This window comes from Stenotrophomonas sp. 169 (assembly GCF_014621775.1).
Taxonomy (GTDB): Bacteria; Pseudomonadota; Gammaproteobacteria; order Xanthomonadales; family Xanthomonadaceae; genus Stenotrophomonas.
Window position 1 is genome coordinate 2,117,227 of record NZ_CP061204.1, and the last position, 57,671, is coordinate 2,174,897.

Below are 57,671 nucleotides of genomic sequence, written 5' to 3' on the forward strand. Positions count from 1 at the left end.
CCGCCCGCGCCTTTCTCCTGCGCGGCAGCCGCGCCGAACGTAGTGCAAGCGACGGGGGCGGCCGGCAGCGGCTCCACGACGGGCAAGCCGAAGCGCGTGGCGCGTGCGTAGCGGATACCCCGCCACGCCGCCACGCCATTGTCGCGGTGGCCGGTAAAGGGGCCGGCCTGCAGGCCCGCAGTGGTAACCGACCTGCGCGTTTCGTCGGATGGCGTCACGCTGCTGGAGGCGCGCCCACCCAGCCGTGTCGAACAGGCCAGCAACGGCGCAGCGGCCATCGTCATCGCACCCGCACGCAGAAAGCGGCGGCGTGTCTCCAGGTCGGTCTGCGGCACAGGCGGCACTCATCAAGGCAGTCCGCGCCACGATAGGCCGCGCGTGCGCACAGCCATGTGAGGCGCCACACCGCCACGCGCGGCGCTCAGCCCATGTCGCGCTTTACCCGATTGCGATACGCAGATACGTTGTCGCCGCGTATCTGCCGCTCCCGCGTGCCGGTCACCGTATCCACCTTGCGGTCCGACCCGGTCACCGGCTTCGCATCGACTGCCGTTTCGCGCTCGAACGCATGGGATTTGTCCGTGTTGCGGTAGTAGCGGTACAGCCCCCAATACAGCGCCGTCGCCGCAGCAGGGCCAGCCGCCAACAACCAGAGTCCACTGTCTTCGCTCATGATCCGGCCACCAGTATCCAGAGTGCGATGGCTTCAACGACGCTGCCGGTGGTGAGCGCGGCCAGCAGCAGCTTCCACTGCTGTACCGGCACGCTGCCCATGGTTTCACCGGTGCGCCCGTTCACCGCGATGTAATGCAGCATGCCGCCCTTCTTGCCCGGTTGGTGGTACGAGTACAACCACACCGGCAGGTACATCGATACCCAACGCGTGCCATGCACGTCCAGGCGTTCCTGTTCCCAGCGGACGCCGCGGTCATAGCGACGCACCGAGCTTTCCACTTTTGCCCGCGCGATCGACAGGAGCTGGTCCTCCAGGCGCGGCAGCATCTTGTCCACGTCCAGGTTGCGCTTCTCCGACGTGAATCCGGTCAGGAAGGAGGCATTCCACTGCAGCGCGTTCTTGGTGTCGAACGGCAGGATCGTGTTGATGATGTTGTTGGTGTTGGCCTGCGTATCCAGGTTGCCGCGCTCCACGGAAGACTCCAGCGGCAGGTCGTCCACGGTGAACGATACGTGGCGGTCCACGGCGTAGACATCGGCGTCGTAGTAGGTCTGCTTGTTCTTCTCGGTGCCTCGTGTGTACTCGCGGGTCTTGATCTCGCCGCGTCCCGACACCGTCGCACTGACATTGCTGTCCACGATCATGTAGGGCAGGTACACGCCGATGACATTCTCCGGCGTGAACTCGTCCTTGAACGCCTTCAGGGCGAACAGGCGACGCTTGTCGACGAACTGGCGGATGCGCGCGACCGCGTCGTCCTTGGTGATCCGGAACGGCAGCACGGCATCGGGCACGGCGCCGTTGGCCACCTGCTCATTGACCCCGAACACATGACGGCACCAGTGGCAGCGTGCGGTCATCGTGCTTTCGGTGTTGATGGTCACCTCGGCGCCGCAGCCGGTGCACTTGAAGCTCATCAGGCTGGCACTGTCGGCGGCGATGTCACGGGCGCCGGAGGCGATGACATGGCCGCGCAGCTGGTCGATGCCGGCGCCCAGGCCGAAGGCTTCTTCGACCCGCGTGCCTTGCCATTCGTTGCGGCAGTACTGGCACACCAGTACGTCCGTGCCCAGCTTGAGCCGGACGTCGGTCGACCCACACTTGGGGCAGCGGTTGAGGCCATCCTTCAGTTCGGCGGCAGCCGTATCCAGCGTCACCGGATCCGGTGCCAGCAGTTCGTCACGGATCGGCGGGGCAGGGTGGTCGCGTCCACGGGCAGGCTGCCGGGAAGGGGCGGCACGTCCCGCGGCGATCCCGGACCGGTCATCGGAGGCGTCGGGGCCGCGGCTGCGGGCGGCAGCGGCGGGGGTGTTCTGGAGTCGGACATGAGGTTGGCGCGTCCCTGGTCTTACAGACCCAGCGCCTTGGCCTTGAGCTTGTCGTAGTCGTCCTGGGTGATCAGGCCGAGGTCCAGCATCTCTTTCGCCTTCTTCAGCTTGGCGATCGGATCGTCGGCGGCCGGGGTTGCCGGCGCGACCGGCTGTTGCATGCTGCCAACCCCGCCGAACATCCCCGATGCCATGCCCACGCCAACCAGGCCTGCAGCGCCCCCGGTTTCGCCTGCCGACTGGATGCCCTGGGCCATGCTGGCCTGCAGGTTGGAATTGCCGCGCGCACCGGACAGGGCATCGGCTCGCTGCACCGTCTTCAGCAGTTCACGGGTATTGGCGTCGTACTCGATCGACACGATGGCCGTCTTGACGATGGCAAGCCCGCGATCGGAGTTCCACTGGTACGCCTGTTCCACTGCGTCGGACAGGCTCTTGGCGAAGCCCAGCGAGTCCTGCTGCAGCTTGGTGATGCGATTGCCCTTGCCGGGATCGTTGGTATACAGGCTGAAGGCAGGCGCCAGCGACCCCACGACTTCGTTGAACAACTGGCTGGCGGCCGCATTGTCCAGGTCGGTGAAATCAAAGACCTCGCCCGGCTGCAGATAGCGGGCCGGCACGAAGTTCTTGACGAACAGGATCGGGTCCACGATTTTCAGCGTATAGGAACCACGCGTCACCGCGCCCACCTGCGTGCCGAGGAAGCCGTCGTCCCAGTAGATCTCCGACTGGGTGCCGAAGCGGTTGTCCGGCAGTTCCTTCAGCGATACGAAGAACGCAGCCTGCTGCGAGCCGGGCTGGCCGCCGAACTTGAACCGTTCCCAGGTCTGGCGGATCAACGGGGTCACCAGGCCGTCGCCGGCGAAGATCGACTGCGAGTTGGCATCGTCGGATCGCCATTCGTAGCCGCCGGGCTCGGCGACGAACGCGGTGACTGCACCGTCCTGCATCAGCAGCAGGCCGTAGCCTTCCGGCACCACGATCTTCGAACCGTTGGTGATGATGTTGGACGACGCGCTGGTGTTGGAGCCGCGCCCGGCGTTGGTGCCGCGTGGGACCGCCGCGAACAGGGCAGCCGTGGCAGGCAGTCCAACCGGAACGGTGTAGAAATCCTTCCACTGATCGGCCAGCACACCGCCCACCGCACCTGCCACCGCCTGACGAAGACCCATGACGCACTCCCTGTGATTTCGTGGACAGGCACTGTGCCTGCCATGCCCGGCCGACTATAGCAGCCGGGTGAGGCCGGCCGCGCTGCCGCGGATCAGGCGCCGGGCAGCTCGCATTGCATTTTCCCGTCCACGTAATACGGCTTGGGCACATCCGGATTCGCACTGGTCTTTTCGAACACGACTTCGAACGAACCGGTGTCTGCGGTGCCTTGGCGGTCCGTGCAGGCTTGCTGCAGCTTCTTCTTCACCGCCGCGATGCCGGCGTCGCGATCTGCGCCGTCGGCGCTGTTGGTCAGGTTGACGGTCTCGGCGAATGCCAGCGGGCTCAGGCCCAGCAGGCAGACGGTGAACACCATGGCGTGCAGCTTCTTCATGTGCGACATCCTGTGCTTTCTGGAAGAAACCACAGGATAAGAACGCAGGGTTAAGAAGCCGTGCGGGTGCCGGCCGGGTGGGCCGGCTGGCGACGGTGATCGGGAGGCAATGCATGGGTAGCGCCGAGCCGTGCTCGGCGAAAGGCGAAGGCGCCGCGCTGCGCGCTCGCCGAGCGTGGCTCGGCGCTACCGGGTGGGCTGCGGGCTCACCAGTCGGTGGGTGCGTAGTCCTTCAGGAACTGGCCCCAGACGTGCTCGCCGGTGTTGATCCCATGGATGATCGGGTCGACGATGCGCGCGGCGCCATCGATGATGTCCAGCGGCGGGTGGAACCGCTCCTGCTCCACCTTCTTCGCTGCCAGGTCGGCCGGATCCTCATCGGTCACCCAGCCGGTGTCCACGCTGTTCATGTGGATGCCGTCGTTCTGGTAATCCGCCGCGGAGGTGCGCGTCATCATGTTCAACGCGGCCTTGGCCATGTTGGTATGCGGGTGACGGGTGGTCTTGAAGTTGCGGTAGAACTGACCTTCCATCGCCGATACGTTGACGATGTGCTTGTCACGCTCCGGCGTACGCAGCATCAACGGCTTCAAGCGCGCATTGAGGATGAACGGGGCGATGGCATTGACCAGCTGGGTCTCCAGCAGTTCCACCGACGGCACCTCGGCCATCTGCATGCGCCAGGAGTTGCGGTCGCGCAGGTCGATCTGCTGCAGGTCCTGGTCCAGGCGGCCATCCGGGAACAGATGCTGCTGGCCCACCAGTTCGTCGGCCAGCAGCGGCACCTGCGAAAGCTCGGCGGCACGCACCAGGCCGTTGGCCCCCTTGAAGCCTTGTTCCTGCGTCACCTGCAACACCGTGGCCGGGGTCGCACCCAGCAGTTCGGCGCTGCGCAGGCCCTCGTAGTCACCGATCAGGTTGCGCAGGGTTTCCGGCACGTCGTGCAGCGCAGCGGTCTCGCCGGCCATCATGTGCGCGTAGAACTGCGGCGGACGCCGCACGGTCTGGCAGGCATTGTTGATGATGAAGTCCAGCCGCGTGCGCGTGGCCAGCAGCTCGGTGCAGAAGGCCTCCACGCTGGGCGTGTGGCGCAGGTCCAGCCCGTATACCTGCAGGCGATGGCCCCATACGGCAAAGTCTGGCTCTTCGGCATAGCGGGCAGCCGAATCGCGCGGGAACCGCGTGGTCACGATCAATTCGGCACCCGCGCGCAGCAACTTCAACCCGGCCTGATAACCGATCTTGACCCGGCCGCCCGTCAGCAGCGCGACGCGCCCGCGCAGGTCGGCCGTCTCCGTGCGCTTGGTGAAGTTCAGCGCGGCGCAGTCCGGGCACATCTGGTCATAGAAATGATGCAGCTGGGTAAACTTCTGTTTGCACACGTAACAGTGGCGCAGCTCGGGTGAGTGCACCGGCTCCGGGCCGGCATCAGCGCCTTCGCCGTTACGGGCGTCATGCAGGCCGGCCGCGTGCGGCGGGAAGTAGTTCGGCGTACTGAACACCGGCTTGCGGCGCAGGGCACGGATGCCGGTCTGTTCCAGCAACGCTTCGGCCTTGCGGACCTTCTCCTGGTGGCGGACCTTGGCCTGCTGCTTGAGCATCTGCCGGCGCGCCTTGGGCTCGGGATGGTAGACCTTGGCCACGACCTGGTGCAGCCGCACGCGGTCGGCCTCGGGAAGGGTGTCCAGCACGCTGCGGTCCGCTTCGATGGATTCCAGCAGGTCCAGCGCGGCGCGCAGGCGGTCGGTCAGGGGCGCATCGTCGGCCACGGCGACAGAGGAAGGGGCAGTGGTAGTCACATCAGATCCGGAAGAAACGGCATGAAGCCTGGAGTGGACAGCAGAGCGATGACCGGCTCGATGCGGGTCCATGCTGTAACGGGCCGGGCAGGACCCGGACGAGCCGCCATTGTCCCTGATCCAGCCGGGCCTGTGCTAGATGGGCGGCACGCGGTGGCCTGGGACCCGTTCACCCCCGTTGCGCACGCGCTGGCCCTCGCCCCGCGACAGGAAGCGGCGGAGCCCCATCAGGCAATGGTTTTTCAGCGGCCAGCGAGGGCGCTGCGCGTGATCAGGGCCGCACTGCCCACCGCGATCGCGTCTTCCGCCAGGCCGGTGGGTGTCTGCCCATAACGCCGCAGGGCCCGCATGCGCAGGTTGAAGGCCAGATAAGACGCTGCCACGGCGGTGCCGGCGCCCAGCGCTGCCCCTAGACCGCGCTGCGAACGCGGCGCCAACGCGGCGCCGACAATCAGTCCGGTTGCTACACGGGCCACCATGCCCGCCGGTACGATGCGGTCCGGCGCTGTTTTCATCTTGTCGCCCATCAGCTCGCCGCCCGCCAATGCCAGCATGCCTGCCGCAGCGGCGCGGTTGGCCAGCAGGCGCGTCGCCGCGGTGCCCGCGGGCAACCTGCCGCTGCGCGCCGCGTTAGTGACGGCGGCCAGCGGGGTCATGGCGCGCATTCCCGCGACGGCGCCCATCAGAAAGGAATGGATCAGTGCCATGCGAGCGTCCTTGAGCGGAGAAATTATGCCCCACGCTAGACACGCGCCCGTAGGCAGCATGGCAAGAAATTGCGAAGGTCGGGCAAAGGTGCAGTCACTCGGCCAAAGCGGACGTCGCATGGACGTCCGCCCGGTTTTTCCAACTTACTTAGGCATCAACACCGAATCGACGACGTGCACCACGCCGTTGGACTGCATCACATCCGCGGTAGTGACCGATGCCTTGCCGCCCTTGGCATCCACGATCCACAACTTGCCGTCCTGCAGCTTGAAAGTAAGCGGCTCGCCTTCCACGGTCTTCATCGTGGCGGTGCCGCCCTGCTTGGTGGCCGCAGCGGTCAGCTGGGCAGCCGTATGCACGCCCGGCACCACGTGATAGGTCAGGATCTTGGTCAGCGCGGCTTTGTTCTCCGGCTTGACCAGGGTATCGACCGTGCCCGCCGGGAGCTTGTTGAAGGCGGCATTGGTGGGGGCGAACACGGTGAACGGACCTGCGCTGTTGAGCGTGTCCACCAGCCCTGCCGCCTTGACTGCCGCGACCAGCGTGGTGTGGTCCTTCGACGCACTGGCATTCTCAACGATGGTCTTGGCCGGATACATCGGCGCGCCACCCACCATCGGCGGGTTAGCAGCAAAGCTGGGGGCCGCGACGGCACCCAGAACGGCGAGGCTGGTAGCGAGGGCAATCTTCTTGAAAGTAGCTTGCACGGTGCATCTCCTGTTCGTCCCTCGGATGAGGGTACTGAAGGTACGCAGCCGGCAGCGGGCTGGATGCAGGGCAGTGCACTTATTTTTCTGCATGAGGGTGGCGTGAACAAACGGCGCGCCGCAGTCGTCGGTGCGCGACCGCAGCGCGACGCGTAAGCGAGAATAGGCGCCGCTTGTGAGATCGAAGGTGTTGTTCGCTGTATGCGCCGGACTGTTGTGATGTGTGTAGCACTGGTTGTGTCGCCGTTGAGCGTGGCGGCCCCCCTTGAGATCGTCGGCCGTGCCACCGTGGTGGACGGTGACACGCTGGCGGTGAACCAGAAACGGGTACGGTTGTGGGGGATGGATGCGCCTGAGAGCGCGCAGCACTGCAGCACCGCGCAGGGCGCGCGATGGCCCTGCGGACGCCGCGCTGCCAATGCGCTGGATGCACATCTGCAGGGCAGGACCGTGCGCTGCGTGCAGCGCGACGTGGACCGCTACGGCAGGTCGGTCGGTGAGTGTTTCGTGCAGAACGAATCGGTGAACGCCTGGATGGTCCGGTCCGGCTGGGCAGTGGCCTACCGTGAGTACGCCACCCGGTATGTCGAGGACGAGCAACGGGCCAAGGCGCAGAAGCGGAACATCTGGCAAGGGGCCTTCCAGATGCCGGCCGATTACCGTCGTGCGCAGCGTGCCGCCCATGCACGGCCCGCCCAGGCCGAATCGGCGCCTGCCACGGGGTGCCGGATCAAGGGAAACATTTCCAGTGGCGGCGCGAAGATCTTCCACCAGCCGGGCCAGCGCGACTACGCGCAGACGCGGATCCAGTTGGAGGACGGCGAGCGTTACTTCTGTTCGCCTGAAGAGGCGAGGGCAGCCGGCTGGCGCGCCGCAAAGCGGTAGCGCCGCTTTCGTGCTGCGCCGCAACGCGTATCGGGCGAATTCCCCAACAGCTTCCCCGTAGCGCAAGCCTTTTCGCACCTGGTGGCGTAATGGCATTGACAGCGCTGTCAAACCCGGCTTAGAAACGGTTCAGCATCGCTGCTGCACGCGACGCACTCGTCTGGCCTGCATCCAGGCGACCCGTTCTGATCCGACCAGGAATCCGATGCGCATGACTACCCGTTTCGTCCCACCCGCTGCCGGTCGTTTGACGCCTGTGCTGTTGTCCGTTGCGCTGGCGTTGGCCTGCATGTCCAGCGCCGCTGCGGCGCCGGCCGAGGGTCGGATCCACCCCGCGCAGTGGCCGCAGCCGAGCTGGCCGTTGCCCACCGATGCCGCCATGGAACAGCGGATCCGCGTGCTGATGGCATCGATGAGTGTGGAAGAGAAAGTCGGGCAGATCGTGCAGGGCGACATCGGCAGCATCACCCCCGCGGAGGTCAAAAAGTACCGGCTGGGCTCGGTGCTGGCCGGCGGCGGCTCCGATCCTGGTGGACGCTACAACGCCAAGCCCGCCGAATGGCTGGCCTTGGCCGATGCCTACTGGGAAGCCTCGATGGATACCAGCGCGGGCGGTCATGCGATTCCCATAGTCTGGGGCATCGACGCGATGCACGGTCAGAGCAACGTGGTCGGCGCCACGTTGTTCCCCCACAACATCGGACTGGGCGCTACGCGCAACCCGGAACTGCTGCGCGAGATCGCCCGCATCACCGCGGCAGAAACCCGCACCACCGGCATGGAGTGGACCTTCGCGCCGACCGTGGCAGTGCCGCAGGACGATCGCTGGGGCCGTGCCTATGAAGGCTATTCGGAAGATCCGGCACTGGTGGCCAGCTATGCCGGCGTGTTCGTCGAAGGGCTGCAGGGCAAAGCCGGGGTAGCGGACTTCCTTGACGATCACCATGTCATGACGACGGTCAAGCACTTCCTCGGCGACGGTGGCACCACCCATGGCAAGGACCAGGGCGACACCACGGTGACCGAAGCACAGCTGCGTGACATCCACGCCGCGGGCTACATTCCGGCGATCGCGGCGGGCGCGCAATCGGTCATGGCCTCGTTCAACAGTTTCCACGGTGAAAAGATGCACGGCCACAAGCCGCTGCTCACCGACGTACTGAAAGAGCGGATGAACTTCGGGGGCTTCGTGGTGGGCGACTGGAACGGCCACGGCCAGGTGAAGGGCTGCACCAATACCGATTGCGCGCAGACCTTCATCGCGGGCATGGACATGGCGATGGCCCCCGATACCTGGAAAGGCCTGTATGAGTCCACCGTCAAGCATGTAAAGGACGGCACGCTGCCCATGGCGCGGCTGGACGATGCGGTGCATCGGATCCTGCTGGCGAAGATGCGCATGGGGCTGTTTGAAAAGCCCAAACCGTCGGCGCGCGCATTGGGCGGAAAGTTCGAACTGCTGGGATCGCCCGAGCATCGTGCGGTAGCGCGGCAGGCCGTGCGTGAGTCGCTGGTCCTGCTGAAAAACCAGAACGCGGTGCTGCCCCTGTCCCCGAAGCAGACCATCCTGGTGGCCGGGGATGGCGCGGACAACATGACCAAGCAAACCGGCGGATGGACGCTGACCTGGCAGGGCGACGGCACGAAGCGCGAAGACTTCCCGCATGCCGACACCGTGTGGGATGGCATCAGGACGCAGGTGACGGCGGCCGGCGGCAAGGCACACCTCTCGGTGGATGGGTCGTATGAAACCAGGCCGGACGTTGCCGTGGTCGTGTTCGGCGAAGAGCCGTATGCCGAATTCCAGGGCGACCTGCCGGACCTGATGTTCAAGGGCGGCCGTTCCGGCGACCTGGAGTTGATCAAGAAGCTGAAGGCCGATGGCATCCCCGTAGTTGCCGTGTTCATCAGCGGCCGGCCGCTGTGGATGAACCGCGAAATCAACGCCGCCGATGCGTTCGTGGCGGCTTGGCTGCCGGGCTCGGAAGGCGAGGGCGTTGCCGATGTGCTGCTGCGCGGGCGTGACGAAAAGCCTCAGCATGACTTCCGCGGCAAGCTCAGCTTCTCGTGGCCCCGTCGTGCGGATCAGTACGTCAACAATGTGGGGCAGCCCGGCTATGACCCGCAGTTCGCGTTCGGCCATGGGCTCAGCTACGCCGACAACGGCGACCTCAAGGCACTGTCCGAAGAGCCCGGCATCGACCCGACCAAGACCCGAACCAGCACCTGGTTCGACCGCGGCGCTGCCAGCACCGGGCTGACCTTGCGCCTGACCGGCAGCGATGGCGCGCCGGTGGATATCGTGCATCCCAACGCGGCGACACCGGACGCGTCGATCACCATGACGGCGATCAACACCGATGTGCAGGAGGGGGCGCGCCAGTTTGATTTCAGCGGACAGGGCCTGGTTGAACTGCGCTCCAACACGCCGCTGGACCTGCTGCGGGAAACCAACGGTGACGTGCTGGTCATCGCCACGCTTCGCGTTGACGCGCTGCCGGCCAAGGCGTCGGTCAGCTACGTTGCGGCAAGCGGCAAGGCGTCGCGCGGTGAAGTGCCGATCGCCACGGCGCTGGCACGGGCGACCCCCGGCGAGTGGACCCGCATGGGCGTGCCACTGCGCTGCCTGGCGAAGGCCGGCGTGGACATGAAAGGACTGGATGTGCCGATGGGCCTGCGTGCCAGCAAGGGCGTGAAGCTGTCATTGGCCAAAGTGGCCGTGGGTTCGGAGTACGACCAGAAGGTCGACTGCGCCGGTTGAGCGGGTGCTGCGTCGACCTGGTGGTCCGGGTCGACGCAGCGCGCTGCTTAGAACAGCCCTTCGAAGGGGTTCCAGCTTTCCTTGCCCTTGACGCGCTCCATGAAGAAGCTGTAGTTGGTGCTCATGCCGACGGCGATGTTGAGCGCAGCCCACAGCGCACGGGCGACGATGTCCGGCATCACGAACGACAGCACGACCAGAATCACGTTGAGGCCGAGCACCACGAGGGCTTTGCGCCACATGCCCAGGATGGCCAGGTAGATCCAGCCGAAGAACAGGGCGAACAGGTTGACGTTGACCTTGAGCTTGTCAGCGAAGGGCAGGGCCTTCAGGGCCTCGCGGTATTCCTTGGTCTTCGGCGCGCCGTGCTGCTGGAAGAAGTCGAAGCGGAACTGCCACTTCGGGCTGACGGGGGAGGTAGTACGTGTTTCCATTGACTCTCAGGCTCCATGTAATCGTTTACATGTTAGCGATAGTCTGCGCCAATGGGTAGGGCTGGAGGGCACCACGCGGTGCGCTCGCCGAGCGCGGCTCGGCGCTACCCGACCGCGCACGCTGCCGTTGTAGCGCCGACCCATGGTCGGCGGGAGAGCAAAGGCACCGCGCGGTGCGCTCGCCGAGCGTGGCTCGGCGCTACCCGACCGCGCACGCTGCCGTTGTAGCGCCGACCCATGGTCGGCGGGAAAGCAAAGGCGCCGCGCGGTGCGCTCGCCGAGCATGGCTCGGCGCTACCCGACCGTGCACGCCGCCGTTGTAGCGCCGACCCATGGTCGGCGGGAGAGCAAAGGCGCCGCGCGGTGCGCTCGCCGAGCGTGGCTCGGCGCTACCAGACCGCGCACGCTGCCGTTGTAGCGCCGACCATGGTCGGCAGGAGAGCAAAGGCACCGCGCGGTGCGCTCGCCGAGCGTGGCTCGGCGCTACCATGGGTCCGTCAAGGGCCGTGCTTTTATTTGCCGGCCACGGCGAAGGCGGCGTGGATAAGGGCCAGATGACTCAATCCCTGGGGGGTGTTGCCCAGGCCCTGCTCGGTCGCCGGGTCCCACATTTCGGGCATCAGCCCGACGTCGTTGCGGACCCGTGCCAGAAGGGATTCGAACAACCGCTTGGCCTCTTCCGGCTCGCCCAGCAGCCCGTACGCCTCCACCATCCAGAACGCGCAGCTGATGAACGTGCCTTCGCACTCCTGCATCCCGCTGTAACGCCACAGCAGGTCCCCGCTGGCATCGCACAACTCGCGCCGCATCGCATTACGGGTGGCGATGAAGCGCTCCCGCCGAACGTCTGCCAGTCCGAAACGGCACGCCAGCATCAGGCTCGCATCCAGCCGATCGCTGCCGGCATGCATTACATAGGTCTGCCGCGCCTCGTCCCAACAGTGCGCATCGATCCAGTCCAGGATGCGCTCTTTTTCCCGCTGCCATCGCGGCAAGCGCGCGGTGGTGATATGGCCTTTTTCGGCCAGTTCGCAGGCACGTCGCAACGCCATCCAGCACTCGACCTTGGACATCGTGTAGTGCTGCATGTCTTCAAGCTCCCAGAATCCGCTGTCCTTGCGCATCCAACCGTCGGCACACTCTTCGGCCAGCTCGAACAGCAGACGCGCGGTGGAAGGGTCGAAGATATGGCCAGCATCGATCATGCGGCTGGCCATCTCCATGACGTCACCGTAGCCACAGGTCTGCAACTGGTCGGTTGCGGTATTGCCCACGCGCACCGGCTGGCTGTTGCGATAACCGGGCACCTCCACGTAACGCTCCTCTTCCACCCGCTCGCCGCGCAGCGTGAAACAGGGTGCCAAGCCAGGCCGGTGGCGGCCGATGGTGGTCATCAGCCAACTGAAACCCGCCTTCGCATCTGGCGTTGCGCCCACGCGCAGGAAAGCTTTGATCACATAGGCCGCATCGCGTACCCAGGCATAGCGGTAATCCCAGTTCTTGTCACCGCCGATGCGCTCCGGCAAGGACGCGCTGACCGCCGCGGCGATGGCACCGGTGGGCGCGAACCAGAGGAACTTCAGCGCCAGCGCGGAGCAGATCACTTCTTCCCGGTAGGTGCTCGTGCACTTCAGGTCCGCCACCCACTGTCGCCACTCCCGGTCGGAGCGGTCGATGCGCGTGTCGATCTCCTGCAGCGGCGGCACCGGCAAGACTTCATCCTGCGAGGCGAGCAGGGCGACGATGTCCTGCTCGCCCGCGTCGAGGACCAGAACGCCGCGCACCTGCCGGTCATCGCAGGTCTCCACCTGCAGTCGTGGAGAATAATGAAGCATGGTCATCACCGGGCCGACGTGGTGCACGCATCCGTTCGGCGTTTCGCTCATCCACGGCGTGCAGGTGCCGCCCCGGTTACCGGGTTGGTACAAGAGATCGAACGTGACGCTGCCGTCCAGTACGTCGACACGGCGGGCGAGTTCCGACCACGGCAGCCGACCTGCCGGGCCGCTGTTCAACGATTCGGTGATACGCGCCGTGCCACTGGCCGTCCGCACCTCGGTTTCCAGCACGTTGCTGTTATGCCGGTAACGTCGCTGCACGTGCTGGCTGTCGCGTGGCTGCAGGACGAAGCGCCCGCCCTCCGGTGCATCCAGCAGCCGGTCCAGCAGCGGCGGGGCATCCATGCACGGTGCACACCACCAGTCGATGCTGCCGTCGGGTGCGATCAGCGCACTGGAGCGGCCATCCCCGATGGCGGCGTACCCGTTGATCGGTGCATAGCCGTCCGCATCGCGCCGGGTGTCGATGCCCGCAACGTCGGCAGACGTCACGGCAGCAGCATCCCGCCCGTTGCACCGATCACTTCGCCGGTGATGTAGCTCGACTCCTGCGTTGCCAGCAGCACGTACGCCGATGCCATCTCGACCGGCTGGCCCGCACGCTTCAGCGGGGTCTGTGAACCAAACTCCGGGATCGCCTCCGGTGGCTGTCCGCCAGCAGGCTGCAGCGGGGTCCAGACCGGACCCGGCGCAACCGCGTTGACCCGGATGCCGCGCTCTGCGACCTGCTGCGCCAGCGCCTTGGTGAAGTTGACGATGGCCGCTTTCGTCGGCGCATAGTCGAGCAGGTTGGGGGAGGGCTGATACGCCTGGATCGAGGCGGTGTTGATGATGGTGGCGCCCGCCGGCAGATGCGGCAGCGCGGCCTTGCACACCCAGAACAGCGCATGGACGTTGGTGCGGAAGGTCGCGTCGAACTGTTCTGTGCTCAGGTCTTCGATTTTTTCCACCGCGACCTGCTTGCCGGCAATGTTGGCCACGACGTCCAGACCGCCAAGGGCCTCCACCGCCTTGGCCACCAGCGCACTGCAGAACTGCTCGTCCTGCAGGTCACCGGGCACCGCAACGGCCTTGCGCCCCTCGGCCTTTATCAACGCCACCACCTCGGCGGCGTCCTGTTCTTCCTCCGGCAGGTAGTTCAGCACGATATCGGCGCCCTCGCGTGCGAACGCGATCGCAACGGCGCGTCCGATGCCCGAGTCGGCGCCCGTGACCAAGGCCTTTCGTCCCTTCATGCGGCCAAGTCCGACGTACGACGTTTCGCCATGATCGGCTGAGGGGGAAAGTGCATGCACGGTGCCCGGCGCCGTCTGCACCTGCGCGGGATAGGTCGGCTGCGGGAACTGGGTAAGCGGATTCTGCATGTCGTACTGATTGCGGGTGGTCATTGCGGTTCCTTGGGGGGAGGGAGTGAGCCGAAGCGTTACAGCGTTGCGGCACCGCCGGAGATCGTCAGCAGTGCGCCCGAGGTGTAGCTCGAGCTGTCAGCCGCCAACATCACGTACGCCGAGGCGAGTTCCGCCGGCTGGCCCGGGCGACCAAACGGCGTCTGGCTGCCGAACTGCTCGACTTCCTCGGCGGCCATGCCAGCAGGAATGAAGGGGGTCCAGATCGGGCCGGGCAGCACCGCGTTCACGCGGATGCCTTTTTCGGCCAGCAGTCCTGCCAGTCCGATGGTGAGGTTGGCCAACGCGCCCTTGGTGCTGGAGTAGGGGAGGATGTTCGGAGTGGGCTTTTTCGAGTTCACCGACGCGGTATTGATGACCGAACCGCCGTCCTTCAGGTACGGCACCGACAGACGCGTGAGGTTGAATACCGCGTGCACATTGGTTTCAAACGTCTTGCGCCAGTCTTCGAGCGTGATCTCGTCGAAGGATTCGTAGTAGCGCTGGTAGGCGGCGTTGTTGACCAGAATGTCCAGTCCACCCAGCTCGTCGGTCACGCGCTTGATCAGCGCTTCGGCCTGCGCGTCATCGCTCACGTCACAAGGGCAGAGCACGGCCTTCTGGCCGGCCTTTTCGATCAGCGCGGCGATGCTCTCCGCATCTTTTTCCTCACCCTTGAGGAAAGCGATCGCCACATCGGCCCCTTCCCGTGCGTAGGCAATGGCGACGGCAGCGCCGATGCCGCTGTCGCCGCCGGTGATCAGGGCTTTCTTGCCTTTCAGCAGCCCGTGGCCGACATAGCTGTCCTCACCGTGGTCGGGGCGCGGCTCCATCTTGTCCGTCTTGCCGGGAAGGACTGCTGAGGGGTGTTGAACGGGGGCTTGGGGTAATTGGGGACTGGCATCAGCATTTACTCCGGGGGCAGCAGGGAAGCCGGAGTGTGGCGGGGCGACGGTAAAGCGCGTGGCCCCGGGATGTCTGCGTGATGTGGAGAGGGCACGGGACGAAGCGCCGCGCTGCGCGCTCGCCGAGCGTGGCTCGGCGCTACCAGACCGTGCACGCAGCCGTTGTAACGCCGAGCCGTGCTTCGGCGGGAGAGCAAAGGCGCCGCGCGGCGCGCTCGCCGAGCGTGGCTCGGCGCTACCAGGCCGTGCATGCAGCCGTTGTAGCGCCGAGCCGTGCTCGGCGGGATCCTGACTTCACGCGGCACACCGTGTTGACGGTGTAAACAGATCGTTCTGCGCTTCACTCCACGCTCACCTGGCGGTGCAATCCGCAATCAAGTTGTTGAATGCGATCAATTAAAGCGTCGGTAGCGCTATTAGTTGCATATTTGAATTAATAGCTCCGCCAATTGATGGTGTCTCCGCAGCCTGCAATCATGCGGAGCTTCCCCCTCACATGCCGCATTGGAACGTTTCCGTGGACGATAGCAACGGTGATGCGGGCTCTGAACAACCGCATGCGTGGTCACGTCGGAGATTTCTTCTGGCGTCGGCCTCGATGGCGCTGTTCGCAGCCTGCCGTCGCAGCGATACCGCTGCTGTCGGCACCCAGCCAAGCGCCAACCAGCAAGCCGACTCCGGCCCGTCAGACGCTGATGCGGCCGCAGATGCCAGGTTCCTGGCGTTGTCCAGTGCCCTGACCGGCAAGCACGATCTGGATCCCTACGTGTCCGGGCGCATCCGCGCTGCGATGGCCGTCCATGAGCCGGCCACCACGTCCACGCTGGATGCGCTCCAGCGCTTGGCCGGCACAGTGGACTCACCGGAGGAGTTCATTGCCATCCCGGCTGTCCGCGACGCTGCGTTGGTGATCGTCGCGGCCTGGTACACCGGCACGGTAGGCAAGGGCACCGACGCAGTCACCGTGGCCTACCGTGATGCGCTCATGCAGCATCCGGTCGCCGACGGCATCTTCCCGGCAACCTACGCCAGGGGTGGCCCTGCGTGGTGGGTTGCTGCGCCTCCGCCGGCCGTCGCCGCACGCTGAAAACATCCTGATCCTGTCGATAGCCGCGCGGCGCTGATGCACCGCGCCTCCGGAGTGCTGTTCCGTGAAGAAACCTACATTCAACAACGGTGACGTCGAGGCAGACGTCATCGTGGTCGGTTCCGGCGTCGTTGGCGCGCTGGTGGCCAACCAGCTCGTCGCCGCCGGTCACAGCGTGGTGATGCTGGAGGCCGGCCCGCGCCTGAAACGGGCCGAGGTCGTGCAGAACTGGCGTAACGCGAGCTTCGAACGCCGCTTGGGCAGTGACTTCCAGGGCCCGTACCCGCAGTCGCCACACGCCACTGCACCGCTGTATTTTCCAGCCAACGACTACGTCGCCCTGAGCGGCCCCGATGCCAGCAGTTTCCGCCAAGGCTTCATCAAGGCGGTCGGCGGCACTACCTGGCACTGGGCGGCGTCGTGCTGGCGCCACCTGCCGGTGGATTTCAAGATGAAGTCAGCTTACGGCGTGGGCCGCGACTGGCCCATCGCCTACGCGGACATCGAGGACTACTACTGCCGGGCAGAAGAAGCGCTAGGCGTATCGGGGCCTAATGATCCGACGCGGCAGAGCCCGCGCGAACGATCGCGGCCCTATGTGGCAGACATGATTCCCTGGGGGCACGGCGACGCCACCTTCGCCGAGGTCGTCAACCCGCACGGCTACAACCTGGTGCCGATCCCGCAGGGCCGCACCATCCAGCCCTGGAACGAGCGGCCCGCCTGTTGTGGCAACAACAACTGCCAACCCATCTGCCCGATCGGTGCCATGTACAACGGCATCCACACCGTCGATGCGGCCGAGAAGAAAGGCGCGGTCGTGCTGGAAGAGGCCGTGGTCTACCGCATCGACACCGATGCGCAGAACACCGTCACCGCCGTGCACTGGTACGACCGTGACCGGGTCAGCCACAAGGCCACCGGCCGACAGTTCGTCATCGCCTGCAACGCCCTGGAAACGCCGCGTCTGCTGCTGCTGGCGGCCAACGAACAGAACCCGACCGGCATCGCCAATGGATCTGATCAGGTCGGACGCAACATGATGGATCACTCCGGTTTCCACTGCTCCTTCATTGCCGACCGCCCGATCTGGCTCGGCCGCGGGCCGGCGCAGTCCAGCTGCATGGTCGGCCCGCGTGACGGCAGTTTCCGGGCGGACTACTCGGCCAACAAGATCATCCTCAACAACATCAGTCGCGTGCCGGTCGCTACCCAACAAGCGCTTGCGATGGGGCTGGTCGGTGATGCCCTCGACGCGGAAATCCGCCGCCGGGCGGTGTATGGCGTGGATCTGTCCATCAGCCTGGAACCCTTGCCGGACCCGACCAACCGCCTCACCCTGTCCACATCCCGGGTGGATGGGCTGGGCCTTGCCTGCCCGGACATCCACTATTCGCTCGGCGACTACGCCCGCAAGGGGTATGACAAGGCATGCGAGCAGCTGCGGCACATCGGCTCGCTGTTCAATGCCGAAGAATTCAACATCACCACCGCGCTCAATGCGAACAACCACATCATGGGGTCCACCATCATGGGCAGCGACCCGCGCGATTCGGTGGTGGATGAAAACTGCCGCGCGCACGACCACGCCAACCTGTGGCTGCCCGGCGGCAGTGCGATGGTGTCGGCAAGCGTGGTCAACAGCACCCTGACCATGGCCGCGCTGGGTCTGAAGACGGCCGACGCCATAGAGCGTGCGCTGTGAGGGCGGCTGCGCTGGTCCTGTTGGCCGCGGCGTGGGCGCTGTGCGTGCCCGCGGCCCATGCAGACGATGCGGTGGAGCGGGGACGTTACCTGGCCACGGCCGGTGACTGCATGGCCTGCCACACCAAGCCGACCGACGGCAAAGCCTACGCCGGCGGCTACGCCATCGCCTCGCCGATGGGGCAGATATGGGCCAGCAACATCACCCCGTCAGTGAAGTTCGGCATCGGCCGCTATAGCGAAGCCGACTTCGAACGCGCCGTACGCCAGGGCATCCGCAAGGATGGCGCCCGCCTGTATCCGGCGATGCCGTACACCGCGTATGCCAAGCTGAGCGAGCAGGACATCCACGATCTGTACGCCTACTTCATGGCCGAGGTGAAACCGGTCGATGAGGTGTCCCCGTCCACCGACCTGCCGTTCCCGTTCAACATGCGCTTTTCGATGGCGGGCTGGAACCTGCTGTTCCTGGATGACGCGCCGTTCGTCGCCGAGCCCGCCAAGGATGCCCAGTGGAATCGTGGCGCTTATCTGGTCGAAGGCCTAGAGCACTGCGGCAGCTGTCATACGCCGCGCGGGCTGCTGATGCAGGAAAAGTCCAGCCAGCCGTTGGCAGGAGGCTCGCTGGGGCTGTGGTACGCCCCCAACATCACCTCTGACCCGGTGAGCGGTATCGGGGCGTGGACCGATCAGGAGATCACCCAGTACCTGAAAACCGGCAAGGTGAGCGGCAAGGCGCAGGCCGGCGGCGGCATGGCAGAGGCCATAACCCACAGCCTGTCCCACCTTACCGATGACGACATCGCATCAATCGTCACCTACCTGCGCACGGTGCCCCCGGTGGCGGACGCGGGCATGACCCGCAGCGCCTCTTCCTGGTCGCTGCGGGAGGGCGGCGCCACGACTGCCGGAGAGGCCCGCCTGCGCGGCACCTCGCTGCCGCTGGACAACGGCCAGGTGGTCTACGACGGCTCCTGCGCCAGCTGCCACGGCAGTCGCGGCGAGGGCAGCACGGATCAGTACTACCCGTCCTTGACCCATAACAGCACGGTGGGCGCAGCGACCCCGCAGAACCTGCTGGCGACCATCCTGAGCGGCGTAGACCGCGAGGTGGCGGGTGAGCACGTGCTGATGCCGCACTTCTCCACGGGCTCGTACGTGCAACCGCTGACCGACACGGAAATCGCCAACGTCGCGACCTACGTACGACAGCAGTTCGGTCCCGGTGACAGCGTATCGTTGGACGACGTCAAGCGCGCACGCGCGGGCGGTCCAGCGCCGTTGCTGATGACGCTCACCACCTACGGCCTGCCGGCAGCCGGACTGCTGTTCATCGGGCTGGTGTACTGGCTGTGGCGTCGTCGCGCCGCGCGCAGGAAGAGGGGGCTGTGATGCGCGCATCGTCTGTGGTGCTGTCGCTGGCTGCGCTGCTCGCCGCGCAGCAGGCCGCTGCCGCCGAGGCGCGCCTTGAGCCCGCCGCCAAGCCGGTCGACACGGTAAAGCAGGTGCCGCTCAGCACGGGCCTGCCACTGCGTGCATGGCTGCAGGATGCCGGCATCACTCCCACTGCCCGCGCCGTGGTGTCATCGGCGTATGCGGATGGCGGCTACCGTGGTTCGGGCAGCGCGACGGCCACGCATCTTGATCTTGGCGCCATCATCGATACCGGCAAGGCCCTGGGCGTCGACGGCACGGTCAGGATCGTGCTGTCCGACCGCTTCGGCCAGGCAGTGCATGACCGCTACACCGGCAGCTACATCCAGAACCAGGCGTTCTGGGGACAGGGCCAGAATTTCCGCCTCAACGAGGTGTCCTACGAACGCTCGCTGCTGGACAAGCGGCTCAGCCTGAAGGGTGGCTTCTTCTCGATGGGCAACGATTTCGGTGGCCTGCCGTATACCTGCAATTTCAACAACAACGGACAGTGTGGCCACCCATTGGGGCCGATCTACAGCTCGGGCTGGCTGGATAATCCCACCGGCCAATGGGGGCTGCGTGCCAAATGGTCCGACCCCTCCGGCTGGTACGCACAGACCGGTGTGTTCGATGTGAACCCCTCGCGCAAGCAGGCCGACAATGGGTTCAAGCTCGCGCTGGATGGAAACACGGGCCTGTTCTTCCCGGTGGAGCTGGGCTTCGTCCATGATCCCGGCCAGCGCGGTTACGGCGGCACCTATAAGGTCGGCTATTACCGGGACACGTCCAACGCCGTGCAGCTGGGCGACCCTGCGGCACGCGAGGCTTCGCACCGTAGCGGCGAGTACATCCAGCTTGCACAGCGCATCTGGAAGCCGGAGGCAGAGACGGTGCGTGGCGTGTCCGCGTTTGCCATCGCCACCCAGGCCGATGTGCGGACGGGGTCGCTGCGGCGTTCGTGGGAGCTCGGCGTAAGCTGGCGCGGCCCGTTCCGCGCACGCGAGGACGATATCGTCAGTGTCGGGTGGACCCGGCTGGATTTCTCCGACCGGCTGCAGGCGCAGCAACGCAGCAGCGGTGAGCCCGTGCAGACCCGTGAGCAGATGCTGGAGGTGAACTACGGCGTGCAGGTTGCGCCCTGGCTGATCCTGCGGCCGGCGGCGCAATATGTGACCCGGCCTTCCGGCCTGTCCGAACGGCCCGATGCCTGGGTGTTCACCCTGCAGGCGCAGGCCACGCTGTAGTCGTCGTCGCCACGGATGGCGTGACACCGCGTTGCCCGGCGGGAGAGCAAAGGCGCCGCGCTGCGCGTTCGCCGAGCGTGGCTCGGCGCTACCAGAACGCGCACGCTGCCGTTGTAGCGCCGAGCCGTGCCCGGCGGGAGAGCAAAGGCGCCGCGCGGTGCGCTCGCCGAGCGTGGCTCGGCGCTACCCACCGCGAGCATGCCCCCCGATCCCGGTCAGAAGCGCGCCGTGGCACCCACGAAGAACGTCCGTGCGCCACCGTCGTAATTGTTGCCTTCTTCGATGGTCGATACGTCGCCGACGTTCAGTACGCCGGCGCGCAGGGTCAGACTCTCATTGACGTCGAACCCGGTCACCAGGTCCACCGTGGTATAGGCCTTGGCGAAGGTCGCACTGGTGGCCGACACCAGCTGCTCGCCGATGTGCTGCGCGCTCAGGTTCAACGACCACGCATCGGTGACCTGCCAGTCCAACGAGGTGTTGCCGGTGATCTTGGGCACCACCAGCAGGCTGGCGCCGGTGCTGCGGTTCTTCGATTCCAACATGCGCGTGGCGTTGGTGGTCCAGCTCAGGCGCTCATGCAGGGGCACGGTGACGCTGGCTTCCACGCCACGGGTGCGTGCCTTCTGCACGTTCTGCGCCACCGTCCACCAGAATCCGTTGACGAAGCTGGTGGACTGGCCGGGAATCTCGCGCAGCGGTACCTGCTGGATCTTGTCGTCGAAATCGGTCAGGAAGTAGGTTGCCGATGCGGACCAGCCGCCCTGGTCGAAGCCCACGCCGATCTCGTAGTTGGTGCTGGTCTCAGGTTCCAGGTCCGGGTTGCCGGCCATATAGCAGCCGGTAGTGCCATCGGCACTGACCGAGCGGTTGGTCCAGCCCTCTGCGGTCAGCGCGGTGCAGCCATTGCCGCCGCTCTGGGTCGCCGCACCGGCCGTGCCCTGCTTCAAGGTGGGCGCGCGGAAGCCTTCCGAGACACCACCGCGGATCGTCCACGCATCCGCCGGATGCCACACGCCGTAGATGCGCGGGCTCAGGTTGTCGTCGTAGTTGTCGGTGTTGTCCCAGCGCAGCCCCACCGTCAGGATGAAGCGCTCGTGCAGGGTGATGTGGTCTTCGGCGAACAACGCCCACGAATCGGCTTCTGCGGTCGGACTGATACGTCCCGTACCGGTCCAGGTCACCGGCACGGTGCCGATGGTGTTGTTGTTCTCAAGCTGCTCGCGCTTCCACTGGCCCCCGACGTTGATGTTCTGTTCGAAGCCCCAGTCGAAGCTGCGGGTAAAAGCGGTATCGAACACGGTCTCCTTGGCATGGTTGCCGACGGTGCTGCCCTTGTCTTCGTAGTCGTTCTGCACCAGCGTGGTCTTGGACGTGGACGCATCGCCGTACCGACCGTCGTGCATCACCACGTAGCCGGTCTGCACCAGCTTGGACAAGCCCCATGCGCCGACGGCACCGGCCCCGGTATTGCGCTGCTCGCCACGCGATGCCTCGACGCCCACCGTGTGGTCATCGTTGATGCGCCAGTTGAGCAGGGCGTTGTAGTTCTGCGCCTTGTTGCCGGGTGTCTGCCGCGCGCCGGTGTCGGATTCACGGTTGGTGACATTGGCGCCCACGCGCAGGCCGAGGTTCGGCGTCAGCGGACCACTGAACAGCGCGCCCATCTGGGTCGTGTTGCCGCGCGTGTCCGAGTCGGGCTTGCTGTAGTTGTAGGTGACCGAGCCGCCCCATTCGTTGGCGATCTTGCGGGTGATGATGTTGATCACCCCGCCCATGGCATCGGAGCCGTACAACGAGGACATCGGCCCGCGTACCACTTCGATGCGCTCGATCATGTCCGGCGAGAGCCAGTTGAGATCCTGCGGTCCGAGGTCGTCACGATAGTTCACGCCCGACGAATTGCCTTGGCGGCGGCCGTCGATGAGGATCAGGGTGTACTGCTCGGGCAGGCCGCGCAGCTTGATCTTCGATTGCGCACCCGACAGCGCGTAGCCACCGGTTACCCCGGGGACGGTGCTGAGCAGTTGGCCGATGCTGCTGACCGGCTTGCGTTCGATCTCCTCGCGGGTGATCACGCTGATGCTGGCGGGCGCATCGCGGATCCACTGCTGGGCGCCCGTAGCGGTGACCACCACGGTGTCCATCTGCTTGGCCGACGCGGCGTCGGCGCTGGCCTCGGCATGGGCCTGGGCGGTGATGACAAGACCGACGGCCACCGACAGGACGGCCACCGTGAAGCGGGAAAGGGGGAGGGGACGACATCGACGCAGTACTCCTGAAAGAAAGGGGTCCGCTGGCGATGGCTGGGACATCCGTGTGGGGTATTTCAAGCTTCCTTAACAATCGTATCACGACCCATTCGCATTTGACACGTAGCGTTACGTTGTCATGTGCGGCAATGCGATGGTGGTCTCAACGGCGGCGCCAACGGTAGAGCCGGCTTCAGCCGGCTGCTCTTCGCATTCGACTGTTCTCCGCGAACTGCCCGCTTCGCTCGCCGAGCACGGCTCGGCGCTACCCGCCAACGACCCGTTCGCTCGTCGAGGCTGGCTCGGCGCTACCCGGAACCCACCCGGCAGGTCTCTGGCATCGCAAGGGCCAGCACGCACGCCAATGCTGCAATCGCGGCCAGGCTGAGGAAGGCGGCATCGTAGCCGGCGAACTGCACGATCACGCCCGCCAGACCGGGGCTGAAGGCCGCACCCACGCCGAATGCGGTGGAGACAGCGCCGAGGGTGACGTTGAAGCGACCGGTTCCTTGGGTCAGGTCGCTGACGATCACCGGCAGCAGTGCGCCGAAGATCCCGGCGCCAATGCCATCAAGCAGCTGCACGCCCAGCAGCCAGTACGGTGCATCGGACAGGGGATACAACACGCCGCGGATCGGCAGGATGAAGAAGGCGATCAGCAGCAGAGGGCGGCGGCCCCACCGGTCGGCGCGGGCGCCGACCAGCAGGGCAGCCGGCACCATCACCAGCTGCGCCGCCACGATGCAGGCAGCGGTGAGGGTGGTGGCCAGGTGCGGGCTGGACTGCGACAACTTCTGCCCGACCAGCGGCAGCATCGCCGCGTTGGCCAGATGGAACAGCGCACAGCACGCTGAAAGAATCACCAGCGTACGGTTGTGCAACAGCTGCATGATCCCAGCGGGCGCAGCCGGCTCGGACGTCGCGGCTGACAGGCCGCGCGCCTGCTGATGGTCGATGGCGGCGGCCGGAATCATCAGCACGGCGCCGACACTGGCCAGTGTCATCACCGCCATCAGATAGAACACCACCACCGGCCCACCGACATACGCCAGGCCACCGGCCAGCACGGCCGCGACCGCGTTACCGGCGTGGTTGAAGGTTTCGTTCCGGCCCATGCGGCGGGCAAACGCGCGTTGGCCGCCAATGCCCAGCGACAGCGCGGCAATGGCCGGTGCGAAGATCGTCCCGGCCACCGCGCTGATTGCCTGGGTAAGCGCGACCAGCGTGAAAGAGGTGATCCACGGCAAGACCACGCAGCTGACCGTCACCACCAAGGCGGCGATCACTACCGCCGCGCGCTTGCCGTTGATCCGGTCCATCAACGCCCCGGCGGGCGTCTGCGTCAGCAACGCAGCAAGCCCTGCAACGGTCATCACCACGCCGATGCTGGCCGGCTCCCATTTGTGCACCGCCAGCAGATAGATGGCCAGATACGGCCCTAGTCCGTCGCGGACGTCGGCAAGGAAAAAGTTCAGCCCATCGAGCGCCCGTGCGGGCGTTTGCGAAGCAGAGGGAGCAGAGGGCGTTGGGGTCACGGGGGACTCGCGGGGAGGGGCAGGTTGCCCGGCTGCAACGGCATTGGCACGTTATGCGCGTACGCCTGTGACGGCTGCGTGGCGTGTTCGGCAAGCGCTCCCCGCATCTGCTTACGCCTCGCCCGCAGGCACCGGTTCTACTTTTGCAGGGCCTACGACGAGCGCCCGTGGAGCGTGATGCGGTTGCTCGATTCCGGCAGGGTGGCGAGCCGCTGCGCATGCAACGCGTACACGCTTTCCTGCACGCAAAGAAGACGCGATGCCACGCATGCTCCGGAACCGGATATGGCGGATTTTTCATGCAGCGGCCCACTCTTTTTTTTCTGCACTCATTGGGCGCAAGCCGAGACGAATGGCGGGATGTGATCGCCACCCTGGAGCCACAGTTCGAGTGCGTGGCCCTGGACGTACCCGGTTTTGGAACCACGCCAAGCGCAGGGCGCCTGGATGTGATTGCGCTGACGGACTGGTTCTGTGCGGAAGTGGCAGACCGTGCGCCGCCCTGCTGGTTCGCCATCGGTCACAGCATGGGCGGAAAGATCGCCACGCTTGCGGCGGCGAGGTCACGCGATGGGCTGCTGGGATTGGCCGGACTGGGAGGTGTGATCCTGATCGCAGCCTCCCCGCCGTCGCCTGAGCCGATGGATCCGGCGCGGCGCGCGGAGATGCTGGCCTGGTTTGGCAGCGGTGCGCCCCAGCGTCAGCATGCGGAGACGTTCGTGGACAACAACGCGGCATCCATGCTGCCGCCCGCGTTGCGCGAACGTGCCATCGCCGACGTGCTGCGGTCGCAGCCGGAGGCGTGGGCGGCGTGGCTGCTACGTGGCAGCCGCCAGGATGTCGCCGATGCGGCAGGAACGCTTCACGTACCCGCACTGATCATGGCCGGCGCTGAGGACGGTGACCTGGGTGCCGACGCGCAACGTCGGCTCAACCTACCGCACTACCCAGCGGCCACGTTGGAGTGCATCCCCGGTGCGGCGCACCTGTTGCCCTATGAAGCTCCGCACGACGTGGCGCGGCTGATCACCCTGCAGGTAGAGCACAGCCAGGCACGGCGCCTGCCCGATGACTTCATGCGCCTGCTCAACAGCAACCGGGTGGTCCCGCGCATGCGCAGTCGGCTGTTGCAGCGTCATGCCGGGCCAGCGCCGGATGCCCGCGGAGTGCTCTCCGACGGGCAGCGTGCCGTGCTTGGCGCATTGGCGGCGGCCTTACTGGATGGGCAGGCCGATGGCCTGGATCTGGCGCGCCGGATCGACATCGCCCTGGCCAACGAGGAAGGCGACGGCTGGCGTTTCGCCGACCTGCCCGCCGACGTGGCCGCATGGAAAACCGGGCTGGACATGCTGCAGCAGATGGATTTCGGCGACCTGCCGACCAGCGGCCAGGCCGCGCTGCTGACGGCGATAGCACGGGGTGCGCATCCTCTTGCGCCGGACAGCGCGTTCAGCACGGCGCAGCTTGCGCACTGGTTCGAAGACGCGCGCGCCACCGTTGTGCGCACCTGGACCAGCCTGCCATCCACCTTTGCGCTGATGGGTTACGACGGCTTTGCGGTGGGCGGCGACGGCCGGCACAGCCTGGGCTACACGCATACCGAGGCCGACCACGGCGAGGACTGGCAACTGCGGGGAGCACGCCCATGATGCAAGCCACGCCGTTGCACCCGGTCGATGTAGTGGTCATCGGCAGTGGGGCAGGGGGCGCGCCGCTGGCCGCACGGTTGGCGGAAGCCGGGCTGTCGGTCGTCGTGCTGGAAGCCGGCGCCGCATTCGACTCTGAAGATCATCTGGCAGATGAACTCACCACCGGCATCTACTGGATGGAAGAACGGCTGAGCGGCGGCAGTACGCCCACCGCGTTCGGCCCCAACAATTCCGGCACCGGACTGGGCGGTTCGACGCTGCATTGGGGCGCGTTCTGTCCGCGACCCGATGCCCGCGACATGCAGCTGAAGACGTTGACCGGACAGGGCGAAGACTGGCCCATCGCCCACGCGGACCTCAGCGCCTACATCCAGCGCGTGGAATCGTTCATCGGCGTGGCTGGACCTGCCCACTATCCGTGGGACACCACGCGTCACTATGCCTATCCGCCGCCCTTGCGCAATGCCTCGGCGCAGGCGATGCAGCGCGGTTGCGCGGCACTGGGTATTCAGGCCACGGACGCACCTGCGGCTTTGGTGACGCGTTCGCGTGAGCAGCCCGGCTTCGGCACGCGCAGTGCCTGCAACAACTGCGGTGCCTGCCACCAGGGCTGCAGCAACGGCGCCAAGACCAGCATGGACAGCACGTGGCTGCCACGCGCCCGCGCGTTCGGCGCGCAGCTGCGCAGCAGTTGCCGCGTCACGGATATCGAACGTGACGCACGTGGCCGCGTCACTGGCGTGGTCTACCACCAGGACGGCGTCGAGCAGCGTCAGCCCTGCGCCGCGGTGTTCCTGTGTGCCGGCGGCATTGAAACCCCGCGCCTGCTGCTCAACCTTGGCCTGGCCAACGGCAGCGGACAGGTCGGGCGCAATTTCATGGCCCACGTGGCGACCCAGGTCTGGGGCGAGTTCGACGCCGACATGTGCATGAACCGCGGCTACCCGTCGTCCTTGATCAGCGAAGATCAGCTGCGCCCGGCCGCCGCCGCGTTCGTCGGTGGCTATCTGGTACAGAGTCTGGGCGTGCAGCCGGTGACCCTGGCCACCACGCTCGCCCGGGGTGCGGGACTGTGGGGCGCGGCGTTGGTTCGCACACTACAGCGTTATCGGCGGCTGGCAGGCATCGGCATCAACGGCGACTGCCTGCCGCAGGCAGCAAATCGGCTCTACCTGTCCGACGAAACCGACGCGTTCGGTCAGCGCAAGGCGCGCATCGATTTCAGCTACGGCACCAATGAAACGGCGTTGAACGTGCATGCCACGCGCACGCTCACCTCGATCTGGCAGGCCGCCGGTGCCAGCGGGATCTTCAGCGCCGAGCGCTCGGCCCATACCTTGGGCACCTGCCGGATGGGCACGTCCCGGCAGCACGCGGTGGTGGACCCGGACGGCCGCAGTTTCGACATCGCCAATCTCTATATCTGCGACAACTCGACCTTCCCCAGCGCACTGGCAGCCAATCCAGCACTCACCCAGATGGCGCTTGGGCTTCGTACCGCTGAAAGGTTCCTGGCCACGCACGGCCTGGGACGCACAACCACAGCCTGAGGAGGCGACATGGATCTGGGTATCACAGGGCGCATCGCACTGATCAGCGGCGCCGATTCGGGAATGGGCAAAGAGACCGCCCGGCAGCTGCTGCAGGCCGGCGTGCGCGTTGCCATCACCGATGTAGCCGACGGCACGCTGGATGAAGCGCTGGCCGAGCTCAGTCCGCTGGGCGAGGTGATCGCCATCACCGGCGATGTCACCCGCGCCGCGGACGTCGACACGATCTGGGCCAAGGTGCGCGCCGATATGGGCGAGCCGGACATTTTCGTCAACGCCGCCGGTGTGACGGGCGCTACCGGTGATTTCCTCGATGTGGATGACGAGGGCTGGCTGCGCACGCTGGACATCAACCTGATGGGCGCGGTGCGGATGTGTCGCCACGCCGTGCCGGCGATGCGCGCGCGGAGCTGGGGCCGCATCGTGCTGTTCGCGTCCGAGGATGCGGTGCAGCCCTATGTGGATGAGCTACCGTACTGCGCATCCAAGGCCGGCATCCTCACCTTGGCCAAGGGGCTGTCGAAGGCGTACGGGCCAGACAACGTGCTGGTCAACACCGTGTCGCCGGCCTTCATCCACACCCCGATGACCGACGCGATGATGGAGAAACGCGCACAGGAAAAGGGCATCTCCTTTGACGAAGCCGTCGCCACCTTCCTGGACGAAGAACGCCCCGGCATGGTGCTCAAGCGGCGCGGGCGGCCGGAAGAGGTGGCGTCTGCCGTAGTGTTCCTGTGTTCCGAACGCGCCAGCTTCATCAACGGCGCAGGCATCCGCGTGGATTCGGGCTCGGTCTACACGCTGGCCGGCTGACCCACGGCGGTGGCGCCGATGGTGGCGCCCACGTTGGCGCCGATGGTAGAGCCGGCTTCAGCCGGCTGCTCTTCACATCAGGCTGCTCTTCGCCCTCCGCCAACGGCCCGCTTCGCTCGCCGAGCATGGCTCGGCGCTACCGTTTCGGGCGATGCCTTCGCGCATGCGGAACCCATGGGGCGGGGCGCCGTATGATGGCTGGGCTCTCTTCCTCGCTCCGGAATCCAAGGTACGCCCATCGCCATGCACGAACTGATCGCCCGAACGTCCCGCCCGCCCGCCTTCCGTATTGCCGCCTGGTTGCTGATGCTGCTCGGCATGTGGCTGGCGCTGCGCCTGGGGTTGGTGGTGACGCTGCTGTCGGGCCTGCTGGTGTTCCACCTGACCCACCTGCTTGCTGGCTCGGTGGAAGGCAAGCTGCCGCCGGGACGGGCCCGCGCCATGTCGGTCATCGTGCTGGCTGTGCTGATCATCGGCGGGTTGAGCTTGGCAGGCGTCGGCATCGCGGCGGTGTTCCGCAACCAGACCGGTGGCCCCGACGTACTGCTCGCCCATCTGATGGACATTCTCAACAGCTCCCGCCATCAGGTGCCGGCCGTGCTGCGCGCCTACATTCCCGAGGACATGGACACCCTGCGCACCGCACTGAACGAATGGGCCGCCGAACACCAGCGTCAGCTTGGTGTGGCCGGTACGTCGGTCGTGCAGGTGGGCGTGCGGGTATTGATCGGCATGGTGCTGGGCGCGATGGTCGCGCTGTATGACGAAATGCCGTTGTCGCGGATGGGTCCGCTGGCCCAGGAAATGGTCGGCCGCATCAGCCGAATGGCCGTGGCGTTCCGCCAGGTGGTCTTCGCCCAGGTCAAGATTTCGCTGTTGAACACGCTGTTCACCGGGATCTTCCTGCTGATCGTGTTGCCGCTGTTCGGCGTGCAGTTGCCGCTGGCCAAGACGCTGGTGCTGATCACGTTCGTCGCCGGGCTGCTGCCGGTGGTCGGCAATGTCATCTCCAATACCATCATCACCATCGTCGCGCTGTCGGTGTCGTTCTACGTCGCGGTGGGCGCGCTGCTGTACCTGGTGGTCATCCACAAGCTGGAGTACTTCCTCAACGCGCGCATCGTGGGCGGCGAGATCCGCGCACGGGCCTGGGAGCTGCTGCTGGCGATGCTGCTGATGGAGGCGGCGTTCGGATTGGCCGGCCTGGTCGCCGCGCCGGTGTTCTATGCCTACATCAAACGCGAGCTGCTCGACCAGGGCTGGATCTGAGCAGCGCACGCCGCAGAACGCCGACCGTGTGACCGGTCGGCGGTTGCAATCACGGCTGGCTGCTGGGCGCCACATGCCGATCCAGGAAGGAGCGGATGACCGGAATGATCTCCTGCGCATGGGTTTCCAACGCAAAGTGGCCGGTGTCGTAGAAATGGATCTCCGCATCGGGAATGTCCCGCGTCCACGCCTGCGCGCCAGCCGGCAGGAAATACGGATCGTTGCGGCCCCATACCGCCAGCAGCGGGGGCCGCTGCGTACGGAAGTACGTCTGGAAGGTGGGGTAAAGCTGCACGTTGGAGGCATAGTCCAGCAGGAGATCCAGCTGCACGTCGGCGTTGCCCGGCTGTGACACCCGCAGCCCCTCCAGGATATAGCCATCCGGTGGCACCCGGCTGGGGTCGCTGACGCCCTCCAGATACTGCCATTTGATCGACGCGGCGGTGGGGAAGTCGGCCAGCGCGGCGCGGTTCTTTGCCGTGGGTTCTTTCCAGTAGGTGCGGATCGGATCCCAGCCCTTCGCCAGCCCTTCTTCGTAGGCATTGCCGTTCTGCGAGATCAGCGCCGTGATCCGTTCCGGATGGGCGGTCGCCAGGCGCCAGCCGATCGGCGCGCCGTAGTCATGCACCATCAGCGCATAGCGGTCGAGCTTGAGCTGTTCGGTGAAGCGTTCCATCGTCCTGCTCAGGTTGTCGAAGGTGTACGCATAGACATCGCCGGCAGGCGACTCGGTGTGGCCGAAAGACGGCAGGTCCGGTGCGATCACATGGTAGGTGTCGGCCAACGCGGCGATGACATCGCGATACATGTATGACGAGGCTGCGAACCCATGCAGAAGCAGCACGGTGGGCGCGTTTCGGGGGCCAGCTTCCCTGTAGAAGATCCTGACATCACCCACCTGCTCGTATCGGTAGTGGACAGGGGTAGCAAAGGGTGTGGCCAGCGCGTTGCCCGCAGTGAGGGCGGCAGCCACGCCGAGCGGAGCAAGGAGGTGATTGATCTTCATAAGTTTCGCCATGTAACCGTGTTGGAGTGTTTTTGCAGGTTACGCAGCAAGATGGTAACCTGTCAATCTAATTTACGGAGGTTACATATGCCGCCTTCAGACGCGACCGCCCCCCTGTTCGTCGCCAACGACCTGGCGTTGGACTTCATCAACTCGGCCTACGGGCCGCCCACCGCACCGGTGGACGTGCTGGTGGACGACGCGGCGGTGGTGCTGTGGCTGACGGAGGCCGGCGTCGTCGCGGCAGGCAGCGTGCGTGCGCCGAAGGGGCTGCTCGCACTGGCGATCGCCCTGCGTGACGAAGCGCGTGGCCTGCTGGCTGCTGCGAGGGCAGGGCAGCCGTTGCGTGCGGACCGGGTCAACGCGGTGCTTGAAAGAGGCAGACCCGTGCTGGAATTGAGCTCAATGCCCAGCGACGCGACGCCCGTGCTGGTGGAGCGTCGTCGCGATGACAGCCCCGAGGCCTTGCTGCAGCCAGTCGCGCTTGCGCTGGGGCAGCTGTTGGCGGGCGGCGACCTGCAGCACGTCGGCCAGTGTGAGGCGCATGACTGTTCGCTGCTGTTCCATGACACCACCAAATCCAGGAAGCGGCGGTGGTGCAGCATGGCGCTGTGCGGCAACCGGATGAAGGTTGCCGCGTTTCGTTCGCGCCGCCAGTTCGTGCCGACTCAGGGATAGATTCCAGCAGTGCGGGTGATCTGCGCGGCCCCGCCCTGGAAGCGTACGGGGAGTGCGTATAGCGAATATGGGAATGTCCAACGATCATTTAGACGTGGCGACGCGACATGAAACAGTGGGCCTCCGTTCACGATCCCCACGGAGTTCCGCCGCCCATGTCCACCGCCCGTTCTGCGTCGCCGTTCAAGGTTTTCGGCGCGTCAACTTTGTCGGCCATGCTGCTGCTGGCCGCGCCGCTCATTTCCTCAGCGGCGGACAACGGCTCACCCCTGCGCACGTATCTCGCCGCCAAACGTGAGGCTATCAAGGCGCAGTCGACGCAGCCTGCCGCACCCATCGCGATCCACGCAAAGGTCACGGCCGAAAGCCGCTCCGGCGTACGTCGCCTGCGCATCGGGCCCACGGGCGAGTTCCAGTACATCAGCGATAGTGGGCGCAACTACGCAGGCTACAACCTCGGCGCCGGTTCCTGGGACTCGCTGGTCGGCACCTTGGCCAGCGCCGTGGCCGATGAGTACATCGTGCAGGCGGCCGAGCAGAATGTCCCGCTTGATGCGCTGGACGTGGTGTTCACCAGCATCCCCGAGCGCAAGAGCGAGAGCCTGGCGTACCCGAACAATCTCTCCTATGTGGCCTACATCGACTCGCCTGCCACCGACGCGCAACTGCAGACGCTCAAGCGCGCGGTGCACGAAAATTCCTCGGCCATCGACCTGGTAACGCGGCCGCAGCAGGTCAGCCATGCCGAGGTCGAATACCTCCATAGCGATGCGGTGCGCGATCCGACGTTGCCGCCCGGTCTGCGCGATTTCATCACCGAGGAGAAGCGTCCCGCGGTGCTGGCCAGGCAGGGTAAGCCCGCCTCGGGCAAGGGCAAGCCCGCCGATCCGGAAACCCTCGTCGCGCGCGCCCACGTCGAGCCGCGCACCGGCCTGCGCCGCGTCTTCCTGGGCAAGGACGCTTATCACCAGCAGCTGCACGACAGCGCGCCCGGCCTGCTCGGCTATGGGCTGGCGCCGACGGTGGAGGAACACCTGCTCGGCGTGACCGGCACCTGCCTGACGCACATCTTCGAGGTGCAGGCCGCCGCACGGAACGTGCTGTTGGATTCGTTGGAGCTGACGGTTGATGGTCAGCTGAGCCCGCGCTTCGGCAGCAACATCCAATCGCCCGCACGCTACAGCGATATCCGTTACAAGGTGCGGATTGAATCGCCTGCATCGGAACAGGAGATCGACGCGCTGCGCCAGTCGGTCGAGGCCACGTGCCCGCTCTACAACCTGGTCAAGGACGAGCAGAAGCTCGAAGGCAGCATCGTCCGCGGCGCCTACGCCGAAGCGACGAACCACGCGCGATAACGCACGCCGCGATCCAACCGGCCGTGCCCTGCAGTCATCATCTGGGGATAATCAATGAGTCGCACCCACCGTTCGCAGCTGATCGCGAAAAGCCCGTGCCATGCCCTGCACGGCCGCCGTCCTCGTCGCGGTCGGCTGGCCTTTGCCCTGTGCACCCTGCTTGCGCCGGCAGCGTATGCCGCCGAAGAAACGGGTGTAGGGGCTGCGCCGTCGCAGGGCTCGAATGCCCGGTTGTTGGACAAGGTGTCGGTGCTGGGCTCGCAGATCGCCGGGGGTGGCGCGCAGGCCGCGCTGCCGGTGGTCGCGGTGGACCGGGAACAGATCGATGCCACTGGGGCGACCAACGGCAACGAGTTGTTCCGCAGCCTGCCGCAGTTCGGGGATGTCGCCGTCACCGAGAAGGGCACGACCAACGCAGGACGAAACTCCAATGTCGCGCGCGGCGACGTGGGTTCCATCAACCTGCGCAACCTGGGCTCCAAGTACACGCTGCTGCTGATCAACGGCCGGCGCACGGTGCAGCACCCGATCAGCAACAGCGGCGACGACACGACCTACAACGCCAATGCCATTCCCACCTTCGGCCTGGAGCGGGTCAACCTGCTGCTGGATGGCGCGGCGTCCATCTACGGTTCCGATGCCGTGGCAGGCGTGGTCGACCTGGTGACGCCGAGCAACCTGCAGAATGGCGGTGGCATCAAGGTGAACTACGGCAAGGTGGCTGATGGCCATCGCGAAGACATCTCGCTGGACGGCTACTTCGGCAGTGATTTCGCGGAAGGGCGCGGCAACATCTCGGTCTTGTATGGCGTCTCCAAGCGGACCGCGCAGCGCAATTCGGACGCATGGTTCACTGCCACCGATGGCCGCCGTCCCCTCGGCGATGGCACCAGCGTGCCGGATCCGAACGGTACCTCGGGCTTCAGCACGCGAACGCCATGGGGTCATTTCGACACCTATGCCGGCAGCCGGCGCACAGGCAGCTGGCACGTCGATCCCGCCAGCGGTTCGCTGGTGTCCGGCGCGGTACCGACGCGCTATCACTATGATTCCGCGGCCGAGCCGGGCATCACTTCGGCACCGTCCATCAACAAGGGAAATGTCTTCGCCAGTGGACGCTTCGATGCCACCGATAACCTGCAGCTGTTCGGGGAACTGGGTTACTACCGGGCCACCTCCGAATCCTGGGTGAGCAGCGAGTCGGGCTTCGGCGGTGACGGCTTCCTGCTGCATATCCGCCCGGATGCCTATTGGGTGCCGGACACCTTGCGCGGCGCCGACGCGATCCGGCTGCTCAACTACCAGTTCGCGGATTCGGGTATCCGCCGGGTCAAGGTGGATAACGATCAGTCGCGTGTGCTGCTGGGCGTGCGCGGCTGGACCGACGGCGGCTGGAACTGGGAAACCGCGCTGCTGTATTCGCGTGCACGCAGTACCGACACGCAGCAGGGCGGGCTGACCGATGCTTTCATTGCCGCGGTGAACCGTACCGATGCCGGTGCCTACAACCCCTTCAGTGGCGGCGATCCGGCCAGCATCCGGCTGGGCGATGCCACGCCCTACGACACCTCGGCGTTCATTGGCGAGGCCACCCGTGAAGGCACTACGGAGCTGGCGCTCTGGGATTTCAAGATCAACCGTTCGGACCTGTTGACCTGGTACGCCGGTGACATCGGCCTGGCGGCAGGCGTGGAGTACCGGTATGAAAGCCGTGAGGATGATCGCGACGAAAACATCGATGGCAGCCGTCCCTATACGGACTGGTATACCGGTACGGTGGCAGCCAGCAACTTCTTCACCCATAGCCCCCGGCCCGATGTACGCGGCAGCCGCAACGTAACGTCAGCGCTGATCGAACTCGCCGTGCCGCTGATTTCCCCCGCGCAGGGCATACCGCTGGTCCAGTCACTGGATCTGCAGATTGCGGGCCGCTGGGAGGACTACAGCGATGCCGGCAAGGTGGCCAAGCCGAAGCTGGCCGCCGCGTGGAAGGTAAATGGCAGCCTGTTGCTGCGTGGTTCGGTCAGCGGCGGCTTTCGCGCGCCGGGACTGGAACTGGTGAACTCCCCGCCGACCTACGGCTTCGGCTTCAACAACGATGCCATCCGCTGCCACGCGTTGATCACCAAGGGCGCCCAGCCCGACTACAGCGCCTGCTTGAATGCTTACAGCAGTGGCTCGTCGGTCAAGCCCTCGGTGAGCGCCGTGACCTCCTACGGTGACGACGTGAAGCCGGAAACCACCCGGCAGTCGTCATGGGGCGCGGTGTTCGAGCCGCAGTTCCTGCCGGACGCCCTGGGCGCGATCAGCCTGAGCGTGGATGCCTGGCGGGTGCAGGTAGAGAATCCTATCAATACCCTGGGTGAGGAGCTGTTGTACGACGCCTATCTGCGCGTGGTGGAGGGCAGCAGCAACCCGAATGTGGTGCGTGCGGCCGTCACGGCGGAGGACACCGCGCTGTTTGCAGGCTCGGGTCTTGCGCCTGCGGGCGTGGTGACGCACGTGTACAACCGATATCAGAATCGTCGGCCACTCACCGCGTCGGGCGTGGACTACAACGTTACCTGGCGCCTGAGTGAGACGGCCTGGGGCAACTTCGCCTTCCTGCTCAGTGTCAGCCAGCTCAAGGAATACACCCAGCAGAAACCTGCCGAGGTGCAGCAGGTGGCGGCCGCCATTGCCAATGGTCAGTTGAACATCATCGCGCCAGACCTGGGCGCAGCCAACGAGGTCGGCATCAATGGGGCCAAGCCGGAATGGCGGGCCAGCGCGACATTGATCTGGAACCTGCAGGACTGGACGGTCCGCTTGCGCGACGATTACATCGACAGCGTGACGGCCGGCGCCTATGCCGATCGCACGCCGTTCGTGGTCGATTCCACCCAGCGCTGGGCGTTGTCGGTCAAAAAGGAGTTCAACAGAGGACGCCTGAAGGGGACGGCGGTGGAAGTGGGGGCGCGCAACCTGTTCAACGAAGAGCCGCCGCTGAATGCCACCGGCAGCTACCTGAGCGCGTTGCACGAAACCTACGGACGCTACGTCCACCTCGGCATTTCCAAAAACTGGTGACCTGCATGAAGACGCACACGCTAGCCTCTGTCCTTGTCATCACCCTGCTGGCGGGGGCATGCAGCCCGCATGACACGCCTGCGCCGGAGACGTCAGCAGCCGCGACGGCCGCGCTGGATTTCAAGAGCGAACACGCCGAGTGGGTGCAGGAACGTACCGCGGAACTGGGTAAGCCCGATGGCTGGGCCAGCCTGATTGGGCTGCATTGGATCGAGGCCGGAACGCAGAGTGTGGGCAGTGCTGAAGGCAACGCCATCCGCCTGGCCATCGCACCGGGCCACTTGGCCCGGTTGGAGCCGCGGGCCGATGGCCTGTACTTCACGCCGGTGGACGGGGCGCAGGTCACCGCCGATGGCAAGCCGGTGCAGGGGGAGATACGGCTGGATCCAGAAGGGAAGGGCGGTGGCACCACGCTGACCTATGACGACGGCAAGGGACAGATCACCGCGATCAAGCGCGGGAAGCGGCTGGCACTACGGGTGCGCCATGCCGATGCGCCGGCGCGCCTGCACTTCGGTGGCCTGGACTTCTTCCCGGCCGAGGAAAGCTGGCGTGTGCAGGCGCGTTTCGTGCCACACCCGCCGGGCAGGACGCTGCCGATCGTGAACGTGCTCGGCGAGGTCGCCGATAACCCGAATCCAGGCTACGTCGTGTTCGAGAAAGAAGGGCGGCAGTGGAAACTGGAAGCCTTGGGAGACCCGGCGAAGAGCTTGAACCTGATGTTCCAGGACCAGACCACCAGCCGGCAGACCTACGGGGTGGGTCGCTACCTGCGCACCGATGCGGTCGCGGCAGACGGCACGGTCACGCTGGATTTCAATCGCGCGTACAACCCGCCGTGTGCCTACACGGACTTCGCAACCTGCCCGTTGCCACCGCCTGAGAACCGTTTGGCGCAGCAGGACGACAACCGGCAGCTGGTGCGGCTGGCGGTCGTGGCAGGCGAGAAGAAATACGCCTTGGCACTGCACTGACGTTCAAGGCGATCCGGTAGCGCCGAGCCACGCTCGGCGGATTCCTTCCGGCACCGCAATGCCGGACACAGGCCGCGCTGCGCGCTCGCCGACCATGGGTCGGCGCTACCACGCCGGATCCCCGGTTGGCGCGCGATCCTGGTAGCGCCGAGCCACGCTCGGCGGAATGCATCCGGCGCTGCGATGCCGGACGCAAACCGCGCTGCGCGCTCGCCGACCATGGGTCGGCGCTACCACGCCGGATCCGCAGTCGGCGCACTACCCCGGTAGCGCCGAGCCACGCTCGGCGGAATGCATCCGGCACCGCGATGCCGGACACAGGCCGCGCTCCGCGCTCGCCGACCATGGGTCGGCGCTACCACGCCGGATCCCCGGTCGGCGCGCGACCCTGGTAGCGCCGAGCCACGCTCGGCGGATTCCTTCCGGCACCGCGATACCAGACGCAGGCCGCGCTTCGCGCTCGCCGACCATGGGTCGGCGCTACCACGCCGGCTCCCGGTCGCGCCGCGCCATTACGCGGCCGGGGCGCTCCACACGCACATCAGCCGGCTGATGGCGGCATCCATGACCTTGAGACTCACCCCATCACGGGCGAGGGGAGAGAGGCCCTGCAGGAAACTGTCGAAGACGCAGGTCAGCGACGCAGCATCGGCGTCCGCTCCGAACTCACCCGCCGCGATCCCGCGCTCCACGCAGGCACGGATGCCAGCCCGCGTGTGGGCGCGTGACCGGGTCAGCGGCGCGGTCACCGACGCAAGTTCGGGCGTGGGCGCGCTCATGACAGCCAGCGTCACCATGCAGCCCTTCGGGTGGCCGCGTTCGCACTGCATCCTGGCCGACTGGCGCAACGCACGCTCCACCGCCTGTTTTGGTGCAAGCGTGGTGTCCCATAGACAGTGGGTCACCTGCGCATAGGTCGACAGATAGCGCTCAGCGCATTCCTGAAACAGCGCCTCCTTGGATCCAAACGCCGCGTAGAAACTCGGCGCACTGATCCCGCCGCCGATGGCTGCCTTGAGCTGGGACAGTGAGGTGGATTCGTAGCCCTGCTGCCAGAACAGGTGCAGCGCCTGATCCACCGCGGCGTCACGGTCGAAACTGCGTGGTCGGCCCATCTGTGCCATGGCGTCCTCCGATGCTTACATAAATACTATTCGATACATATCTCATTGACAAGCTGTGATGCCAAGCCTATATCTATATCGTTCGATACACTTCTGCCAAACCTTCCACCCCTCGGGTTGACCCCTAGACGCGAGCCGGTGCGGCAGGATTCCCAACCCAAAGGACACTGCGTGACTTCCCCCACCTCCACCACACCTGCTGCGGGCCCTGCGCCGCTGCCCATCGCTGCGCTGTTGGCGCTGGCCATGACCGGCTTCATCTGCATCGTCACCGAAACCCTGCCGGCGGGGCTGCTGCCGCTGATGTCCGATGGGCTGGGCATTACGCCCGCCTTGGCAGGACAGACGGTCACCGCCTACGCACTGGGATCGGTGATTGCCGCCATTCCGCTGACCATCGCGACCCAGCAGTGGCGGCGACGCAACGTCCTGCTGCTCACCATCGTCGGCTTCCTTGTATTCAATTCGATCACCGCAGTGTCCAACGACTATGCACTGACCCTGGTGGCCCGCTTCTTTGCTGGCGCCGCAGCAGGCCTGGCGTGGAGCCTGCTGGCCGGCTATGCCCGACGCATGGTGCAGCCCGACCAACAGGGCAGGGCGATGGCCATCGCCATGGTAGGCACACCGATTGCGCTGTCGCTCGGCGTGCCGCTGGGCACGTGGATGGGCGGCCTGCTGGGTTGGCGCACTGCGTTCGCTGCCATGTCGGCGCTGACCGTCGTGTTGATCGTCTGGGTGCTGGTCAAGGTGCCGGACTACCCGGGCCAGTCAGCCGCCCAGCGCGTCCCGCTGCGCAGGGTGCTCACCACGCCGGGCGTGCGTCCGGTGCTGGCGACCGTCATGGCATGGATGCTGGCGCACAACATCCTGTACACCTACGTGGCCCCGTTCGCGGCCAACGCCGGGCTCGCCGAACGCGTGGACGTGCTGCTGCTGGTCTTCGGTGTTTCGGCACTGATCGGCATCGGCGTGGCAGCCAAGCGGGTCGAGCGACACCTCCGGAGCACCGTGCTGGTGTCGTTGGCCACGTTCTTCGTGATCTGCGTGACCCTGGCGTTCCTGCAGCAGCTGCAGCCGGTGGTGTATGTCTGCGTGGCGATCTGGGGCCTGACGTTCGGCGGTGCCGCCACACTGCTGCAGACGGCGTTGGCCGACAGTGCGGGCGAGGGCGCCGACGTGGCGCTGTCACTCAACGTCGTCGCCTGGAACCTGGTCATCGCCGGTGGCGGTGTCATGGGCGGGGTGCTGCTGGACCAGTGGGGGGCGCAGACCTTCCCGGCGGCGATGGCGTTCCTGCTGGCCGTTGGCTTCTGCATCGTCTGGCGCGCGCGACATCACGGATTTGCGGCTGGCGCACGCGCGGCGGTGGCCGGGCACTAGGCCGTCATCGGGTCAGGAGGGACGGCCGCATCATAGCGGCCGCCCCTGCCGGTGATGTCATAAACCGTTGATGGGCAAGGCCTTCATTATTCTTCAGACAGTCATCAGGCCCTTCATTTGATGGCATGGTCCGCTGCGGACTCCTCTGCTGGAGTGTGCCCATGTCGATCCTGCTTCGCCTGTTTCCTCTCACCGTCCTGCTGCTCGCCGCCAGCGCCGCATGCGCTGCTCCTCCCATGGCCGTGGCGGAGGATTGGCCCGCCGGTGACCCGGCAGGTCACGGCTTCGATCCTGCGCGACTCGTCGCGCTCGATGCGGCGATCAACAGCGGCCAAGCGCCTGACACCACCAGCGTGCTGGTGATCCATCAGGGCGCATTGATCCACGAGGCGTACTTCAACGGCGCTGACCGGGAGACGCTGCACAACACCCGCTCGTTGACCAAGAGCGTCACCGCACTGCTGGTGGGGGCGGCCATCGACCGCGGCTTTATCGACGGGGTGAGCGCTCCGGTGCTGGGCTACTTCCCGGACAGGACGCCCGCGCACCCTGGCCCCTTCAAGGACGCCATCACCCTCGAAGACCTGCTGACGATGAGTGCGGCGTGGGAGTGCGATGACAACAACAGCTTCTCGGCCGGGAACGAAGAACGCATGTACGTCAGTGCTGACTGGACCGGGTTCACGCTGGACCTGCCCGAGCGCGGCTACGCGCCGTGGAATCTGCGCCCGGCGGACAGCCCGCACGGTCGCGCCTTCGCTTACTGCACGGCCAACTCTTTCCTGTTGGGCGCGATCGTCGAACGCGCGGCCCATATGCCTCTGGCACAGTTCGCGGCCGACGCGCTGGAACGGCCCTTGGGCATCCGGACGTCGGTGTGGCAGCGTGCTTCAGAAGGCGTCGGCATGGGCGGCGGCGGCACCCAGTACCGCAGCCGTGACCTCGCCAAGTTGGGGCAGTTGATGCTGGACGGCGGTCGCTGGAAGGGTAGGCAGGTGATCTCTGCCGATTGGATCGAGGCCATGACCCAGGTGCGTGCGCAGACTCCGTTCGACGCAGAGTACGGTTACCAGATGTGGCGCTTCACCTTCAAGGACGGCGCACGGCTGCTGCACGCGTGGACGATGTCCGGCAATGGCGGTAACGCGGTATTCGTGGTGCCCGAGAAAGCGCTGGTGATGGTGGTGACCCGCACCCGCTACAACCAGCGCGGCATGCATGAGCAGACCCGGGCGCTGCTGCAGGATTTCGTCCTCACCGCGCCGCAGTAGGCTGCCGTGCGTCTTCGGGAAGGATGCCCGATGCGATGACGCGCGCCCGTTCGGTCGCCACGTGGGCCTGCACCGACTTCAGCACCGCGGCGAATTCGGGGTCGGTACGCAACGCGCTGAACAGCGGTGACACCCGCAGATACGCAGCATCACGGTAACCGCTGGCAACAGCAGCGTTGAGCGCTTGCAGGGCGGCCTGCCGGTCGCCCGCCAGCTCGGCGAGCAGGGCCGCTTCCACCCCGTCCAAGGGGTCGGCACCCTGCGCAAGCCCGGCCTGCAACGCGGCGGACTGCTGACGCAGCACGGTTACAGCGGGCACCGGGGTTGCGCCGGTGATCCAGGCGACAGTGCCGGGCAGGCTGGCGTGAGACTTTAAGGCCCGTGCCTGCAGGGCAGCACTGCGGGCAGCGGGCTGGTCACGGCGCTGCAACGCCAGCTCCGTCGCCAGCAGATACAGCGCGGCGTGCTCGGTGCCGCGTGCCATGGCCTCATCCAGCGTTGCCTGTGCCTCCGCGGTGCGGCCTTGTCCATACAGAAAGACGGGCCAGGCACTGTTCGAAAAAACATTGTCCGGATACAGCTGGAAGCTGCGCCGGTAACGCGCCTCGGCCGCCGCGGTGTAGCCCAGCAGCTCCAGGTTCGAGGCCACCTGCACCGGCCAGAAGCGCACACGTTCCGGATGACGCACGGCGAGGTTTGAAGCAAGCGCATCATGCAGGCGCCCCTTGCGGGCATACAGATACGCGGCCGAGGCGCGGCTTGCGTCGTCGTCGGGGTCCAGCTGCGCCGCGTGCTCATACGCGGCCAGCGCGGCGTCGACCTCGCCAAGGCAATCATGCGCATAGCCCAACGTCGCATAGGCCGCAGACCGCTCCGGGCTGCGCACCACCACAGCCTGCGCCAGCGTCAACGCCTGCTGCACATCGTTGCGGTTGCCGTTGTACAGGCACGCACGCGCGGCGAGGGCGCGGGAAACACCGAGCTGAGCCGGCATATCATCCGGCACCTCCTGCAAGCGCTGGCGATACAGCGCCAGGGCGCGTTCGTTGTTGTCGCGCTGACCGATGGCCGCGTAATACTCCGCACGCTCCAGCAGCGGCGATGCGCCAGCGCCCACGGCGGCCGGCCATTGCCACCACGCAAGTCCAGACAGCGCGAGGACCAGCAGCGCGGCGGCTCCGATGATCATCGGCGTACGGCGCGGCGGAGGCGTGAGCTGCGTGTCCGCCGATGCATCCGGCACCGGCTCGCTGCACAACTGATAGCCCTGACCGCGCACGGAGCGCAGATAACGCGCCTGACGCCCGTCGTCGCCCAGTGCCTGGCGCAGCAGGCGGACGCGCTGGGTCACCGTCTCTTCGTTGACGTGCGCGGGCGCCCACACGTTGGCGATCAGGTCATCGAAACCGACGACCCGGGTGCCTTGGGTGATCAGGTAATGCAGCAGGCGAAAGCTGAGCCCGGCCACGTCCACGACCTGGCCCCCCTCACGGACCACGCGCTGCCGCGCCACATCGATGCGCAGGTCATCAAGGCAGTAGTGCAGGGGCAGGGTGCCGGCGGCCTCAGCCATGGAGGAACACAGCGCTACAACGGGTCAACGGGGTCACCTGGCGGCGGCGGGTCGTGGCTGCCGAGGGTAGCAGGCAGCTGCGGTCATCGGTGCTTGCCGATGCGGCATTGGTAGAATGCAGGTCAGGGCAGGGGGCCCGGACGGGAAAAGGAAGAACCGGCAATGGACATGCACGCAGGCGCGACGGACGTGCCGAATCAAGAACCCGACAGCGGCGAAGCGCTGACCTTCGACTGGCTGTATCAGCAGGTCCAGCGTTATGCCAAGCACAGTGTGTATCCGCAGGCATCGAGAATCGAGCGCTGGTCATTCCGCATCGGCTTGTTGGCTGCCGCAATCGGGATCATCGCTGGCGTGACGCCGGCTCGCTGGCTCGACCCTACCGTAGCCCTCCCCGTCACGCTGGTATGCGTATGCGTTGAGATCGGCGGCTTCCTGCTGGGGTTCGTCCTGCAGGCGCGCAGGGATCTGCGCCAGTACACCCAGCCGCGGCTCTCCCATGCGAAGGAGATGGACGCCGACTTTGCCCATTGGCGAGAGCTGGTGCAGCGTCTGCACGCATTCCCCCGGCAACAGCGCGAAGAGCGCCTGCGCTTCGTCAGCACCCTGCGGACCGGCATGACCGATCGGATGGGGATGATGTACGGCGGACTGCAGCGCCTCGGGCCGTTCCCCCTGCTGATCGCGCTCTATCTGCAGTTCCGCCACTGGCAGTGGGGCGACTGGTCTGCGGTTTTCGATGTCACGTTCATCGAAGCAGTACTGATCGTCGCCATGGTGCTGCTGTATGCGGTGGGGTGGCTGCTGGTCGGGCTGCGGGTTCGGCTGGATACCTATGTCAGCCTGCTCGAGGCGTCGTTGCACGAGGGCGCTGCTTCCGGTGATCCCGCAGCTCCACCGTGCCAGGGTGTCACTTCGCCTCGATATGCAGGCGAAGCCCCATCGCACTCAACACCGCCGTCAGACTCGTCAGGCGCACGCCAGCTGGCGCAGTGAGCCGTCGGCGGATGGTCAGGGGATTTGAGCGCAGCGTCGTGGCGATGTCTTCCAGGCCATCTGGGCACGGTGTTTGCGGGTTCTCGTCCATGTTCAATGGACTCCCAGGTCCGGTCCGACCGACGTCTTTATCAAATCTCTACCGACCACCAGCAGCCCCTCCAGCAGATGCTCGCCCAGCAGGGTGTCGGTATGCCCATCGCCACGTGAGAGATGCTCGCCATGCAGGATCTCAAGGATGGCATCCAACCCTTGCAGGACGCGTCTCGACACGATGACCTTACCGCTGCGCGCCAGCTCGCCTTCAATCTCGGACGGGGCCGGGACCAGAGCCAGTCGTGGCGTCCATGGATGAGTGGGGTGGTCGCGTTCGAACTGCTCGATCTGCGCTTCCAGTCGATCGACAAAGCCGGGTGGGAAGGCGTTCACGCGGTCGCCAAGCAATAGCGCCAGGCGAGCGCGGCTGCGTGGATGCTGGGGTGTCATCGGTCGGACCTCGCATGCGATGAGGCCACCTGCGCCATGGCGCAGGGTGGCGGGCGATGCGGGTTGGCATACCGGGGAATTACTCAAACCGGCGGATTGGGATCCCCACGCACCGCCCGCCGTATGACCGGTGGGCAATGCTGTGCATTCTCCGCCGTACCCCGAGAGGTAGAACAGAGCCAATTGAGTAATTCCGTCAGGATGCCAATCCCGGCTGCCGCCTTTCGGCTTCAGCCCGGTCATCCTGCTCGCGCAGCGAAAAGGCGTCTATCAGGAAAGCTGCAGTTGTACGAGATGCGTCATCACCGGCATTCCGTCAATCCAGCCAACGGAACAGGCGTAACCGCGGCCTGATCCAGCGATCAAACGCCCAGACCACCAGCAGCGACAGAAACACCAGCGGCAGCACGATGGCGGTCGCGAGGACGATGACGAGCCACCAGCGAAGCGGCGTGCGGCTGCCTGTTCCCGGTGCGCCGATGCGGCCAGCCGGCTTGCGCCGCCACCACATCACCACACCCGACACACACAGCACGACGATGCCGATGCACGTGGCCAGCATGACCGCCTGATTGGCACGCCCGAAATAGTTGCCCATGTGCAGCTGCACGCCCATTTCGATGGCCTGGGCCACGATGCCGTAATCATCGAAGCCCGCCCGCACCAGCAGTTCGCCCTCTCTGTCGAAGTGGTAGGTGACCTGGCCCTGGGGCCTGTCGGGGTAGGTGTAGGCCATCAACGCACCGCGCTGCGTGCTCGGCAGGAATACCCGCAGCGGGTCTGCCGTGCCTGCAGCGCGCACATGCGCTATCGCGCGCTCCAAACCTGCTGCGGTCCACTGACGCGCCGCACCGTCCGCCGGGGACGCGTGGCTTCCGTGATGCGAATGCGCTGCGTCGGCCGCCGCCTCGGCAGGCGGCATCGGCGCGTGCTGCAACGTCCACGGCACGTCGTTGAACACACTGCCGATCTTCGGTGCCTCCGGTGCCACGTAGCGGCGATAAACCGGCGGGTAACCCGCATGGATGGCCTCCGCGCCACCGCGCACCCAGTCGCCCCAGAACGCGGCCCATGGCAGGCCGGTGAAGATCAGGAACAGCACCAGCACTGACACCCACAGGCCCGTGGCAGCATGTAGCGACTTCCAGAATGCCCGCCCCTTGGCGCGCATATCCGGGACAACGCCCGACCACCAGGCAAGCCCTTGTCCACGCGGCCAGCCCAGATAGAGCCCCGTCACGATAAGCACCACCGCCCAACACGCGGCCAGCTCGATCAGGTAACTGCCCAGCGTGCCCAGCATCAGCGACCCATGCAGGCGCTCGGCGAAACCGACCAGCGTCCGGGACGGCACCATCGCGCCAAGCACCTGACCGGTGCCGGGGTCGACGAAGGTGATCTGACTTTCTGCATCGGCGCGCTGCAGATAGACCTGGGCAGGACGTTGCCGATCAGTCGGTACATCGATCCGCGTGGCGCTGCTACCGGGCGCGGAGGCCTCCGCCGCATCGATCATGCTCGCCAGCGGTGATCGCTCTTGCCACGGGGCAGGGGTGAAGCGCAGCTCCGGGTAGAGGGCATCGTTCAACTCATCGTTGAACAGATAGATCGCACCGGTGATGGCAAGCAACACCAGAAACGGCGCGACGAACAGCCCGGCATACAGATGCCAACGCCAGAACAGCCGATGCCGGTCCCGGTTGCCGGGATCGCCGCGCTGTGCGGAAGTAGAGTGTGAGGTCATGTCAGAACCGCGTGCGCAGGGTCAGCTCGACGCTGCGGGGTGCGCCGAGGTAGATGTGGGTGGACGGATACCCGGAATACGCTCCATAAAGCGCGTTCGACAGATTCCGCACACGCAGCACCGCCGATACCTGCTGCCAGTCGTAGCCGACCCAGGCATCGAACGTCGTATGGCCACGGACGTGGATCGTGTTGGCGTTGTCGGTGTAGAAACCGCCGACGCTGCGGCCGGAGGCCCCTACAGAAAACGGAAGGCCCAGGAAGCGATAGGTCGCAGCCAGTGCGGCCGTGCCATTGGGCACATTGGTGGGGCGATTGCCGCCGCGATCGGCCCCGCCGGCTTCCAGCAGGCGATCGTAGCGCGCGCTGCCATACGCAGCCGAGAGGTCCACGCGCAGCCCGCGCGTCACCTGGGCCTCTGCAGACAGTTCAACGCCCTGCGACGACTGCTCGCCACCCTGCACGCTGATGCTCGGGTTGACCGGGTCGCGGGTCAGGATGTTATCCCGCTCGATCCGGTAGGCCGCTGCAGTAAGTTCCATGCGCTTGTCCCACACGCTCGCCTTGATGCCCGCCTCGAGCGACTTGCCCTTGCTGAGATCGAACACACCGGCAGCCGGGCGCATGGTCAACAGGGTGGACACCGGGCTCACCGCAGTGGCGTACTGCCCGTAGACCTGCACATCCGGGGTGAGGTCGAACACGCTGCCGATCCGCCAGGAGAACGGGCTGTAATCGGGCCGGAACGCGTCCACGCTGCCGGTATTCAGATCGCGGATGTCACGCGACAGTTTGATGTTTTCCACGCGCCCGCCCGCCAACAGGATCCAGCGGTCTGTCACGTTGAGTGCATTCTCGGCGAACACGGCGGTGGTGCGCAGGCGCGACTCGAAGATCACATTGTTTCCCGCGCCGGGAAAGTTGCCGGCCGATCCATCCGGGAACAGGCCGACATCCGGATCAAGCGGCGATACCGGGGTGGTCACGCCGGTCTGTCGCGGATTGTGGAAATCAGTGTCGTTGTACTCGGCCCCCGCCGTGAACCGGTTGCGACGTGCCCCGATCTGGCCATCGTAGGACAGCGCAAGACGCTCGTTCCACGTCGTCTGGTCGTGCCGGATCCGCTCGGCGGTTCGCGAGAACTGCCCGGTCGAACGGTTGTAGATCCAGTTGTCGGAATAGAAAAAGTCCCGGTCGGCCTGATACCAGCTGAGATCGTTCTGCAGCGTCCAGTTGTCAGCAAGCGGAAGTTCGACACGCCAGCGCAACAGGTCACTGTTGGCGCCGGTGGTGGCACCCAAAGGGTTGTAGTTCACATGGCGGGTGGCCTTGTCCACGACGAATCCGTTGCTGCTGCGGACGACGTGACTGGGCGATCGGGCCACATCGGCCGGCACCATCGGCGCACCCTGATACGTGCCCGTACTCTCGTCCTCGGCGTGCTCGAAAGAGAACAACATCGACATGCCGGAATCGCGGCGCCAAAGCAGACTGCCGCCTACCGTCAGCAGGTCCGTGTCGTTGTTGTCGATGTCATCCAGGCTGTCAGAGCGCAACCGGCTGACGAAACCGCGTACCGCCACGGTATCCGACAGCGGCGTGTTGACGTCCAGGCCGGCCCGCCACGTGTTGAAGCTGCCGACCCCGAGCATGCCCTCCATGCTGGTCGCGCCGAACTGCGGCTTGCGACTCACCAGGTTGATGGCACCCCCCAGTGCCCCTTCACCGTAGAGCACCGACGCCGGACCGCGCAACACTTCAACGCGTTCCAAGCCGAACGTATCCAGATTACGGGTGACGATCGTGGAGGTGCCCAGCCGCACGCCGTCGTGCAGGACCGAGACCGTGTTGCCACTGAACCCCCGCATCGTGACCACGGCAGGATTGCCCGGCACATTGCCGACCATCGCGCCGCCGACCATGTCGAACACCTCGCTGGTGGTGCGTGCCCCCTGGGTGGCGATGTCGTTCTGGTCGATGACCTGCAAAGACGCTGGGGTCTCGCGCTGGGTCAGGCCCAGGCGGCTGCCTACCGCCTCCGGCGAATCCAGCAGGCGCTGCCGCTGCCCTTGCACGTTCAGCGCGTCCAGCGTCGTCGGGTCTGCAGGCGCAAGCGCACTGCTGGTCTGGGCAAAGGCGCCGGGTGCGCAGAGTGCGCTGATGGATAGCAGCAGCGCGCCGTGGCGGGGCAGCGTGCCGGATGAGAATCGGGAGATCGTCATGGGTGGACCCTGGATACGGGATGTCGGACCACGGGATACGGAGTGCCCAAGCGCCCAAGCGCACGGGTGCTGATCGACGCACGATCGGCCACGACATCGAGATGCCGCGACCCCTCAGGGCCGCGACACGGAATTGAGCCGGCCTGTCAGCCGGTTGCGGAACGGGGGATACAGTGACCAGCCGCGAACTCGCCTGTCCCGGCGACCTGCCAGCGACGTGGAGCGTGCAGGGACAGCCGGGCTCGGTGGGCCTCAGGGCGCGGGCTGGATCAGCAGGCGAGGGCGCGTGGTGGGCCGCGGGCGCCGAGCGTTCCCGGCGCGGGGCGGGTCTGCGTATCGACCAGTCCGGCTACGGCACGGAACACCGCCGGCCACAGGCTGATCAGCAACAGCAGCGCCACCAGCAGGGTGATCATGCGGGCGGCGATGAGGCAGTAATCGCACTCCACGCCCATCTCATGGTCTGCGTGGGGATCAATGACCTTCGCGGGCGTGGATTCCGGGGGTGCCGTTTTCGTGGGCGGCGACATCATCGGCATGGCGTGGTCCATGCCCTCCATCCCTTCATGGTGCTGATGGTGCGTATCGGCCGACGGGGATGGCGGCGCGTCCATTTCCATCGCAGGGCCCGCATGGGTATCTGGCGCCTGCACGGATGCCACCAGCGGGTGTGCCAACGCCCGGCTGACCAACGGAGCGACCACGACCAGCACAATGGCCAGACAGGCCAGAACGTGGAGCCAGCGGTGGAAGACGGGGACGCGCACGGGGCTGATTCTACGGGATGGGGCGGACGCGTCAGGGGGAAAACGGCTTGGTTGCGCCATTCTGCGACGGTTTGTCGCAGGTGCTGCCGCGAAGCAGCCATCAGTTCAGCTGCCAACCAACGTTAATCTCCGCAATTTATGCGGAGATTAGGCCGGTATTCGCCGCACAGCCCCTCCACAAGGGCTTGGATCTTCGCGCAGAGCTCTCTGCCAAGGATGGCGTCCTTACTCCTGCAGACTCATCGGTTTGGCTCCGCCCGGCGGCAAGCCGAACCGCGCGCGCACCCAGTTGAGGAAGGCGCCGTAGGGGCGTCCGGAGAGCAGCATGATGACCGTGGCACCCAGGATGCCGAACACCAGATCGCGGCCCGACGCGCCGCTGAAGGCGATGACGGCGGCGTAGATCGGCACTTGGAACGTCACCAGCGCCGTGCTGTCCCAGAGAACGCGGGACCAGCGCGCCGCCGTGGCGCGGCGCATCAGCAGATCGCGCCACATGCCGTAGGGGCGTGCCACGGGCACCATCAGTGCCGCACCGAGCAGCCGTGCCTGTCCGACGTCTTCCCAGCTCATGCCGGTGATGTAGCGCTCGTTGAGCGCGCCGGTAACGGTGAAGAAAATGATCAGTGCCGTGGTGTCGGCAAGGAACCCACGCGGATTCCAGGCTTCCTTGTTCGAGGTCTTCTGCATGGGGGCAGGATGACACGGCCCGTGCGCGCGTTCGGTGAGCAGCACGCCCCGCCGTGCACCTCAATCAGGTGACAGCTGTCACTGTGAAGCGGACGCGTTGCCCCCCATCATTTACCCCACGCGCTGGCCCGCCTGGCCAGCATCTCTTACATCAAGGACGTCCCGTGCAGATGCTGCAGCTCATCGTTTCGCATACCCCGATCTGGGTCTGGCTGGTCCTGGCATTCCTGGTAGTGCGCGGCATCAAGGCCATGAAACCAGGGGAAACCTCACTGGGGAAACTCGCCATCGTGCCGGTGCTGTTCACGGCGTGGGGCATGTGGTCGATCAACGCCCGGTATGCAGGCTCCTGGCAGGCATGGGCGCTCTGGCTAGTCGGTATCGCGGCGGGCGCTGCCATCGGCTGGGCACTGCTGCGAAGACTGCAGCTGCGCGTTGAACCTGCCACCGGCGCATTGTGGCGGGGCGCGGATTACAGCCTGCTGCCGCTGCTGCTGGTCACCTTCTTGGTGAAGTATGGTTTTGAAGTGGCGCTTGCGATGTCGCCTGAGCTGGTGGCTGATACCGGATTCCGTGCCGCGTACCTGATGATCTCCGGTGGGTTCACCGGCATCTTCGTCGGCAAGTTTATCCGGTATGTCAGCGCATCGCGGGGGTTGGTGGGGCAGGGGAAGGTGATGCCCGCGGCTTGAGCAACCTGCAGACAGGGTGCTGGCAGGGTGACGATGAGGCCAAAGCCGTTGAAATACGCGGGGGTATAGTGGTTCATCGTCACCGCAAGGATCGAAGCTATGCAGAAGGGCTCGGATCTACTGGTCAAAGCGCTGGAGAATGAAGGCGTCGACCGCATCTTTGGTGTGCCGGGCGAGGAGAATCTCGACTTCCTCGAGTCACTCCGCAACTCGCGCATCGAACTCGTCCTTACCCGCCACGAACAGGCGGCCGCCTTCATGGCCGCCACCCACGGTCGGCTCACGGGCAGACCGGGCGTGTGCCTGGCCACCCTCGGCCCGGGCGCGCTGAACTTCTCCACCGGTGCGGCATATGCCCATCTGGGTGCGTGGCCGATGATCCTCATCACTGGCCAAAAGGCGGTAATGAGTGCGAAGCAGGCCCGCTTCCAGATCGTGGATATCGTGGCGTCGATGAAGCCGCTCACGAAAATGACGCGCCAGATCGTCAGCCCGGCCGCAATCCCCGCCATGGTGCGTGATGCGTTCCGTGTGGCCATGGAAGAGCGCCCCGGCCCCGTCCATCTGGAGCTACCGGAGGACGTCGCAGGCGAGGAGGTGGAGGATATTCCTGTCATCCCCGTGCATGCGCTGGACCGTCCCGTTGCATCGCCTGCCGCCTTGGACCGGGCAGAGGCCGCCATCCTCGCGGCGAAGCGGCCACTGGTGATGATCGGCGCGGCCGGCAGCAGGCCGTGGCTCACCGAGGCCCTGTCGGCCTTCGTGGCACGTACGCGCCTGCCGTTCTTCAACACACAGATGGGCAAGGGCGCTGTCACCGGGGGGTCCAACCTGTACATGGGGACGGCCGCGCTTTCCGAAGGCGATTATGTCCATGAGGCCGTCGCCCGCGCCGACCTGATCATCGCCATCGGCCACGACACCATCGAAAAGCCGCCGTTCCTGATGAAAAGCAGCGGCGGGCCGAAGGTCATCCATATCAGCTTCCAGTCCGCCACGGTCGAGCAGGTCTACCACCCCAATATCGAGGTGCTGGGCGACATCGGTGCATCGGTCGACGCCTTGGCTGACCGCCTGGAAGGTCGCCTGTCTGGCGACGAGGGCATGGCCGAATTGCGCCAGAAAATCCTTGCCCATCTCAACGAGCGCGCCGACGAAGACTGTTTCCCGGTCACGCCGCAGCGGGTGGTGCATGACGTGCGCCAGGCGGTGCCGGACGACGGCATCGTGTGCCTGGACAATGGCATGTACAAGATCTGGTTCGCCCGCAATTACCGCACGCATGTCGCCAACACGCTGCTGCTCGACAATGCGCTTGCCACCATGGGCGCCGGCCTGCCATCAGCCATGATGGCGGCGATGCTGTACCCGAAGCGCCGCGTCATGGCGGTGTGTGGGGACGGCGGCTTCATGATGAACTCGCAGGAGATGGAAACGGCCGTGCGACTGGGCCTCAACCTGGTCGTGCTGATCCTCAACGACAACGCCTACGGCATGATCCGCTGGAAGCAGGCAGTCGATGGCTTCGAGGATTTCGGCATGCAGTTTGGCAACCCCGATTTCGTGAAGTATGCCGAGGCGTATGGCGCGAAGGGGAGCCGGGTAACGGCTGTGGAGGAACTGGCGCCGATGATCGAGGCCGCCTTTGCCGGCGGGGGTGTCCACCTGCTGGACGTGCCCATCGACTACTCGGAGAACACCCGCGTGCTGGTGGATGAACTGCGTAATCGCGTGCCGGATGTGGGCTGCGCCTGATCATCCCCTGAGCTTATCAAGGAGCACAAGATGCTGACCGTCGTACAGGCCTTCGACCGCGCGCCCATCACAGAGGTCGGGTTGGACACTGCTGGCGCGCTGGAGAAGAAACTCAGCGTCGCTGAGCGAGTGTTCAAGGACCGCGACGGCTGGCTGCCGCCGCACCAGCGCATCGCGATCCTGCGCAAGCTCGCCGCCTTGATGGATGCCAAGCGCGATCACCTCGCCCTGCAGATCGCACGCGAGGGCGGCAAACCGCTGCGGGATGCGATTGTCGAGACCGCGCGCGCGATCGACGGTGTCCACAACGCAGCAGATGAGTTGCGGAACTTCGGTGGCCGCGAGATCCCGATGGGGCTGTCGGCAGCCGCAGAAGGGCGCTGGGCCTTCACCACACGCGAACCCATCGGCATCGTGGCGGCGATCTCGGCGTTCAACCATCCACTGAACCTGATCGTCCACCAAGTCGCGCCGGCCATTGCGGTGGGTTGCCCGGTCATCATCAAGCCGGCCTCTGCCACGCCGTTGTCCTGCCTGGAGTTCGTGGCGATGGTCCACGAGGCGGGCCTGCCCGAACCGTGGTGCCAGAGTTTCCTGCCGGAAGGTAGCGACCTCGCCGAGGCATTGGCCACCGACAGGCGAATTGCGTTCCTGAGCTTCATCGGCTCAGCAAGGGTAGGGTGGTCACTGCACGCAAAACTGGCCCACGGTGCACGCTCGGCACTGGAGCACGGCGGCGTTGCGCCTGCGATTGTCGACCGCAGTGCGGACCTGTCTAGAATCATCGAACCGATCGTCAAGGGCGGTTATTACCATGCAGGCCAGGTGTGCGTGTCCACGCAGCGTATCTTCGTCCACGACGACATCGCCGATGCGTTCACCGAAGCCCTTGTCGACCGCGTCGAACGCCTGCATACCGGCGATCCGACCCTGGAGGAGACCGATGTCGGTCCGCTGATCCAGCCCCGCGAAGCCGACCGCGTTGCCGAATGGATCGAGGACGCCGTGAGCGGCGGCGCCACGCTCGCCACAGGGGGCAAGCGCCTGTCCGAGACCACGTTGCAGCCTACCGTGCTGCTGAATCCTGCCGATGATGCCCGCATTACCACGCAGGAAGTGTTCGGGCCGGTGATGGCGGTGTTTCGCTACGCCGATCTGGACAAGGCGATCGCGCGGGCAAACGCGCTGCCAACCGCGTTCCAGGCCAGCATTTTCGCGCAGGACATCGACATCGCCCTGAGAGCGGCCAACCGGCTGGATGCTTCGGCAGTGATGATCAACGACGCTACGGCGTTCCGCACGGATTGGATGCCGTTTGCCGGACGTCGTGAGTCGGGATATGGCACCGGCGGCATCCCGTACACCATGCGCGACATGTCGCAGGAAAAAATGATCCTGATGCATAGAAGCTGAGCGGGGGGAGGGGGTCTTCACGCCCCCTCTACCTCCCCGGGCATTCACTGAACGTCGGTCTTGGCCTAGTCAAAAACGCCGCTATAGTCCGAACACCCCATACGACGGAGACAGCGAAATGTTCATTACCAAACAGCACCTGACGACCGCACGTACGCTTGGCGTCGCACTGATCGCAGGCGTCAGCCTGAGTGCCTGCGCCACCTATAAAGACGACTTCGCACGCATCGACTCCCGCCTCGACCAGTTGGACGTGAAGGTGCAGGGTGCCGCCCAGAGCGCCGAATCCGCCAATCAGTCTGCGACCCAGGCCAACCAGCGTCTGGACCAGATTGAAGGCCGTGTGCAGCAGCTTGAGCAGGCCCCGCGCCGCAAGCCGCGCGGCTGATCGCTTCGCTCACCTTGCAGTGAATGTTTGAACCAGGGACCGGTGGCCATTACAGGCCACCGGCGTCCTTAGGGCGTTAGAGATGATTCGAAGGAATACTCCCATCCGTACCCACTCCTATTCCAGCTTCGGGCCGCTTTGTGGCGCAGTGGTCGTGGCGCTGGCGCTCGCGAGCGCTGGCACGGTCAGTGCCAGGAACGCCGACAAGAACGCCGCTGCACCGTCGGTAGCCGCAGTGGACGAGCTTCCGGAAGGCCAGTCAGTGTCAGACACCGTGATTGAACTGGCGGGCTGGATCGTTGCATCGAAGGACAGCCAAGGCTACCCGTTCGCGATCATGGACAAGGCGGCAGCGCAGGTCCTGGTGTTCGACGGCGATGGCAAGCTGCGCGGCGCAGCGCCGGCATTATTCGGTTCAGCGAAAGGTGACCACACCGCACCCGGCGTCGCCGGTCTGGCGCTTCGCGAGATTCCAGGGCGAGATCGCACTACGCCTGCCGGTCGCTTCATAGGCGGGTACGGCCCGTCCATCGATGCCGGGCGCGTGCTGTGGGTGGACTACGATTCCGGGGTTGCGTTGCATCCGATTACCACCGGCGTGCCGGCAGAGAAACGTGCCGAGCGACTGGCATCGGCGTCAGCCGAAGACAACCGCGTGACGCATGGCTGCATCAACATTTCGCCGACGTTTTACGAGCAGATTGTTCGAACGACCTTCGAGCGGGGCGGGGTGTTCTACGTGCTTCCGGATAAGGCGTCGATAGCAGAGACGTTCCCGGAGTTCGCGCAGAGCCGCGCCACTGCAAAAGACAGTGGTGAAAAGGACGCGCGTTCCGCCCGCAAGTGAGGGGCCAGAGAGGCGCGTCCTCTGAGACGATCAGCTGTCAGCTCACTTAGCCTCCGCCAGCCCGGGATCGATACCGGTCATTTCCACCGACATCTCCCAAAGGCGTCTTGCCGCCTCTGGATCCATTGCGCCTGCCGAGCGCTTGGCGGCCCCGGATACACCTCTCATTTCGGCGAAGCCCGAGGGACCGTAGTACCCGCCAGGCACTACATCGCCTGTGGCTGCGTGCAGTGCTGGCCACGCCCCCTGTGCAGCCGTGTTGAGTAATAGCCCAACCACGGGACCAGCAAGCTGCGCGATTCCCATGTACCGCCCAAGCCGGGTATACGCCACCCCAGGATGGCACCCCACTGACAGCACGCTTGAACCAGCGGACCTGAGTCGTTTATCCAGCTCGAAGAAATGAAGCGCGTTGGCCAGCTTGCTCGAACGATAACGCGCCGCCCGGTGGTACGTTCTTTCCGCGTTGATATCGTCCCACTCAATGTAGCCCTTGATGTGAGCAATGCTTGATGTGACAACCACGCGCGCGCCTGGTGTTGCCGCCAGCTTCGGTAGCAACAGCGAGCTCAATGCGAACGTGCCCAGATGATTCACGCCAAACTGCAGTTCGAATCCCTGTTGGGTACGGGTCAGCGGTGGAATCATGACGCCGGCATTGTTGATCAAGCCATGAAGATGACTCTCTTTTTCCACGATGGCCGCTGCGTCACGAACGCTTGCCAGATCAACCAGATCGAGAGGGAGCCAAGCCAACTCTGACTGTGGCGCCGTGCGCCGGATATCAGCAGCCGCGGCTTGAAACTTGGCGATGTCCCGACACGCCATCAGTACGCGCGCACCTCGCAACGCCAGCACACGCGCTATCTCCAATCCAATTCCAGCATTAGCGCCGGTTACAACGAAGGTCTTTCCCGACTGATCGGCTACGCTTCTATCCGTGAAGCCTGCGGCAGTTGTCATTGATATCCATCCAACGGATTAAAGCGTCAAGTCGGAACATCACCTTATGCGGCGAGGTGGGAACGCCATACGGGTCCTTCGCTGGTATATGCAGCACTTCCATGAACCTGGAAGTTTACCGGGCGCAGGGGCATGGGTGCCTTATGGAAAGGCGACACACCCAAGGAACGTCTGAGCAGAACCTGTACGCTTTTGTTGGCCAATCCACTCTAGCGCACCTCGGTGTTGCCAAACTGGCGCTTCAACGCTGCACACCCGACGTACCCGTCGTTAGCGACCGAATTTTCGTGCGGGACGGCCATATGTGGTCCTCAGCGGACGTCACGGCAGCCGTCCGGGGCGCAGTCGCAGTTCAGTGCGCTGAGGAACCAGGATCGAACTGCCTGCGCGCCGGGCACATCAATCAGTCACTCGGCGACCTTGGCGTACAAATCGCTGAACTGGACGGTCCCGGCCCGCGGTCCCTTCACCAGTCGTGCGCGGATGAAATCCCGTTGCTCCTGCGAAAAGTCGAAGCTCATCGATCATTCCTTTGAAATTGTCATCGTGCGAACCAGCGCGTCGAGGTCGCGCCACCTTTTGAGATTGCCCCGTGAGTAAAAGTGGTATCTGACTAAGTATGGTTCCGCTTTCCACTCGACGTAGTTGATGGTGGGGGTCCAGTCCTCGGCCGGCGAACCTTCTATATAGAATGCCGAACCGTCCGGATTTACATATGGCGTACCCAGCGGCATGAACAGCTGGGACTTCAAGCTGCCCTGACCGGCGCGTATGCGCCTGAGTTCACGGAGGTGCAGGTCGGGGTGTTCCACCTGCTCGGTCCACGGCTGTGCAAGAGCGACGGTACTGCCCAGTTCCGCATTCCCTGAAAGGCATTTCACCAGAACGACCAAGGGGTCGTGAGTGAGGCTGCCGCCGAGTTTATCCAACGCGACTTCGATCACCAGGACGTCCTTGCTGCCTCGCACGGTCGTGATCGCGGGATTGGTATTCACCGTGGCGCCGCACATCCTGACGCTGCCATCGCTCGCGCGCGCAGGCGATTCGGCAGCGGGTGGGGCAGCCGGCTTACAGCCGGTGCCTGCAACGGCCAGCAGTGCACCGATGATCGATGCCGTCCTAAGCGTGATGACCATTACGACCTATCCATTGTCGAGTCCAACGCAGCGGAGTTTACTTCGTGCGTTTGCCGCGGAGTAGGGGCCAGCACTCGACAATCCGCAATTGGGCGAGGGTGCTTCTGGCGCCCAACCGGTATTCTTGAAGAACGGCTACGTCGCCCGTGCTGCTGGCACCCAGGTAGGCATCCGCTTTCATCGCCCGGCATCAGTCGCGTTGCGATGCTTTCTGCGATGGCCGGCGCACAGGGGACAGCAGCGGCCTGGATACGGAAGCGCGCGTGATCAATCGGTGCGCAAGCACCTGATTGACGGCGACACGTCCGGCGGAAGGCGTACGACGAATCTCCCGCAGCAGGATGTCTACCGCGCTGTCTGCCATCTCGGCCACCGGCTGATGCAGCGTGGTCAGCTCCGGCCACACCATCGTGGACGCGGAGGTGTCATCGAAACCAATCACCGACAGATCACCCGGTACGTCCATGCCGCGACGGTGCGCCACTGAAACAACCGCCGATGCCATGTCATCGTTGCTGGCGAAGATCGCGCTGGGCGGCTGATCCAGGCTCAATAGTCGTTCGGCCGCCTCCAGTCCCGAGCGGTAGGTGAAGTAGCCGGGCTGGACAAGGGTGGGGTCGTAGCCGATATCGGCGTCAGCCAGGGCGTCCCGGTACCCTTGCCAGCGATGTGCACTGGCCGTCTGGTTTGGATCGCCCGTGATGTAGCCGATGCGCGTGTGCCCGTGGGCGAGCAGATGCGACATCACGTCACGGCTGGCCTGGCGGTCATCGATGCGCACGCAGGAAATCACGTCGCTGAAATGACTGGACGCAATGGAGACCACGGGAATACCGGCGTTGACAAATACATCGACGATGGCCTTTGTTTCGCACAGGGGGGGTGGAAGAATCACGCCCGAGACCGTGATGGAAAGCTGCCGTGCCGCTTCCCGACGTGCCTGGCTGTCCAGCTCATCCCAGCTGGCGATCACCAGTTGCGCCGCTGACCGGGTAGACCCACGCAGCGCGCCGACCAGCAGTTCACGCAGATAGCTGGAGCTGGGATTGGTGTAGATCAATGCGATGCAGGTGTGTTGCGCCGCGGCCAACGCGCTGGCAGCAAGGTTGGGCCGGTAGTCCAGTTCCTGCACGCTGCGCATCACCCGCTCGCGGTTGCCTTCGCGCACGCCGGCATGGCCATTGATGACCCGCGAAACGGTCATCGCCGATACGCCTGCATGCGCGGCGACGTCGTCGATGGTGATGGCGCTCGCCTTGCGACGGATGGCTTTTCGGCTGCGAGTCAAACAATCGGCTCCTTTGCTGCGCTGCATGATGACAATCGCGATCCGGGGTGCGTAGTCTGCGCCCGTGACGTGATGGTAGCGCTACCACTGAGCCAGTGTAAGGCCAGCAGGTACCCCCCCTTTACCGCGCGGCTGTTCTGGCAAATCTGCAAGCGAGTGTGAGTCGCAGTGCACGCAACGCGCACTGTGATGTTCGGTTTGGAAGACGGGCGTCGCCCGTACGTGCCCCCAGAAGGGGCGGTGCATCCATTCGATCGTATGTCAGAGGGGAGAGTCATGAGCGCAGTTACTGTCCGTCGTACACCCGGCTGGAGGGCTCGTCCATGAGCCGGACGCTGGCGAAGTTCACCTCCAGGGC

The 57,671-nt window shown here is 65.5% G+C and carries 46 protein-coding genes and 2 pseudogenes (2 of these 48 only partly in view); 23 read left to right on the plus strand and 25 right to left on the minus strand.

All coding sequences use genetic code 11. The features are described from left to right. The 8 genes and pseudogenes from ICJ04_RS09120 to ICJ04_RS09155 all read right to left on the minus strand — a co-directional run. Nucleotides 1-335: the 5' end (the start) of a carboxylesterase family protein gene (locus ICJ04_RS09120; RefSeq protein ID WP_188323981.1), read on the minus strand. It extends 1,240 nt beyond the left edge of the window; 335 of the gene's 1,575 nt are visible here — the first part of the coding sequence; it begins with the start codon at nucleotides 333-335; the stop codon falls past the left edge of the window. Nucleotides 336-421: 86 nt separating this feature from the next. Next, nucleotides 422-673, minus strand: a complete 252-nt coding sequence (locus ICJ04_RS09125) for a hypothetical protein (RefSeq protein WP_188323982.1) — start codon at nucleotides 671-673, stop codon at nucleotides 422-424. After that, nucleotides 670-2,003 (minus strand): annotated as a pseudogene (locus ICJ04_RS09130) (TFIIB-type zinc ribbon-containing protein). The gene ICJ04_RS09125 and the pseudogene ICJ04_RS09130 overlap by 4 nt, the downstream one beginning before the upstream one ends. Before the next feature lie 21 nt (nucleotides 2,004-2,024). Beyond that, nucleotides 2,025-3,176, minus strand: coding sequence for an SPFH domain-containing protein (locus ICJ04_RS09135; protein ID WP_188323983.1), 1,152 nt, complete (start codon nucleotides 3,174-3,176; stop codon nucleotides 2,025-2,027). 92 nt (nucleotides 3,177-3,268) lie between these two features. Beyond that, on the minus strand, nucleotides 3,269-3,550 hold the full coding sequence (locus ICJ04_RS09140) for a hypothetical protein (RefSeq protein ID WP_188323984.1): 282 nt from the start codon (nucleotides 3,548-3,550) through the stop codon (nucleotides 3,269-3,271). A 206-nt stretch (nucleotides 3,551-3,756) separates the two neighbouring features. Continuing rightward, entirely contained in the window at nucleotides 3,757-5,319 is a 1,563-nt protein-coding gene (locus tag ICJ04_RS09145; protein WP_223203059.1) for an SDR family oxidoreductase, read from the minus strand. 272 nt (nucleotides 5,320-5,591) lie between these two features. After that, complete coding sequence (locus ICJ04_RS09150) at nucleotides 5,592-6,056, minus strand: DUF4126 domain-containing protein (protein WP_188323986.1); 465 nt, start codon at nucleotides 6,054-6,056, stop codon at nucleotides 5,592-5,594. Between the two features lie 144 nt (nucleotides 6,057-6,200). Then, the gene (locus tag ICJ04_RS09155; protein ID WP_188323987.1) at nucleotides 6,201-6,764 is read right to left on the minus strand and encodes a fasciclin domain-containing protein; all 564 of its coding nucleotides are present in this window, start codon (nucleotides 6,762-6,764) and stop codon (nucleotides 6,201-6,203) included. 219 nt (nucleotides 6,765-6,983) lie between these two features. On the opposite strand from ICJ04_RS09155, the gene ICJ04_RS09160 reads away from it, so the two are divergent. Together ICJ04_RS09160 and ICJ04_RS09165 are read left to right on the plus strand one after the other, a co-directional pair. Continuing rightward, the gene (locus ICJ04_RS09160) at nucleotides 6,984-7,649 is read left to right on the plus strand and encodes a thermonuclease family protein (protein ID WP_223203060.1); all 666 of its coding nucleotides are present in this window, start codon (nucleotides 6,984-6,986) and stop codon (nucleotides 7,647-7,649) included. Nucleotides 7,650-7,860: 211 nt separating this feature from the next. After that, nucleotides 7,861-10,410 (plus strand): glycoside hydrolase family 3 protein, encoded by a 2,550-nt coding sequence (locus ICJ04_RS09165; protein WP_188323989.1) that lies wholly within the window; start codon nucleotides 7,861-7,863, stop codon nucleotides 10,408-10,410. A gap of 47 nt (nucleotides 10,411-10,457) precedes the next feature. Here ICJ04_RS09165 and ICJ04_RS09170 read toward each other — a convergent pair whose 3' ends face one another. From ICJ04_RS09170 to ICJ04_RS09185, 4 genes and pseudogenes are all read right to left on the minus strand, one after another. Then, entirely contained in the window at nucleotides 10,458-10,844 is a 387-nt protein-coding gene (locus tag ICJ04_RS09170; protein WP_188323990.1) for a DUF2628 domain-containing protein, read from the minus strand. Between the two features lie 512 nt (nucleotides 10,845-11,356). Then, entirely contained in the window at nucleotides 11,357-13,174 is a 1,818-nt protein-coding gene (locus ICJ04_RS09175; protein ID WP_188323991.1) for a glycoside hydrolase family 15 protein, read from the minus strand. Continuing rightward, a complete protein-coding gene (locus ICJ04_RS09180; protein ID WP_188323992.1) occupies nucleotides 13,171-14,070 on the minus strand; it encodes an SDR family oxidoreductase in 900 nt (299 codons plus the stop codon). Before ICJ04_RS09180 ends, ICJ04_RS09175 begins: the two co-directional genes overlap by 4 nt. A gap of 35 nt (nucleotides 14,071-14,105) precedes the next feature. Further along, nucleotides 14,106-14,971, minus strand: a pseudogene (locus tag ICJ04_RS09185) (SDR family oxidoreductase). 497 nt (nucleotides 14,972-15,468) lie between these two features. Between ICJ04_RS09185 and ICJ04_RS09190 the strand changes: the two are divergent. The 4 genes from ICJ04_RS09190 (at nucleotide 15,469) to ICJ04_RS09205 (ending at nucleotide 20,423) form a co-directional block, all read left to right on the plus strand. Continuing rightward, nucleotides 15,469-16,059 carry a sugar dehydrogenase complex small subunit gene (locus tag ICJ04_RS09190; protein WP_188323993.1) on the plus strand — a complete coding sequence of 197 codons (591 nt, stop codon included), beginning with the start codon at nucleotides 15,469-15,471 and terminating at the stop codon, nucleotides 16,057-16,059. 64 nt (nucleotides 16,060-16,123) lie between these two features. Then, nucleotides 16,124-17,764, plus strand: a complete 1,641-nt coding sequence (locus tag ICJ04_RS09195) for a GMC family oxidoreductase (protein WP_188323994.1) — start codon at nucleotides 16,124-16,126, stop codon at nucleotides 17,762-17,764. After that, nucleotides 17,761-19,155, plus strand: coding sequence for a cytochrome c (locus ICJ04_RS09200; protein WP_223202833.1), 1,395 nt, complete (start codon nucleotides 17,761-17,763; stop codon nucleotides 19,153-19,155). Before ICJ04_RS09195 ends, ICJ04_RS09200 begins: the two co-directional genes overlap by 4 nt. Then, nucleotides 19,155-20,423 carry a carbohydrate porin gene (locus tag ICJ04_RS09205; RefSeq protein ID WP_188323996.1) on the plus strand — a complete coding sequence of 423 codons (1,269 nt, stop codon included), beginning with the start codon at nucleotides 19,155-19,157 and terminating at the stop codon, nucleotides 20,421-20,423. Before ICJ04_RS09200 ends, ICJ04_RS09205 begins: the two co-directional genes overlap by 1 nt. A gap of 215 nt (nucleotides 20,424-20,638) precedes the next feature. Here ICJ04_RS09205 and ICJ04_RS09210 read toward each other — a convergent pair whose 3' ends face one another. Both ICJ04_RS09210 and ICJ04_RS09215 read right to left on the minus strand, forming a co-directional pair. Next, entirely contained in the window at nucleotides 20,639-22,657 is a 2,019-nt protein-coding gene (locus tag ICJ04_RS09210) for a TonB-dependent receptor (RefSeq protein ID WP_223202834.1), read from the minus strand. A 326-nt stretch (nucleotides 22,658-22,983) separates the two neighbouring features. After that, complete coding sequence (locus ICJ04_RS09215) at nucleotides 22,984-24,210, minus strand: MFS transporter (RefSeq protein WP_188323997.1); 1,227 nt, start codon at nucleotides 24,208-24,210, stop codon at nucleotides 22,984-22,986. A gap of 299 nt (nucleotides 24,211-24,509) precedes the next feature. Here ICJ04_RS09215 and ICJ04_RS09220 point away from each other — a divergent pair, with 299 nt between their 5' ends. From ICJ04_RS09220 to ICJ04_RS09235, 4 genes are all read left to right on the plus strand, one after another. Further along, on the plus strand, nucleotides 24,510-25,859 hold the full coding sequence (locus tag ICJ04_RS09220; protein ID WP_188327267.1) for an alpha/beta hydrolase: 1,350 nt from the start codon (nucleotides 24,510-24,512) through the stop codon (nucleotides 25,857-25,859). After that, a complete protein-coding gene (locus ICJ04_RS09225) occupies nucleotides 25,856-27,409 on the plus strand; it encodes a GMC family oxidoreductase (RefSeq protein ID WP_188323998.1) in 1,554 nt (517 codons plus the stop codon). Before ICJ04_RS09220 ends, ICJ04_RS09225 begins: the two co-directional genes overlap by 4 nt. Before the next feature lie 9 nt (nucleotides 27,410-27,418). Further along, on the plus strand, nucleotides 27,419-28,222 hold the full coding sequence (locus tag ICJ04_RS09230; RefSeq protein ID WP_188323999.1) for an SDR family oxidoreductase: 804 nt from the start codon (nucleotides 27,419-27,421) through the stop codon (nucleotides 28,220-28,222). 243 nt (nucleotides 28,223-28,465) lie between these two features. Next, a complete protein-coding gene (locus ICJ04_RS09235) occupies nucleotides 28,466-29,491 on the plus strand; it encodes an AI-2E family transporter (protein WP_188324000.1) in 1,026 nt (341 codons plus the stop codon). Nucleotides 29,492-29,540: 49 nt separating this feature from the next. Here the strand turns inward: ICJ04_RS09235 and ICJ04_RS09240 are convergent, their stop codons facing one another. Next, nucleotides 29,541-30,497 carry an alpha/beta hydrolase gene (locus ICJ04_RS09240; protein ID WP_188324001.1) on the minus strand — a complete coding sequence of 319 codons (957 nt, stop codon included), beginning with the start codon at nucleotides 30,495-30,497 and terminating at the stop codon, nucleotides 29,541-29,543. An 87-nt stretch (nucleotides 30,498-30,584) separates the two neighbouring features. Here ICJ04_RS09240 and ICJ04_RS09245 point away from each other — a divergent pair, with 87 nt between their 5' ends. The 4 genes from ICJ04_RS09245 (at nucleotide 30,585) to ICJ04_RS09260 (ending at nucleotide 36,576) form a co-directional block, all read left to right on the plus strand. After that, nucleotides 30,585-31,175, plus strand: a complete 591-nt coding sequence (locus ICJ04_RS09245; protein ID WP_188324002.1) for a CGNR zinc finger domain-containing protein — start codon at nucleotides 30,585-30,587, stop codon at nucleotides 31,173-31,175. Between the two features lie 155 nt (nucleotides 31,176-31,330). Beyond that, nucleotides 31,331-32,533: an OsmC family protein gene (locus ICJ04_RS09250; protein ID WP_188324003.1), complete on the plus strand. Its 1,203-nt coding sequence runs from the start codon at nucleotides 31,331-31,333 to the stop codon at nucleotides 32,531-32,533. Nucleotides 32,534-32,587: 54 nt separating this feature from the next. Beyond that, entirely contained in the window at nucleotides 32,588-35,602 is a 3,015-nt protein-coding gene (locus tag ICJ04_RS09255; protein WP_188324004.1) for a TonB-dependent receptor plug domain-containing protein, read from the plus strand. A 5-nt stretch (nucleotides 35,603-35,607) separates the two neighbouring features. Beyond that, nucleotides 35,608-36,576 carry a DUF1684 domain-containing protein gene (locus tag ICJ04_RS09260; protein ID WP_188324005.1) on the plus strand — a complete coding sequence of 323 codons (969 nt, stop codon included), beginning with the start codon at nucleotides 35,608-35,610 and terminating at the stop codon, nucleotides 36,574-36,576. A 512-nt stretch (nucleotides 36,577-37,088) separates the two neighbouring features. Here the strand turns inward: ICJ04_RS09260 and ICJ04_RS09265 are convergent. Next, nucleotides 37,089-37,700, minus strand: coding sequence for a TetR/AcrR family transcriptional regulator (locus ICJ04_RS09265; protein WP_188324006.1), 612 nt, complete (start codon nucleotides 37,698-37,700; stop codon nucleotides 37,089-37,091). Between the two features lie 171 nt (nucleotides 37,701-37,871). Between ICJ04_RS09265 and ICJ04_RS09270 the strand changes: the two genes are divergently transcribed. After that, nucleotides 37,872-39,083: an MFS transporter gene (locus tag ICJ04_RS09270; protein ID WP_223202835.1), complete on the plus strand. Its 1,212-nt coding sequence runs from the start codon at nucleotides 37,872-37,874 to the stop codon at nucleotides 39,081-39,083. A 161-nt stretch (nucleotides 39,084-39,244) separates the two neighbouring features. Then, complete coding sequence (locus ICJ04_RS09275; protein ID WP_188324007.1) at nucleotides 39,245-40,354, plus strand: serine hydrolase; 1,110 nt, start codon at nucleotides 39,245-39,247, stop codon at nucleotides 40,352-40,354. On the opposite strand, the gene ICJ04_RS09280 is transcribed toward ICJ04_RS09275, so the two are convergent. Beyond that, nucleotides 40,338-41,927: a winged helix-turn-helix domain-containing protein gene (locus tag ICJ04_RS09280; RefSeq protein WP_223202836.1), complete on the minus strand. Its 1,590-nt coding sequence runs from the start codon at nucleotides 41,925-41,927 to the stop codon at nucleotides 40,338-40,340. The two genes, ICJ04_RS09275 and ICJ04_RS09280, sit on opposite strands and share 17 nt — an antisense overlap. 162 nt (nucleotides 41,928-42,089) lie before the next feature. On the opposite strand from ICJ04_RS09280, the gene ICJ04_RS09285 reads away from it, so the two are divergent. Then, nucleotides 42,090-42,923, plus strand: coding sequence for a hypothetical protein (locus ICJ04_RS09285; RefSeq protein ID WP_223202837.1), 834 nt, complete (start codon nucleotides 42,090-42,092; stop codon nucleotides 42,921-42,923). A 93-nt stretch (nucleotides 42,924-43,016) separates the two neighbouring features. On the opposite strand, the gene ICJ04_RS09290 is transcribed toward ICJ04_RS09285, so the two are convergent. The 5 genes from ICJ04_RS09290 to alaE all read right to left on the minus strand — a co-directional run bounded on the left by ICJ04_RS09290 (nucleotide 43,017) and on the right by alaE (nucleotide 48,831). Then, nucleotides 43,017-43,652 (minus strand): hypothetical protein, encoded by a 636-nt coding sequence (locus ICJ04_RS09290; protein ID WP_188324008.1) that lies wholly within the window; start codon nucleotides 43,650-43,652, stop codon nucleotides 43,017-43,019. A gap of 73 nt (nucleotides 43,653-43,725) precedes the next feature. After that, nucleotides 43,726-45,153, minus strand: coding sequence for a PepSY domain-containing protein (locus ICJ04_RS09295; protein ID WP_188324009.1), 1,428 nt, complete (start codon nucleotides 45,151-45,153; stop codon nucleotides 43,726-43,728). A gap of 1 nt (nucleotide 45,154) precedes the next feature. Then, a complete protein-coding gene (locus ICJ04_RS09300) occupies nucleotides 45,155-47,374 on the minus strand; it encodes a TonB-dependent siderophore receptor (protein WP_188324010.1) in 2,220 nt (739 codons plus the stop codon). Nucleotides 47,375-47,643: 269 nt separating this feature from the next. Further along, complete coding sequence (locus ICJ04_RS09305) at nucleotides 47,644-48,090, minus strand: hypothetical protein (RefSeq protein WP_188327270.1); 447 nt, start codon at nucleotides 48,088-48,090, stop codon at nucleotides 47,644-47,646. A gap of 276 nt (nucleotides 48,091-48,366) precedes the next feature. Further along, the gene (alaE, locus tag ICJ04_RS09310; protein WP_188324011.1) at nucleotides 48,367-48,831 is read right to left on the minus strand and encodes an L-alanine exporter AlaE; all 465 of its coding nucleotides are present in this window, start codon (nucleotides 48,829-48,831) and stop codon (nucleotides 48,367-48,369) included. 164 nt (nucleotides 48,832-48,995) lie between these two features. Here alaE and ICJ04_RS09315 point away from each other — a divergent pair, with 164 nt between their 5' ends. From ICJ04_RS09315 to ICJ04_RS09335, 5 genes are all read left to right on the plus strand, one after another. Continuing rightward, a complete protein-coding gene (locus tag ICJ04_RS09315; RefSeq protein ID WP_188324012.1) occupies nucleotides 48,996-49,523 on the plus strand; it encodes a DUF6622 family protein in 528 nt (175 codons plus the stop codon). 99 nt (nucleotides 49,524-49,622) lie between these two features. After that, complete coding sequence (locus ICJ04_RS09320) at nucleotides 49,623-51,278, plus strand: acetolactate synthase large subunit (protein WP_188324013.1); 1,656 nt, start codon at nucleotides 49,623-49,625, stop codon at nucleotides 51,276-51,278. Between the two features lie 30 nt (nucleotides 51,279-51,308). Next, on the plus strand, nucleotides 51,309-52,691 hold the full coding sequence (locus ICJ04_RS09325) for an aldehyde dehydrogenase family protein (RefSeq protein WP_188324014.1): 1,383 nt from the start codon (nucleotides 51,309-51,311) through the stop codon (nucleotides 52,689-52,691). 118 nt (nucleotides 52,692-52,809) lie between these two features. Then, a complete protein-coding gene (locus tag ICJ04_RS09330) occupies nucleotides 52,810-53,079 on the plus strand; it encodes a hypothetical protein (RefSeq protein WP_188324015.1) in 270 nt (89 codons plus the stop codon). Between the two features lie 154 nt (nucleotides 53,080-53,233). Then, nucleotides 53,234-53,926, plus strand: a complete 693-nt coding sequence (locus tag ICJ04_RS09335; RefSeq protein WP_188324016.1) for a L,D-transpeptidase — start codon at nucleotides 53,234-53,236, stop codon at nucleotides 53,924-53,926. A 42-nt stretch (nucleotides 53,927-53,968) separates the two neighbouring features. Here the strand turns inward: ICJ04_RS09335 and ICJ04_RS09340 are convergent, their stop codons facing one another. The 3 genes from ICJ04_RS09340 to ICJ04_RS09350 form a co-directional block, all read right to left on the minus strand. Then, on the minus strand, nucleotides 53,969-54,889 hold the full coding sequence (locus ICJ04_RS09340; RefSeq protein WP_188324017.1) for an oxidoreductase: 921 nt from the start codon (nucleotides 54,887-54,889) through the stop codon (nucleotides 53,969-53,971). 524 nt (nucleotides 54,890-55,413) lie between these two features. Then, nucleotides 55,414-56,025, minus strand: coding sequence for a hypothetical protein (locus ICJ04_RS09345; RefSeq protein ID WP_188324018.1), 612 nt, complete (start codon nucleotides 56,023-56,025; stop codon nucleotides 55,414-55,416). A gap of 190 nt (nucleotides 56,026-56,215) precedes the next feature. Continuing rightward, a complete protein-coding gene (locus ICJ04_RS09350; protein WP_223202838.1) occupies nucleotides 56,216-57,313 on the minus strand; it encodes a LacI family DNA-binding transcriptional regulator in 1,098 nt (365 codons plus the stop codon). Between the two features lie 323 nt (nucleotides 57,314-57,636). On the opposite strand from ICJ04_RS09350, the gene ICJ04_RS09355 reads away from it, so the two are divergent. Continuing rightward, a protein-coding gene (locus ICJ04_RS09355) for a TonB-dependent receptor (protein WP_188324020.1) crosses the window boundary here: on the plus strand, nucleotides 57,637-57,671 show its 5' portion. It continues 3,097 nt past the right edge of the window; the window shows 35 of its 3,132 coding nt (coding positions 1-35); the start codon lies at nucleotides 57,637-57,639; its stop codon lies off the right edge, out of view.

Bases quoted from the DNA above. Each gene is read 5' to 3' on its own strand.
- ICJ04_RS09190 (WP_188323993.1), top strand. From the start codon at position 15,469: ATGCCGCATTGGAACGTTTCCGTGGACGATAGCAACGGTGATGCGGGC.
- ICJ04_RS09125 (WP_188323982.1), bottom strand. From the start codon at position 673: ATGAGCGAAGACAGTGGACTCTGGTTGTTGGCGGCTGGCCCTGCTGCG.
- ICJ04_RS09245 (WP_188324002.1), top strand. From the start codon at position 30,585: ATGCCGCCTTCAGACGCGACCGCCCCCCTGTTCGTCGCCAACGACCTG.
- ICJ04_RS09230 (WP_188323999.1), top strand. From the start codon at position 27,419: ATGGATCTGGGTATCACAGGGCGCATCGCACTGATCAGCGGCGCCGAT.
- ICJ04_RS09260 (WP_188324005.1), top strand. From the start codon at position 35,608: ATGAAGACGCACACGCTAGCCTCTGTCCTTGTCATCACCCTGCTGGCG.
- ICJ04_RS09180 (WP_188323992.1), bottom strand. From the start codon at position 14,070: ATGACCACCCGCAATCAGTACGACATGCAGAATCCGCTTACCCAGTTC.
- ICJ04_RS09205 (WP_188323996.1), top strand. From the start codon at position 19,155: ATGCGCGCATCGTCTGTGGTGCTGTCGCTGGCTGCGCTGCTCGCCGCG.
- ICJ04_RS09220 (WP_188327267.1), top strand. From the start codon at position 24,510: ATGCAGCGGCCCACTCTTTTTTTTCTGCACTCATTGGGCGCAAGCCGA.
- ICJ04_RS09240 (WP_188324001.1), bottom strand. From the start codon at position 30,497: ATGAAGATCAATCACCTCCTTGCTCCGCTCGGCGTGGCTGCCGCCCTC.
- ICJ04_RS09340 (WP_188324017.1), bottom strand. From the start codon at position 54,889: ATGACAACTGCCGCAGGCTTCACGGATAGAAGCGTAGCCGATCAGTCG.
- ICJ04_RS09325 (WP_188324014.1), top strand. From the start codon at position 51,309: ATGCTGACCGTCGTACAGGCCTTCGACCGCGCGCCCATCACAGAGGTC.
- ICJ04_RS09225 (WP_188323998.1), top strand. From the start codon at position 25,856: ATGATGCAAGCCACGCCGTTGCACCCGGTCGATGTAGTGGTCATCGGC.
- ICJ04_RS09255 (WP_188324004.1), top strand. From the start codon at position 32,588: ATGAGTCGCACCCACCGTTCGCAGCTGATCGCGAAAAGCCCGTGCCAT.
- ICJ04_RS09160 (WP_223203060.1), top strand. From the start codon at position 6,984: ATGTGTGTAGCACTGGTTGTGTCGCCGTTGAGCGTGGCGGCCCCCCTT.
- ICJ04_RS09135 (WP_188323983.1), bottom strand. From the start codon at position 3,176: ATGGGTCTTCGTCAGGCGGTGGCAGGTGCGGTGGGCGGTGTGCTGGCC.
- ICJ04_RS09150 (WP_188323986.1), bottom strand. From the start codon at position 6,056: ATGGCACTGATCCATTCCTTTCTGATGGGCGCCGTCGCGGGAATGCGC.
- ICJ04_RS09345 (WP_188324018.1), bottom strand. From the start codon at position 56,025: ATGGTCATCACGCTTAGGACGGCATCGATCATCGGTGCACTGCTGGCC.
- ICJ04_RS09320 (WP_188324013.1), top strand. From the start codon at position 49,623: ATGCAGAAGGGCTCGGATCTACTGGTCAAAGCGCTGGAGAATGAAGGC.
- ICJ04_RS09170 (WP_188323990.1), bottom strand. From the start codon at position 10,844: ATGGAAACACGTACTACCTCCCCCGTCAGCCCGAAGTGGCAGTTCCGC.
- ICJ04_RS09330 (WP_188324015.1), top strand. From the start codon at position 52,810: ATGTTCATTACCAAACAGCACCTGACGACCGCACGTACGCTTGGCGTC.
- ICJ04_RS09265 (WP_188324006.1), bottom strand. From the start codon at position 37,700: ATGGCACAGATGGGCCGACCACGCAGTTTCGACCGTGACGCCGCGGTG.
- ICJ04_RS09280 (WP_223202836.1), bottom strand. From the start codon at position 41,927: ATGGCTGAGGCCGCCGGCACCCTGCCCCTGCACTACTGCCTTGATGAC.
- ICJ04_RS09285 (WP_223202837.1), top strand. From the start codon at position 42,090: ATGGACATGCACGCAGGCGCGACGGACGTGCCGAATCAAGAACCCGAC.
- ICJ04_RS09290 (WP_188324008.1), bottom strand. From the start codon at position 43,652: ATGACCGGGCTGAAGCCGAAAGGCGGCAGCCGGGATTGGCATCCTGAC.
- ICJ04_RS09165 (WP_188323989.1), top strand. From the start codon at position 7,861: ATGACTACCCGTTTCGTCCCACCCGCTGCCGGTCGTTTGACGCCTGTG.
- ICJ04_RS09250 (WP_188324003.1), top strand. From the start codon at position 31,331: ATGTCCACCGCCCGTTCTGCGTCGCCGTTCAAGGTTTTCGGCGCGTCA.
- ICJ04_RS09140 (WP_188323984.1), bottom strand. From the start codon at position 3,550: ATGAAGAAGCTGCACGCCATGGTGTTCACCGTCTGCCTGCTGGGCCTG.
- ICJ04_RS09295 (WP_188324009.1), bottom strand. From the start codon at position 45,153: ATGACCTCACACTCTACTTCCGCACAGCGCGGCGATCCCGGCAACCGG.
- alaE (WP_188324011.1), bottom strand. From the start codon at position 48,831: ATGCAGAAGACCTCGAACAAGGAAGCCTGGAATCCGCGTGGGTTCCTT.
- ICJ04_RS09235 (WP_188324000.1), top strand. From the start codon at position 28,466: ATGCACGAACTGATCGCCCGAACGTCCCGCCCGCCCGCCTTCCGTATT.
- ICJ04_RS09300 (WP_188324010.1), bottom strand. From the start codon at position 47,374: ATGACGATCTCCCGATTCTCATCCGGCACGCTGCCCCGCCACGGCGCG.
- ICJ04_RS09275 (WP_188324007.1), top strand. From the start codon at position 39,245: ATGTCGATCCTGCTTCGCCTGTTTCCTCTCACCGTCCTGCTGCTCGCC.